We start from the raw sequence: 46,422 nt of genomic DNA, 5'->3' as shown, positions 1-46,422 counted from the left end.
AAGAGCGATACTCTGTAATGTCAACCAACCTCGCGAAACCCAGGAGCAAACCTCCCCGTCGCCAGCAGCGTCGCCGCCGTCGTTGGTGAGCGCCTTATAGACCCCACAAACCAAAACTGTCAACGACGCAAAACCACTTTTATGAACTTTTTGCGTCACCAAACGGAAGACCATGAGGAAGCTCGGCTATCAATGGAAATCACGCGATTTCGGGATCCCGCGTACATTACGTGGATGGCCATGAAGGCGCGCAGGCTGGGGTTTGAGTATTTCATCGGCGCGCGCGAATTCGGTTCGCGCCTTATAGGATGAAGACAGGCGATCGAGATCGCCGCTGCGATCGTGAACCGCCGTGGCGATCAGATGGATGACGCCTTCCGGGCTCTTTTGCACCCTCCCCTCCACCAGTGCGAGGCGGGCCGCCATGATCGGTCGGCGGTAATGCTCGAAACGCCTTTTCCAAACCAGGGCATTGGCGATGCCGGTCTCGTCTTCCAAGGTCATGAAGATCGCATTGCCCTTTCCCGGGCGCTGGCGAACCAGAACGATACCGGCGACACGCGCCCATGCGCCGTCGGGAAGATCGGCAAGCCCGGCACAGGTCGAGACCTTTTCGTCATTGAACAGGTCCCGCAGGAAGCGCATCGGATGCGCCTTCAAAGAAAGCCGGACCGTCTGGTAGTCTGCCACGACATGTTCGCTGAGCGGCATGGCAGGCAGGAAGACCGCTGCTTCTTCGGCGAGCTCATGGCGTTCGGCGACGGCGAACAATGGCAGCGGCATGTCGTCCGGCAGGCGGCGGATGATCCATAGCGCTTCGCGCCGGTCTATGCCCAGCGAGCGAAACGCATCGGCATCGGCCAGGAGACGCAAAGCGCGCGCCGGAAGGCCGGTGCGTCGCCATAAATCTTCAATACTGTCGAATCCCGCTTCCCTCACGGCTGCGATGTGACCACCCCACTCATCCTTGAAGCCGTCGATCTGGCGAAAGCCTATGCGAAGCGCGCATTGCCTTTCGCCTTTACGCATCTCGAGCGTGTTGTCGTGACAACTGTGGTTTATGTCGACCTCGCGCACCTCCACGCCTGTGGTGCGCGCATCTCCGACGATCTGCGCGGGTGCATAGAACCCCATCGGCTGCGCGTTCAAAAGCGCGCAGGCAAAGACATCCGGGTGATGGCATTTGAGCCAAGCCGAGACATAGACGAGCTTGCCGAACGAGGCAGCATGGCTTTCAGGAAAGCCGTACTCGCCGAAACCCTTGATCTGGTCGAAACATCGTTGCGCGAATTGCCGCTCATAGCCCCGCGCCACCATCCGTTCGACCATCATGACCTGGAAACGCTCCATCTTTCCGTTGTTGCGGAATGTCGCCATCGCCTTGCGCAACTGATTGGCTTCGACATCGGAAAATTCGGCGGCGACCATGGCGATCTTCATCGCCTGTTCCTGGAACAGCGGCACGCCGAGCGTGCGCCCCAGCACATCCTTCAACTCACCGGGATCATGAGGCGGCTTGGGCGACGGATAGACGATCTGTTCGGGCGGTTTGTGGCGGCGGCTCAGATAGGGGTGCACCATATTGCCCTGGATGGGGCCGGGGCGAACGATCGCCACCTGAATGACGAGATCGTAGAACACTTTGGGCCGCAAGCGCGGCAGCATGTTGATCTGCGCCCTGCTTTCCACTTGGAAAACACCGATCGACTCACCTCGTTGAAGCATCGCAAAGGTGGGTTCGTCCTTCCGGGGAATGGTCGCAAGCTCCCACGTTTGTTCATAATGTGCATGAAGAAGCCCAAAGGCCTTGCGGATACAGGTGAGCATGCCGAGCGCCAGCACATCCACCTTCATCATGCCGAGCGCGTCGATGTCGTCCTTGTCCCATTCGATGAAGGTTCGATCCTCCATCGCCGCATTGCCGATCGGGACCATTTCGTCGAGCCGGCCGCGAGCGAGTACGAAGCCTCCGACATGCTGGGAGAGATGGCGGGGGAAATTCAGCAGCCGCGTCGCGAAATCCACCGCGCGACGGATCATCACATTGGCCGGATCGAGCCCTGCTTCCTGGATTCGCTTGTCCGGCAGCGCATCGCGGCTCCAGCTTCCCCAGACCGTGCCGGCGATGCGGGCAGTAACATCCTCCGACAGGCCGAGCGCCTTTCCCACCTCGCGGATCGCGCTTTTCGGACGGTAGTGGATGACGGTCGCCGCGATGCCGGCGCGATGGCGTCCGTAGCGCTCATATATATATTGGATGATCTCTTCACGGCGGGAATGCTCGAAATCCACGTCGATGTCGGGCGGTTCCTTTCGCTCGTTGGACAGAAACCGTTCGAAGAGAAGCTCGTGCTCTTCAGGGTCGACAGCAGTGATGCCCAGGGCATAGCAAACGGCGGAGTTGGCAGCCGACCCCCTCCCCTGGCATAAAATCCCTCTATTCTCGGCTTCCTGCACGATGTCGTAAATGGTCAGGAAATAGCGCGCGTAATCCAACTTCTCGATGAGGGCGAGTTCCTTGCAGATCGCGTCGACCACCTTGGAAGGAACGATGCCGTCATAACGCAAAGCCGCGCGTCGCCATGTCAGTTCCTCAAGCCAGCCCATGGGCGTCCAGCCCGGCGGGATCGGTTCGTCGGGATATTCGTATTTCAATTCGCCGAGCGAAAATTCGATGCGGGCAAGCAGATGCTGCGTTTCTTCGACAGCTTCAGGACAATCGCGGAAGAGCCGGGCCATCTGATCGGCCGGCTTCAGATGACGCTCGGCGTTGACAAGCAGCCGATGTCCGGCCGCCTCTATGGTTGTGCCTTCGCGGATGCAGGTGAGAACGTCCTGCAGATCGCGCTGGTCGGGCGAATAATAGAGCGCGTCATTGACGGCCAGAAGCGGCGCGCCGGACGCTTGCGCCACCGCATTGAGCCTGGCCAGTCTTCGCCGGTCGCGTCCATTATAAAGCATGCTTCCGCCCAGCCAGATGCCCCCGGCCTTCGAGAGGCGCGTGAGAACGGGCGGCAGAACCGAAAAATCCTCTTCCGGCATGACGACCAGAAGCAACGATCGGCAGCGGGCAACGAGATCATCTATATAAAGAACGCAGTCGCCTTTCTTCGCCCGCCGGTTGCCGGTCGTCAAAAGCCGGCAGAGCGCCCCCCAGCCTTCACGGTTTTCCGGATAAGCGATGATGTCGGGCGTGCCGTCGGCAAACACGAGACGCGCCCCGACCGCCAGCATGAAGCGCCCTGCAAGTTTCTTCAGTTCCTCGAGATCCACTTCGATGTCTTCGAGGATGCCTGGAACTTCCCAAACATATTCACCCGGCCCCGACCCTTCGCGCACCTTGTCGAGCGGTATTTCTCCGTTGCGCAGTTCCTTGAGGGTCGCATAGGCACGCACGACGCCCGCCACCGTATTGCGGTCGGCGATGCCGATGCCGTTATGGCCCAAAAGCAATGCGGCGAGCACCATTTCCTTGGGATGAGAGGCTCCGCGCAGGAAGGAGAAATTGGTGGTGCATGCAAGTTCGGCATAGTCCATCATGGAAACAATCCCTGAAGGAACCAGCGCACATCGCCCGCCTCACGCGCATAAAGCCCTTCGCGATACAGCCAGTAGCGATGACCCTGCCGGTCTTCGACACGGTAATAGTCGCGTGTCTTCGGTTCCTTTTCGGACTTCCACCATTCGGGGGAGACGCGTTCGGGGCCTTCCGCATGCGTGATTTCATGGAGCACATGTCGCCAGCGAAATCTGTAGGGCGGCCCTTCGGGAACTTCGGCGATGGTTTCGACCGGCTGCGGCGGCGTGAAGATCAGGATCGGGCGCAAAGGAGGCTCCCCGGCATGGCCCGCCTGCCATTTCCCCCTTTCCTTGGCATCGGTAATCGCGGACACGCGCCTTGCCGCGCGTTCCGGCACATGGCTGTCGACGGGTAGAAAACGCTCGACCGCGCTCAGTCCGAACCGTGCGGTCAGCCGGTCGACGAGATCGGTGACGGCGCCCTCCTCCATAGCATCCCGTTCGAAGCGTATCTGCTCCCCGTCGGCTTTGTCGCCGGCAAGCACGCAAAGACGGATCATGTCGAAGCCGAAACCGGGATCGACCGGATCGGCCAGCGCGTCGAGCCGAGTCATGAAGAGTTTTTTCAAGGCCGCCGGATCGCGCAAGGGTCGCCCGACGAGCGCCTCGATGCGCCGCGTCGCACCGTCTGCGCGAAAGAAGGTCGCTTCGAAGGCACGCCCCCCTTGCCCCTGTTGTTCGAGAGCGGTGCAAAGATCGTGCGACAAGCCATCGAAAGCGGTTGCGATATCCTCTTCCAGCCCGATCGGATCGGCAAAGCGCTGTTCCGATGACAGGAGCGGCAAGGGTCGGCGCGGATGAAGCGGCGGATCGACCTCACCGATTACGCCAGCCAGGCGACGCACGAACTCTCCCCCGAAACGGGCGGCGAGCGGTTTGATCGGACGGGCGGCGACATCTCCGACGGTCATCAGGCCGGCACGACGCAGGGCCAATGTCGTCTCTTCCTCCATTTCGAGCGCGGCGACGGGGAGTGCCGATACGCTTTCCCGTTCCTTGCCCGCACGAATGATGCCACCCCCATCGAAACGCGCGACGGCGCGCGCGCAAAGAGAGGTGCCGGCGATGGCCGTCCGCGCCGTGAAACCGAAACCGGCAAGCCGGCGCTCTATATCCTCGCAAAGGCGTGCCTCGCTGCCGAAAAGATGCACCGATCCCGCAATCTCCAGGATCAGCGTATCGGACATTTCCTCGGCCACGACGGGTGTGTAACGATCGCACCAGTCCGCTATATGCCGCAAAAGTGCCAGGTCGACTTCCGGCTCATGTTCGTGAACCTCGATGGCCGGCACGCGCGCCCGCGCATCGGCAAGGCCGAGTCTGGGGCGAAGGCCGAGCGAAAGCGCTTTCGGGTCGGCTGCGACGAGGCGCATGGCGCCCGCTTCAAGGGCTGCGACCACCATCGGTCGCTCATCCCGCCTGCCGCCAGCGCGCTGCGCCAGCCGCTTGATCCTCTCGGTCGAAAGGAAGGGAAGCCACAGTGCGAGATAGCGCCTGTTCCTCGAATTCATGTCGATCAATGTTCCACTCCATCTTCCAGTCGAGGCCGCCTATGCCGGCGCGCTGCCTCACGAGAGTGACGTCGAAAGCAGGATGGCCCGGCGCGTCCGCCTCGAGCGGGCGCGAGGCAAGCGAGCGGACCTGCCAGCGCGTCGCAGCGGCGCTCGATTCAACTTTCCGGGAAAAGCGCAGCAGGAAAACGGGAACCCCGCTTTCCTCCGCACCAAGCGCCAGACGCCGCGTTGCCGTAAGGTCGAGAATCTTCGGATCGCCCCAGATTTCGATCACGACGCAGCCGAGCGCCTCGCACCTTGCTCCCTCGATACCGGCGCGCAGAACTCCCGTCGCATCCCTAAGGCGGACCTGAATGATCGATCGCGGATCGAGCCCCATCTCGAAAAGCCCATGCGGATAGAGCTTTCCCGCCTCGGCCTCGCCGGTCGTCTGGCGCACCCACAGCATCGCGCGCGACGGTCCGCCCGCCCTCCGGGACAACCCCGTCACGAAGCCGATGGCGGCTGCCGCATCCGCGCTGCCGAAGGTGACCACCTCATGCAATGCCGCGCGCGACAGACCGCCGCCGAGCGCATCGTCGACCCGCTGCGAGCCCAGCGTAAAGCGGCTTTCCTGCCCGAGAAGACCAACCGGCTCCAAAGCGGAAAGACGCTCGCGCAGCGCGTGAATTTCGCGTTGCCTGTTCATTTCTATGTTCCTATTTTGTTCTATTAAGGACTCAATCTCGAAAGGGAGTCAACGCGCTTCGAGAAAACGTGATCTTCCGAACGGGAAACGGTTCGCGCAAAGCAAAACGGCACCCGAAGGTGCCGTCTCGCTTGATCAATTCGAAGTGGGCTCAGCCCTTCTTGGTGCGCCAGCTATCGGCGTAGTTCTCACGCGCTTCGCTGGAATAGGGCGTCGGAGAAACCCGAACCCGAATTTCGGCCTGCTTGTGCCGCTCGGTCGAGGTCTTGCCCGAGCCGCCATCCGGCTCGCCCCAGATCATGGTCAGGACATCGCCTTCCTGAACGTCGGCATCCACGACGCCGAGCGAAAGCATGCAGCGCTCATTATAGCTGTAGCCGTTGAACATCGACATGCCGACCATTTTGCCGTCGCGCAGAACCTTGTCGGCCGAGGTCGAGGCATAGTTCGGCTGCGGGAAGTCGATCCATTTGTAATGGTCCTCGCCCGGCCGGAAGGCCGAGGCGATGACCTCGACGACGTCTTCGGCATTCCATTCGAAGGTGACCTTCTTGCGGTTGGTCTGGCCCTTCATCTTTTCGAGCGCCTGCTTGCCGATGAAGTCGTCCTTCTTCCAGCCGATATAGAAATCGTAACCGAGCTCGAACGGAGTGACGTAATAGTCCTCGATATTGTCGGACACGAAGCTGCCGCCGATCGCGCCCGTCGCTTCATAAGAGTCCGCACCGAGCCAGTCGCGATAGGCCGCCAGCATGCCGTCGCCGGTATAGATGCCCGGCAGCGGAGAGGGAATCCATCCCGATTCCAGCGTGTTGGTCGAATAGGCACGGCTTCCGCAGCGCACCAGATCGACGCCGGCATCCTTGGCGGCCTGAAGGATGGCGGCAAGAATGTAGCTCTTGTCCTCGTAGGGGCCCCAGATTTCAAGTCCGGGCGCGCCCGACATGCCGTGGCGCAGCGCCTGCACCCTCTTCGAGCCGACATTGATCTGGTCGACATGGAAGAACTTGATGTCGGGGATCGCCCCGCCATTCATCTTCTCGAAGATCTTCGGCGCTTCCGGTCCCTGGATCTGGTAGCGGTAATGCGTGCGCAGGACGCGCTCGCCCTCGGGCCGCGACGGCGAGCGCGGATCGTGCTTGATGCGCACGTTCCATTTGCCATAGGCGGCGCAGAACATCAGCCAGTTCGAGGTCGGCGCGCGCCCGACGAGGATGAACTTGTCCTCGCGTTCGCGGAAAATGATGTGATCGCCGATGACATGGCCGTTCGGCGTGACGGGAACGAAGTGCTTGGCGCGGTTCAGGCCGAAGTTCGAGAACGAGTTGATGCCGTGATAGGCGAGGAACTTCTCCGCGTCCGGCCCCTCGACGATCAGTTCGTCCATGTGGTGCGACTGGTCGAAAAGCACCGCGCCGTCGCGCCAGGCGCGCTGTTCGTCGCGCCAGTTGGCAAATTCCGGCGCAACCACCGGGTATACATACATGCCGATCCGCGAATTGCGCAAAAGCTCGACCGTGTTCGGATTTTCCGTCAAAACATTACTGAGGCTGGATGTCGCCATTTCGAATACCTCCCTTTCGAATGCGGGAAATGTATACATGGTCTGGCGTTTTGGCCAGAGCTTTCGTGCGAGCGACATGAAAGGGCGCCAGTTTCAGGCGCGGATCAACGCCATTCCGCGAATTTGCCCGATCAGGCTCGGATCCTCGGCAACGATGTATTCAAGATTGCGCCTTGCAATCCGCGCATGCTCGCGCGCGATGCCCTCCGCACGCGCGCTCTCGCGTGCCTCGATCGCGTCGACCAGCGCCCGGTGCTGCTCCTGCGCGAAGCGGAGAGAGCGACGAAACGTGCCGATATTGGTCTTGTCCGGCAGGAAGGCCGAGGGCGAGGCGAAGGGCAGCGAGGATGCACGCTCCACTTCCCGGCGGATCGTATCGCTGCCGGCAAGACGCGCCAGATCATTGTGGAACCGCTCGTTCAGGTCGGAATAGCGGTCGAAATCGACATCGTCGGCGCGGTCTCCGAAACAGGTGTCGATCTCGTCCAGCGTCGCCTTGACCCGGCACAGAATTTCGGGATCGGCCCCGCGCTCCGCCGCAAGACGCGCGGCCGTCCCCTCCAGCACGCCGCGAAGTTCGATCGCGTCGATGACATCGTCATAGCTGAACGAGCGCACGACGAACCCGCCATTGGGGACGCGCTCCAGAAGCCCTTCCTCGGCCAGCCGCGACATCGCTTCGCGAACCGGCGTGCGCGAGATGTCGAGCGCTTCGGCAAGCTGGACCTCGAACAGCCGCGTCCCGCCGGGATATTCGCCGCCGAGAATCTTTTCGCGCAGTTGGATGACGGCCCGGCGACCGTGGGTGGCTCCTTCGCTTTCCTTCATGCCGATCTCCCCTGCCCGTTCCTACCTGCCGAACACGACGGTCTTCTGCCCGTTGATGAGAACGCGATCCTCAAGATGCAACGCGACCGCGCGCGCCAGCACCCGGCGCTCGATGTCGCGCCCCTTGCCCACCAGATCATCCGGCCGGTCGGCATGGGTGACGTGCTCGACGTCCTGGCTGATGATCGGCCCCTCGTCGAGATCGTCGGTGACGTAGTGCGCCGTCGCCCCGATCATCTTCACGCCGCGCTCATGCGCCTGATGATAGGGCTTCGCGCCCTTGAAACCCGGCAGGAACGAATGGTGAATATTGATGCATCGTCCCGAAAGATATGAAGAGAATTCTTCCGACAGCACCTGCATATAGCGTGCAAGAACGACGAGTTCCGCCCCGGTCTCCTCGATCAGAGCCCTGATCTGCCCTTCCTGCTGCGCCTTGGTGTCCTTCGTGATCGGCAGATGGTGATACGGCAATCCGTCCGTCAGCGTCAGGTTCAGCGCCGAAAGCGGGTGATTTCCGACGATGCCGACGACCTCCATGTCGAGTTCGCCGATCCGCATCCGGTAGAGAAGATCGCCGAGGCAGTGGTCGAATTTGGAGACGAGAAGCAGAACCTTGCGCTTGTCGCCCGAGCGCCGCAGGGTCAGATCGAGCCCGAACCGGGCGACGACCGGCTGGACGGCGCTCCGGAAGGTCTCCTCCGCACCTTCCATCGAAAATTCCACCCGCATGAAGAAATTACCGGTTTCGGCGTCATCGAACTGATGCGCTTCGGTGATGTCGCCACCATTGTCGGCAATGCAGGCGGCGACGGAAGCGACGATCCCGCTGCGGTTCTTGCAGCGAAGCGTCAGGATGTAATGCGTCATTAGTGTTCCTCTTGAACCGCAGAATCAGGTAATTTCGCAAAGACCATACCGTCGAACAGCTTTCGCGCCGTTCTCAAAACCGCCGCGTCGGTGACACTTCCGTCGCGCACCGTTGCGATGACGGTCATCTCGCCGGTCGGATGCTCGATCGACATCGCTTTTTCCCCGCCCTCCGGTAGGGTCGCAAGCTCGGCCGCGGGGCCTTGTGGCAGCAGGCAGGCGGTGGCAACGCTGACTGCCCCGAGAACCCCGATCGCGTCATGGCACTTATGCGGAATGAAGGTACGCGTCGAGATCGCGCCTTCATTGGTCGCCTTGGAAACCATCGTCATCTTCGGCACGGATTTCTGCGCCACGTCGCCGAGATTCATCAGCGGCCCAGCCGTCAGCCGGATCGCTTCGAGCTTGGCGCGCAGGGCCTCGTTTCCTTCCAGTTCGTCCGGCGTTTCGGTTCCGGCAATGCCGAGATCGCCCGCCCGCATGACGACGCACGGCATGCCATTGTCGATCAAGGTGCAATCGACACCCTCGATCGCATCCACCATATTGCCGGTCGGCAGCAGCGCGCCGCAGGACGAGCCGGCCGTATCCGCGAAGGTGATCGGCACCGGCGCGGATGTGCCGGGAACGCCGTCGATGCGCGCCTGACCGCTATAACTCACCACGCCGCCCGGTGTTTCGACGCGTGCGGTGGCGATCTGGCCGGTATTCTCCATGAAGATGCGCACCGGCGTCACGCCGTCCTGCACCGCCACCAGTCCGCACTCGATGGCGAACGGCCCGACGCCGGCAAGGATGTTGCCGCAATTCTGCCCGTCCGAAACAATCGCCCTGTCGACGAACACCTGCAGGAACAGATAGTCGACATCTGCATCCGCGCGCGCCGACTTCCTCACCACCGCGACCTTCGAAGTCAGCGGATCGGCCCCGCCCATCCCGTCGATCTGGCGCGGGTCGGGTGAGCCCATGACGCCGAGCAAAAGCGCATCGCGCGCCGCAACATCTGCCGGCAGATCATCCGCCAGGAAATAACCGCCCTTCGACGTGCCGCCGCGCATCCACATGCAGCGCACACCGTCGCGGGCTTCAGACATATTTCAACCCCTTCTCGGCGAGCCGCTCGCGCATCTTGTAGATGTCGAGGCCGAGCTCGCCGGCCGCCAGACGCTTGCGCTTGTCGTCCTCGGCGGCGATGCGCGCCTCGGCCTTCGCGGCCACCGCTTCGGCTTCGCCGAGCACAACGACGCACACGCCGTCATCGTCGGCGATGATCACGTCGCCCGGATTGACCAGAGCGCCCGCACAGACGATCGGCACATTGACCGAACCAAGCGTCTCCTTGACCGTGCCTTGCGCAAACACCGCCTTCGACCACACCGGGAACTTCATTTCCGTCAGATCGGCGACGTCACGCACGCCGGCGTCAATGATCAGTCCCTTGCAGCCGCGTGCCAGCGCCGAAGTGGCAAGCAGGTCACCGAAATAGCCGTCTTCGCACGGGCTGGTCGGAGCCAGAACCAGAATGTCACCGTCGCTGAGTTGCTCGATGGCGACATGCAGCATCCAGTTGTCGCCGGGCGGCGCCGAGATCGTCACCGTGCTCGCGGCCAGCCGCGCGCCCGAATAGATCGGCCGCATATAGGACGCCAGCAAACCCTTGCGACCCTGCGCTTCGTGCACCGTCGCGACGCCGCAGACCGCCAGCCGGTCGATGACCGCCTGGTCGGCGCGTTCGATGTTCTGGACGACGACGCTCATCTAGAGTTCATCCACGGTGCGCGGGAAGATCGACTGGAAGCCCTCCGCATGGGTCGCCTTGCGCCCGCCGGACTGGCCGCCCGAATTGCGCATGAAGTGATTGGCGCGATTTTCCGCGACGTTCTTGTAATAGTGCCAGAGGTGTTCCTGCCCCTCCATGCACTGGATCGCGGCCCATTTCCTGTCCCACACCGGCGAAATGTCGAGGAAGGTGTCCGGCTTCCACTCCATCTGCTCGGTCTGGTGCGGCTCGAACAGATAGACCTGCGGCGCGCCGAGGATCTTTTCGCCCGGCTTATGACCCCAGGCCTGCGCGATGGCGCGGCATTCAAGCGTCCATTCGGACACATACATGTGGTCGGTGTTGTAGGGATCGTATTTGGAGTGCGTCATCATGAAAGCGGGCTGAACCTCGCGCATCACGTCGACGAGACGATCCTTGGCTTCGCGCGTCATCTCCAGCGGATAGTCGCCGAGATCGAAGAACCGGATATTGGCAACGCCGAGCGCCTTGGCGGCGTTCTCGGCCTCGCGCTGACGCTCCGTCTTGACGCGCTCAAGCGTCATGCCCTCGTTCTTCCAAAGCTTCGCGCTCTCCCCGCGTCCGCCATAGGACAGGCAGACGACCGTTACGTCGTAGCCCTTGTTCGCATGCAGCGCGATCGCCCCGCCGCAGCGCCAGACGAAATCCGCCGAATGCGCGCTGATGATAAGAGCCGTCTTCGCCATGATTTCAATTCCTCCCTGTCACCGGTGGCGTTCCATGCGTGTGGAACGTCTCGATCGTCTTCAACCCCCAGGCCTGCCCCTTTTTCCGTTCGGTCTCCGTCCACGTCACCGTCGGCCAGTCGGGCCGCAGGATCAGCCGCGCGCCGGCATTGGCGAGTTCCACCCGGTTTCCCGCCGGCTCCCAGACATAGAGAAAGAAGGTGCCCTGAATCGCATGCTTGTGCGGCCCGGTCTCGATATGCACGCCGTTTTCCAGAAAGATGTCCGCCGCGCGCAATATGTCTTCACGCTGGTCGACCGCATAAGTAATGTGATGAAACCGCCCCTTCGCACCCGAATGGTCCTCGGAATAGGCGATGTCGTAGCTTTTGTTGTTGACCGTGAACCAGCAACCGCCGAGCCGCCCATTGTCGAGACGAATCTGCTCCGTCACCCGACTGCCGAGCGCCATGACCATGAAATCGCGAATGGCCGACACATCGGTCGCAAGAAGGTTGAGATGATCGATACGGCGCGGCGAACACCCCCGGCCGTGATAGCGCTGGGCGATGTTCTTCAGCGCCGGACGTTCCTCGTCCGGCGGTTCATAGACGCGCGTGTCGTAGTAAAGCTCAAAGACATGCCCGTCGGGATCGGCGAAGCGATAGGCGCGGCCGTGGCCTTCGTCGCCATCGACCCAGCCGATGCCGCATCCCATGTCCTCGATCACCTTCGCGCGCCGCTCCAGCGCCTCGCGCGACGAGGTCCGGTAAGCGACATGCCCGACGCCCGTCGTGTGATGGCGCACGAGCTTTAGCGTGTGGAACTCATAATCGTCGAAGGCACGCAAATAGGCGCAGCCATCCTCGACCGCGCTGGCCGTCAGCCCATAGACCCGCGTAAAGAAATCCAGGCTGTCCTCGAACCGATCCGTATAGAGTTCCACATGCCCCAGATGGGCGACATCGAAACATGGCTCCCTCACGACCAGCACCACGATTGCGCATAACTGGAATTCATGCACGCTCCTCCCTTACACTGCCTGTTGAACAGATATGAATACACCAAACGAAAACGGATGATCCTCACAGGCATCACAGGGTCACGACGCTACCACGGCGGCAGCAATCGAGCCAGAGATGTATACATGGCATGCACAACGACACCTACGCGTATCGACTCCTCGAAATAATCCACTACGCCAATCTTGCGCCGGAGCCGAATTGGTGACTTTGCTGTCCGGAAGGTGCGCATCCGATCCGTCGGACCACGTCGCATAACGCCTGCTTTCCGTCGACCGATCTCGTTCGTGGTCTGGTTGGAGATATATGGAAGTCCAGCACTTTTCCCTCATTCGCGCCTGCGGGGTAACGGGATCGCAGGCGCAGCCCGCGAGAACGGCGCGACGATGCGCGATGTCCTTCGTTCCGGCCAGACCCTCGCGATGAACGTCTTTCGCCGTGCCCTGACAGGAAAGTCCATCTTCGCACGCGCCGTTCGCGGTGCGAGTTGGACCGTCGTCGGTTTCGGCACCATGCAGGCGGTGCGGCTCGCCTCGAACCTCGTTCTCACCCGCCTGCTTTTTCCCGAGGCATTCGGCCTGATGGCGCTGGTCGGTGTCTTCATCACCGGATTGACGATGCTGTCTGATGTCGGTCTCGGCCCATCGGTGATGCAAAACAAGCGCGGCGACGAGGAGGATTTTCTGAATACGGCCTGGACGATCCAGGTTTTGCGCGGCTTTGCCCTGTGGGTCGGCACCTGCGCGCTGGCGCTTCCGCTCGCCTATCTCTACGGCGAGCCGACGCTTGCGCAGATCCTGCCCGTCGCAGGGCTTGCGCTGGTCGTATCCGGCTTCAATCCGACCCGGCTGCTTTCGGCAAACCGGCATCTGCTTTTGGGGCGCATCACGGGGCTTGAACTGCTCAACCAGATCATCTCGTTAGCCGTCCTGGTCGGGCTTACATGGTGGATGCGATCGGTGTGGGCGCTTGTGATCGGCGGCGTCATTTCCTCAGTGGTATATCTGATCCTGGCGAACCTCCTGCTTCCGGGACGGCCGAACCGGTTTCGCTGGGAGGCCGCGGCCGTCAACGATCTGATCCATTTCGGCAAGTGGATATTCTTCAGCACAGCCCTCGGCTTTCTCATCTCGCAGGGCGACAAGTTGATCCTGGGCAAATATCTGTCGATCGACATGCTGGGCATCTACAATATCGGATATTTCCTGGCGAGCTTCCCGCTTCTTCTCGGGGGCGCCGTCATCACCCGCATTCTCATCCCTCTCTACCGCGAAGGGCCGCCGTCGTCCTCACCCGAAAACTTCCGAAAGATACGTTGGATGCGCTTTGCGCTCAGTGCGGGCGTAATGGGCATGATGACGGTGATGGCGTTCGGCGGCGTCCTGCTCATTCAATTCCTCTATGACCCGCGCTACGCGGCGGCGGGCGGCATCGTCGTCCTGATCGCCTGCGTCCAGATGTTTCAGCTCGTCGGCCTGACCTACGACCAGTCCGCGCTGGCTGCCGGCGACTCGCGAAGCTACTTCACGCTGTTCGTCGCCAGAGCCTCGTTGCAGATCGCCAGTCTGTTGATCGGCATTGAGGTTGCGGGGCTGCTTGGCGCGCTTGCGGGTCAGGGGCTGGCCGTCATCGTCACGCACATCTTCATCGTCTGGCTGGCGCGGCGTTATCGCGCCTGGGACCCCTTGCACGATGCCGTCTTCGCAAGTCTCGCGATTTTGCTTTCGACAACGGCCCTTCGGCTCAACTGGGAAGCCGTGGTAGCACTGAGCACTTGGGCCGGTTGATCTGCCGGCCAATTCAACTGTGATCGCTCCGTCAGAAACACGCGGCTCGCAACATCCGCTCGCCGAGCTAAAATCCAGTTGTTCGACCACCCCTCCGCTTCGATTACTGCCGAAATGCTTGGCTTGAGCCGCGCTTAACAGGACGGTCTAAATAATTTTGTCAGGTTCATTGGATTTTCTTGCCGCGATAGCTTCACCGGACCGGGCTTGGCCGGGTTGGGTTTGCATGCTTCGGGGGCACAATGAAAGGGATAATTCTGGCAGGCGGCAGCGGAACGCGGCTGTTCCCGGCGACATTGGCCATCTCCAAGCAATTGCTGCCCGTCTACGACAAACCGATGATCTACTATCCGCTCGGCGTGCTCATGCTGGCGGGGATTTCAGACATTCTCATCATCACGACCCCGCGAGACGCGTTTGCTTTCGAGAGCCTTTTGGGGGACGGCAGCAATTTCGGCATTTCGATCAGCTACGCGCAGCAGCCCGAACCCAACGGGCTGGCTGAAGCGTTCATCATCGGGCGCGACTTCGTTGGCCAGGACTCGGTCGCCCTTGTCCTTGGCGACAACATCTTTCACGGCGCCGGACTGTCCCAGATGTGCCAGCAGGCGCGAAAGCGCGAAAGCGGTGCGACGATCTTCGCCTATTGGGTGGATGATCCGGAGCGCTACGGCGTCGTCACATTCGATCCGTCCGACGGCACGGCGATCTCCATCGAGGAAAAGCCCCCCCAGCCTCGATCCAACTGGGCCGTGACGGGACTTTATTTCTACGACAACGATGTCCTCGACATCGCCGCCTCCATCAAGCCCTCGGCTCGCGGCGAACTCGAGATAACCGACGTGAACATCGCTTATCTGCAACGCGGATCGCTTCAGGTGACCCGGCTGGGCCGCGGATATGCCTGGCTCGATACAGGCACGCATGACAGCCTGCATCAAGCATCAGCCTTCGTGCGCACGATCGAGCAGCGCCAGGGCATCAAGGTGATGTGCCTTGAGGAAATCGGATATGATCTTGGCTACCTGACGGACGAGCAGTTGCTGTCGCGCGCCGATCAGTTGGGCAAGACCGACTACGCGTCCTATCTTCGCCGCCTCAAGGATTTCTCCCGTGTCTGAGATCAGGCAACTGGCATTGCCCGGCGTGGTCGAGATCGTTCCCAAGCGGTTTCAGGACGACCGGGGTTTCTTCTCGGAAACCTACAGCGAGCGCGATCTTCCGAACGTGCGCTTCGTGCAGGACAATCACTCCCGTTCGACCCTGCCCGGCACGGTGCGCGGCCTTCATTATCAGATCGGAGCCATGGCGCAGGACAAGCTCGTGCGCGTGGTGCGCGGCGCGATCTTCGACGTGGCCGTCGATATCCGCCGCTCCTCGCCCACGGCCGGCCAGTGGGTGGGCCTGACGGTATCGGCGAAGAAATGGAACCAGATCTTCGTGCCGAAGGGCTTCGCCCACGGCTTCATGACCCTCGAGCCCGATACCGAGGTCATCTACAAGGTCTCGGCGCCCTATGCCCCCGAGGCGGAGCGTTCGATCCGTTTCGACGATCCCGACATCGCTATCGACTGGCCCGAACCTGCCGGTGAGATCATCCTCTCGGACAAGGACGCCAGGGCCGCTTCGTTTCAAGCTGCGGAGATGTTCGAATGAACACGGCCATGCGCATACTCGTCACCGGCGGGGCCGGCTTCATCGGTTCCGCGGTCGTTCGCCATCTGGCGGCAAATCCTGCGATTACGGTTATCAATCTCGACAAACTCACCTATGCGGGCAACCCCGCATCCGTGCTCAGCGTTTCCGGCCAGCCCAATTATCGGTTTTATCGCACCGACATTTGTGACGAAGCCGCCGTGCGCGAAATCCTGATACGTGAGGACGTCACGCACATCATGCATCTTGCGGCCGAAAGCCATGTGGACCGCTCTATCGACCAGCCGGACGATTTCATCCAGACCAATGTCGTCGGCACCTGCCGCATGCTCGGCGCGGCGCTGTGGTACTGGCGGCAATTGCCGCAAGACCGACGCGATGCGTTTCGCTTCCTGCATGTTTCGACCGACGAGGTATTCGGCGACCTCGACTTCGACGACAGTCTCTTCACTGAAGAGACCCCCTACCGTCCCTCTTCGCCCTATTCGGCGTCCAAGGCAGCCTCGGATCATTTTGTTCGGGCATGGCGCGAGACTTACGGCCTGCCGGTGGTCATGTCCAACTGCTCGAACAATTACGGGCCTTATCACTTCCCCGAAAAGCTGATCCCGCTCGTCATCCTCAACGCGCTGCACGAACGCGAATTGCCGGTCTACGGGCGCGGCGAAAACGTCCGCGACTGGCTGTTCGTCGAGGATCACGCCCTGGCGCTCGAACGCATATTGCTCAATGGCAGGCTTGGCGAAAGCTACAATGTCGGCGGCAGGTCTGAACGTACCAATCTCGAAGTCGTCGAGTCGATCTGCGATACGCTGGACCGGCTGCGTCCTCGCTCAGGCACGGCCGGCCACCGCGATCTCATCCGTTTCGTCGCCGATCGGCCGGGCCACGACAGACGCTACGCCATCAACGCGACCAAGCTTGAAACCGAACTCGGCTGGAAACCCGGCCATACATTTGAAACCGGCCTAGAGCGCACCGTTCGCTGGTATCTCGACAGCGAAGCCTGGTGGCGACCGATCCGCGAACGCAGTTATGCGGGAGAAAGGCTGGGCCAACTTGCCTGAAACCTCGAAGACCCGCGTGTTGGTCCTGGGCAAAAGCGGCCAACTTGCCCAGGCTTTGTCACGCGCCCGGCACCCGGACGCGAGCGTCATCTGCGCCGGTCGGCCCGAACTCGATCTCGAAAACCCGGCTTCGATCAGGTCGACAATCGCGCGCCATGCGCCCGATGTCGTGATCAATGCCGGCGCGTTCACTGCGGTCGACCGGGCGGAAAGCGAGCCGGAATCGGCAATGGCGATCAACGCGAAAGGTGCCGGCAATGCAGCAACCGCGTGCAAAGAAGCTGGCCTGCCGATCATCCATATTTCCACCGACTACGTCTTTTCGGGAAACAAGGCGGCGCCCTATGTCGAAAGCGACCCGACCGGCCCGATCAACGCCTATGGCCGCTCCAAGCTTGCCGGCGAAGCGGAAGTGGCAGCATGCAATCCCGCACATGTCATCCTGCGAACCGGATGGCTCTACGCGCCATGGGGCACGAATTTCGCGCGCACCATGATGAGGCTGGCGCAGGAGCGCGAAATCGTGCGTGTGGTGAGCGACCAGTTCGGAACACCGACCTATGTGCCGCATCTGGCCGAGACGATCCTGAGGGTCGCGCTGACAGGCGCAAAGACGCCCGACCGTCGCGGCGTCTTTCACGCTGCATCGTCGGGCGAGGGAAATTGGGCCGACTTCGCCGAGCGCCTCTTTGCCGCTTCAAAGCGCCTTGGAGGCCCATATGCGCGCGTGGATCGGATCGGCAGCGCCGACTATCCCACGCCGGCCGCGCGGCCGGCCTATTCGGTGCTTTCCACGACGAAACTGCATGCGGCTTTCGGTCTGGAACTGCCCGCCTGGCAGGCCAGCGCCGACGCATTCGTCGAGATCTATCTGCGAGATGCGTCGACGGCACCAGTCCTGCCGTCCCCGGTCGCGTAGACGCGATCCTTGGGGGAAGAACGATCTGCCGTTTCGCCATCAATAGCGCCAATCTCGGCCCGTGCCGCGGCCAGCCTTTCCAGATGACCTGACAAGACCGTCAGACGTTTTTCACATGCCATGACCGTCGTGGACAGGTCCGCCAACATCGCGTCCCGGCTGCATGTTTCGTTTTGCGAATTGTCGTCGAGAGCGAAGCCCGCCGAAACGCACGCCTCGTCATAACGGGCCTTGAGACCACGACGTTCCAACAGGATTTCCGAGGCGACATCCTCCATGAGCTTCACGATCCGGCTACGTCTCAAGCGGTCCGTTTCAGCATCGCGATCAGAGGATCGCGTACGAAACGACAAATGTGAAAGCCGATTGAGCATTGCCTTTGCTTTCAGTCGATGACGTTTCGCAAGAAACGATGCCGGGTCTGGCCGAAATATCGTCCAGAGCACGATAGCCTATCCATCGCCATCAATCTCTAGCCAGGATTATCTACTTCCGACATCGCACGCTCGACCATAACGTGGATGTCGATGCAGGAATCGATGGGCAGGCAGCGGCGCGATCGTGATAATTCAACTCCAGGGGGTCGAAGCATCCATCGCTGAAGGGCAAGTAAGGCGGGCGGCATAGATGCCGGGGAATGCATTTGCATATCTGATGCTTTCGGCATGGCCGGTCGTCGTCTTCGTGATGTTCCGCCGCATGCCGGTGGAGCGCGCGCTGATATGGTCGATTCTCGGCGGGTATCTTTTCCTGCCGCCGCTCGTCGCCTTCGACATTCCCGTTCTGCCCTCGCTGGACAAGCACGCCATTCCTGCCCTTTCGGCCTGCCTGTGCCTCCTCGCGCTCGGTCGCAGGATCCGTCCCCTGCCGGCGACGATGCTCGGCAAACTGCTTGTCCTGACTTTTGTCCTCAGCCCGATCGGAACGGTCCTTACCAATCGCGAGCCGATCATCTTCGCGACCGGTGGTCTGCTCCCCGGCCTTTCGTCGCGAGACATCCTGTCGAGCGCGGCTTATCAGTTTCTGGCGTTGCTTCCGCTTCTCCTCGGGCGGGAGGTACTTGCAACGCCGAATGCGCATCGCGAGCTTGTCCGGGCGCTGGTCATAGCGGGGCTGATCTATTCGATCCCCATGCTCTACGAAATGCGTATGAGCCCGCAGCTCAACACGAAAATCTACGGCTTCTTCCAGCACGGCTTCGCCCAGACGGTGCGGTTCGGCGGCTTCAGGCCGGTCGTGTTCCTGCAGCACGGCCTCTGGGTCGCTTTTTTCACCGTGACGGCACTTGCGGCTGCGGGCGCCGCCCTGCGTTTCGCCGAACCGCGGCGGCGGGCACGCTACCTCGCCGCAACGCTCTATCTCGCAGTCATCCTGATCTTTTGCCGCAGTCTGGGTCCGCTTGTTCTCGCCGCAGCGCTCCTCCCGCTCGTTCTGTTTGCACGGACGCGCACACAGCTTCGGGTCGCCGCCATTCTGGCCGTCGTCGTCATCGCCTATCCGATCCTGCGCGGTGCCGATCTCGTGCCGGTGCAGGCAATGCTGGAACAGGCCGAGCGGATCGATCACGAGCGCATGCAATCGCTTCAGTTCCGCTTCGACAATGAACAGGCATTGCTCCGAAGAGCCGGTGAAAAACCGATATTTGGCTGGGGTGGATGGGATCGGAGCGCGATCCACGACTATGAAACGGGTCGCAATATTTCCACCATGGACGGTCGCTGGATCATCGTGTTGGGCTTGGGAGGCTGGATGGCGTATATCGCCGAATTCGTTTTGCTCGCACTGCCGGTTATAATGCTTTGGCGACAGAGCCGCTCATTGTCGGACGAAGGCGCTTCGCCCTATCTGGGAGCTCTTGCGCTGATGCTGGCATTCAACATGCTGGACCTCATTCCCAACGCGACCTTGATCCCCTTCACCTGGCTTTTGTGCGGGTCGATGCTCGGTTATGCCGAAAAACTCGCCGAGGTCAGGCGTATGCGATCTACCGCAGCGCGGGGGCGTATCCGGCTAATTCGAGGGCACGCCGTTGGACAAGGCTGACACACGAAACGTCGAAAGCTCTACCCAGCGCGCACCGCGTGTTCTGATCGTGTGCGAACATGCATCCTTCCGGTTCGGCGGCGAGGCGTCCTTGCCGCTCCACTATTTCACCCGGTTGCGCCGCCGCGGCATCGAAACCTGGATGGTCACGCATGAAAGGACCCGCGACGAGATCGCGCACGCATGTGCGACCGATCTCGATCGGATTGTTTTCGTGAAGGACAACGCTTTCAACAGGCTATGCTGGCGTCTGGAAAGCCGGCTGCCATCCATGGTCTCCCACTTCACCATCGGCTATGCCAGCCGTCTTGCGACCCAGCTCGAAGCGCGGCGGATCGCTCGCGACATCATCCGCCGCCACAAGGTGACGATCCTGCATCAGCCGATTCCCGTCTCTCCAAGGGAGCCGTCTTTCCTGTACGACATGGGATGCCCAGTCGTCATCGGCCCCATGAACGGCAACATGACATACCCCGAAGCGTTTCAGCCGAGCGGCGCTTTTTCAGGTATGAACGCCGTGAAAATCAACCTCGCACGAGCTGCCGCGCAGATCGCCCATCGCGTGGTTCCGGGCAAGTTACGGGGCGCTGCGCTGCTCCATGCGAATGAACGCACGCGCGCCGCCCTGCCGCAAGGCAGCAAGGGCGAGATGGTCGCGATGCACGAAAACGCCGTCGATCTGGCCGTCTGGCAATGCGGCGACATCGCAAGCGACGCGGGCAAGCGGCATTTCGTCTTTATGGGACGACTGATCGGCCTGAAGAATGTCGACATCGCGATTCTGGCACTCGCTCGAATGAAGAGTGGCGACGACGTCACGCTGGAAATCATCGGATCGGGTCCGGAGGAGGACGCCTGTAAGGCGCTTGTGGCCGATCTGGGACTTGGCGAGCGCGTGATCTTCAGCGGCTGGCTGCCGCAAGCGCAATGCGCCGATCGGGTCCGTGGCGCCCGAGCGCTGCTTTTGCCCAGTGTGCGCGAGTGTGGGGGCGCGGTCGTGCTCGAGGCGATGGCGTGCGGCACGCCGGCCGTCGCGACCAGATGGGGCGGCCCGTCCGACTATATCGACGAAACCTGCGGCATTCTGGTCGAGCCGACGTCGCGCGAGGCGATGATCGCCGGCTTCGCCGCGGCGATGGAGCGACTGGCGAACGACGCGCAATACAGGGACACGCTCGCCCGTTCCGCGCGACAGCGCATCGTCGATCATTTCGACTGGGACAAACGGATCGATTCGATGATGTTAGTCTACCAGCGCCATCAGGCCACGGCCGCTGTGCATTGAAGCCGCAAGGCCGCGCTCGAACTTTCCCTCTGCCTCCGTCGCTCGTTCACGCTCCATCGCGCCAGACAAAGCGCGGCGGATACGGTCGGCCAGCATGCGCACATGCGGCTCGAGCACCATGCTGTCGTGATCGCCCGAAACGACCGTCACTTCGAAATTCTCGATGAAGGGCGTCCAGCCATTGTCGTCGAAGACGAAATTGCGCCCTTCCTTCAGCCGGCGGCCGCCGCTCAGATGATAAAGGATCTCCGGCTCGGGCCTGAAAAGCGTGACTCTGCCGTCATAGGGCTTGAGTTCATAAAGCGCCAGCGCCCGCAGGAATGCCGCCTCGATCTGCGCATTGTGGAAAGTTTCGGACGATACGACCTGCGATCGCGCCTCGCGCCTCCGCTTCCTTTCCATCTCCCAGCGAACGCGGTTGCGCAGCCAACGCGAGAAAAACATGACGCCGTCACGGCGAACGTCCTGAAGCTTCATCGACGCAAGGTCGCGCTTCGAAAGGCCCGGCTGCACAGGCAGCGGCGTATCGAGCAGGATCAGCCGTGCGACCTTCTCGCCGGCTCCGTCGAGTTGCAGTGCCATCTCGTAGGCCGTTATCCCCCCACCCGAAAAGCCCGCCAGGAAATACGGCCCATGAGGTTGCACGGTCCGCACCTCTGCAAGATAGTCGCGCGCCATTTCCTCAAAGGTTTCGTGCGGCGGCGCATTGCCGAAAAGGCCCCGTGCCTGCAGCGCATAAACAGGTCTGTCGCGCCCGACATGCATCGCAAGCTGGCGAAGATTAAGAACGTTGCCGAACATGCCTGCGCAGATGAAAAGCGGGGTTGCCGACGAATTCGCAGCGCTTGCGTGAAGAGGAACCAGATGAACGCTCCGGGCGGCCGTCGTTCCGGACGCCTGCGCCGCAATCTGTTCGCAATCGCCGCCCGCCCCATGCTCGGCAAGCAGCGCCGCACATGCGCCGATCGTCGGCGCTTCGAAAAGGACCGACATCGGCAGGTCGATGCCGTAGTGATTGCGGATCATGCGGAACAGGCGCACGGCGATCAGGGAATGGCCGCCGACATCGAAGAAGTTGTCGTGAACGCCGACCCGTACCACGCCTAGCAGCTCGCGCCAGAACTCGGCCAGTTTCGTTTCGATCTCGTTGCGAGGCGCGACGTAGTCTTCGTCGAGTTCCGGTCGATCGAATTGCTGCGATGGGCCGGCCGCATCCGCCTTTCGTGCCGACGCGCGAACGCGCAGCGCCTCAAGGTCCATCGAACTGACGATCGGTTGCGTCTCGCCGGTGCCGAGCGCCCGCACCAGCGCCTCGAACCCTTCATGTGGTGAGATGCCGTTGCGGACCTGCGCGGCAAGCGGTGCATGAGCCTGCGATGTTCGGCCGATGGCGGCGGTCGGAACCTCCGGCGCGTCGGCGAAACCGAGGTCGTTCACCAGCCGCTTGACGACGAAATTCTCGATCTGTGCAATGACCACGCCGTCGTCACCGACGATCTGCACGTCGAACGCGGCATACCCCTCCCCGAGATCCGCGTTCTCTGCGAGCCGAACGATGCTGTCGAAGCTGGCGGGCAAGGACCGATGAAGAACGATCGAACCATAGCTTGCGGGCGCCCAAAGCGTTTCGTCGGGCTCGTAGCCGGGAACGAGTTCCAGCGCGCAGCCGGTTGCGATATCGAGAAGCGCGGGATGAACGACGCATCCACTTTGGAAATCGCCAAGAAAGTCCGGAGCCAGTGCGATCTTCGCCATGGCGACGCGCGGCCCGAGCGCCAGGTGTCGCAGCACCCGCCAGCGCGGACCGAACCTTATATGTCCCTCCTGCACCGACGCCAGCGCCCTCCCCTCCGGCGCCATGCGGATATCGGTGCATGCCGCTTGCAGCCGCGTCGTCGGGTCGCCGCGCCTGCACTCCGGCTCGCCGGGCACGAAAAGCGCTTCGGCATGTTTGCCGGCGCAGTGGATGGTCGCCTGAAACCCCTGCCCGGTCGGCGTAAAGCCGATTCGCAACGTCCGCGTCTCGCCATCCGGCACCATCAGCGGCCGCAGGAAAACGAGGTCCGAAAGAACGCCGGTTTCGGCGAGGCCGTATGCACGCGCAGCACGCAGAAAGATGTCGATATAGGCCGTTCCCGGCAAGATCGACTGCCCGGATGTCAGCCGGTGTTCGTCCAGCATCCAGTGCGAATCCGGCCCGATATCGGCTTCCAGCCAGGAAACGCCGTTCTCATCCTCGACCCAGCGGTCGAACAGGAGATCCGACGGGCGCTCGTGCGAGACCGTGGCCCCATAATTGTTGGACGAGACGCCGGCGACAGCACGGGCCGCCATGCCCACTTCGTTCCACACGCCCCAGTGTACCGCAACGGTCCGTCGATTCCGGTCGTTTGCGTGCGCCTCGGCATAGGCATTCAGATAGGCGTTTGCTGCGACGTAATCGACTTGTCCCGCCGGCGCGGTGTCGGTGCTGGTCGAGGAGAACAAAACGACGAGATCGACCGGGTCGCGCGCCAGAACCTGATCGAGCACGGCAGTTCCGTAAAGTTTCGGCGCGAGCACATTGTCGATGCTCTCGGTCGACTTCGCCGCCATCAGGCCGTCGTCCACGACGCCCGCTGCATGAAAGACGCCGTCGATCCTGCCGAACCGGTCCCGAGCTTGACCGAAAGCGCGTTCCATCGCTTCCGGATCGGTGACGTCCGCCTGCACGTAAAGCACTTCGCCGCCGCCCGCTTCGAGGTCGTCGATCACTTCGATGGCGCGCCGAATGCCGTGTCGCAAAGGAAGGACGCGTCGCCAAAGCGGCCACGCATCTTGCGGCGGCAGGTCCGTTCGGCCCACAAGAACGAGGCGGGCTCCAAGGTCACGCGCCAGCGACCGCGCGAGTGTGATCGACAAATCGGCAAGGCCGCCGGTAAAGAGGTAGACGCCCTCCTGCCGCAGGCCAGCAATGTCCGCTGCCGCCGGCTTGAGCGGCAGCTTCATATAGGATTGCGTCCATCGCCGCTCGCCGCGCCACGCGACGATCTCGCTGGCAGCGCCCGAAAAAACCTCCTCCCAAAGCTGGTCGGATATCGCATCGACCGGTGCCGCCTGACGCTTCCAGCGCCGCACCTTTACCGGCACACCGGCAACCTCGAAATCCACAACGCGCACGAAACTGTCGGCAAATTCGCGCGGAATAACCATTGCCGGCCCGAGCATAGTCGCCTTTTCCGGATACGGCACGGCCTCTCTATCGACCCGCTGAAGTCCGTTCGTTCCGATGGTGATTGCCAGATCATGCCCCTGATCCACCTCCGCCAGCGCCTGCGCAAAATGAAGCAGGCTGTCGAACCCGCATTCCTGATTGCGCTGAAAGAAACTCGATCCCGGCCTGAATGTCTCGGCTTCCGACAAAAGCCACAGATGGACGATCCTGCGCGGCAGGTCTCCCCGTTCGCCGAGCGCGCTGACCAGCGCGTCGTATCCGGCTGCCCCGTCCTCCGGGCACAGCACGAATTCATCCGCGCCGCGAACGGCGAACACATCGCCGATTGCGACGGTGGCGACGGTGTGTCCGATACCACGCAGTCTCGTCGCCAATTTTGCGCCATGCCCACCATCGTCGAGGAAAATCAGCCAAGACGCAGTTTGAGCCTCCGCGTGGGGCGTATAGTCGGGAACCGAGCGCTTCCATGAGCGTCGGTAGCCCCATTGCTCCATGTCGACAAGTTTCTCCAGCGGCGCCTCAGTGGCGGCTTGATGGCCCCGTTCACGCGACGGCTCGATGAAATAGCGCTTGTGTTGAAACGGATAGGTCGGCAGGCCGACGCGCCGCGCACCCGGGCGCGACGTCAGACCCTCGATGTCCGGGGCGAGCCCGACCGCCCAGCTTCGTCCGAGCGCGGCATTGAAATGCAGATGGTCGTTCTGGTCGTCATCGGCATGCGGCAGCGAATTGATCACGCGGTTGGCGTCGATATTGCCCTGCGCTTTCACCAGCGAGGAGAGCGTGCGACCCGGACCGACTTCGATAAAGACGCGCCGCTCATCGGCCGCTAGAAAGGCCAGTCCCTTTGCGAACTCGACCGTCGAACGCAAATGCCGAACCCAATAGGCGGGATCGGTGGCGTCCGCAGCCGAAAGTGGCTGGCCGTCCCTGTTCGAGATGATCGCGATCGCGGGTGGTCGCAACACGATGCTGCGCAGATAGGCCTCGAAGGGCGCGAGAATGCCGTCGAGCATGCGCGAATGCGCGGCAATGTCGATCGGCACGCGCGCCGTGTCGATATTTTGGCCGGCAAGGACGCCGCTGAACGCCTCCAGATCGGCATTGCGTCCCGAGACGACGCAAAGCTGCGGCGCGTTCACCGAGGCGATATCGAGTTCGGCCGGCATGAGGTCGCGAAGCATCGCGGCATCGGTCGAAACAGAGAGCATGCCCCCCGGCTCCACCGTGTCGAATAACCGGCCGCGCAGATGGACGAGACCGACCGCATCCTTGAAGCTCAGCACGCCGGCGACGCAGGCCGCTGCATTCTCCCCCATCGAATGTCCGATCAGAGCGGTGGGGCGTATCCCCTTTCCCATCCACAGGCGCGCGAGCGCGACTTCCGTGATCAGGATGGCCGGCAACTGGCGCGACGGGATCAGAAACAGCCCGGCCGCTTCATTGGGTGCCCTCGACCGGCCAAGCCAGACTTCGCGGATATCAGCCGCCGCCTCGGCTGGCAGATAGCCCAGCCCCTCATCCACATGCGCCCGGAACTCGGCGTTCTTCTCGTAAAGGCTTCGGGCCATGCCGGGATGCTGGGCACCGCCGCCGGGAAACAGGAACACGGCCTCGCCCGCGCCCTCGACGCTTTTGTGAGCGAAGAAGCGATTGGTCGTCAGCGCCGCGATCGCATCTTCGCGGCCCTCGACGCAGATGACCCGGCGATGTTCGAAATGCTTGCGGCCGGTCAAAAGCGTATGGGCGACGTCGCCTATCTCCAATTCGGGCTGCGCTTCGATCGCCGCACCCAGTCTTGCGGCCATGTCATCGAGCGCTTTGGGCTGCTTTGCCGAAAGAAGCAGCAGCGTCGCCTGCTCGTCACGTCCGCGCTCGATACGCGCTACCGTAGGTGCCTGTTCGAGCACCACATGGACGTTTGTGCCGCCGACGCCCAGAGAATTGACGCTCGCGCGGCGTGGCCGTCCTGTTCGTGGCCAGGCACGCAGGGCCGCATTGACGAAAAACGGGCTGTTCCCGAAATCGATGGCCGGGTTCGGCGCGTCGTAACCGAGCGAAGGGGGGATTTCGCCGTGCTTGAGCGCAAGCGCGGCTTTGATGAGGCTGACGACGCCTGCGGCCGTGTCGAGGTGACCGATATTGGATTTGACCGACCCCACGCCGCAAAAGCCCTTGCGCGTCGTGTTTTGGCGGAAAGCCTGCGTCAGCGCCTCGATCTCGATGGGGTCTCCGAGCGCGGTTCCGGTTCCATGGCATTCGACATAATCGATCGTGTCGGCATCGACCCCGGCAAGACCCATCGCCTCGATGACGGCCTCGGCCTGCCCGTTCACGCTGGGCGCCAGATATCCGGCCTTCGTCGCGCCGTCATTGTTGACCGCCGAGCCCTTGATGACGGCGTGGATCCGGTCCCCGTCGGCGATGGCATCCGCTAGGCGGCGCAGCACGACCACGCCCACGCCGCTCCCGAACACTGTGCCGGCTGCGCGATGGTCGAACGGCCGGCAATGCCCATCCGGCGCAAGGATTTCGCCCTCCTGAAACATATAGCCGCGCCGATGCGGAAACTCGATCGTCACGCCGCCGGCAAGCGCCATGTCGCACTCGCCGCTGATGAGGCTCTGACAGGCATAGTGGGTAGCGACCAGCGAGGTCGAGCACGCGGTCTGCACGTTGACGCTCGGCCCGCGCAGATCGAAACTGAACGAAACGCGGGTGGCGAGGAAATCCTTGTCGTTGCCGTTGTGCCGAAGCAGGAACATGCCAACCTGATCGACAAGCTGCCTATTGCTGCACACATTGAAATAGAAGTAGCTGCCCATGCCGCAGCCGGCGAAAACGCCGACCGGCCCGGACGCCGTATCCGGCGTTCGCCCCGCATCCTCCATCGCCTCCCAGGCGCATTCGAGGAAGTGGCGATGCTGCGGGTCCATGATCGCCGCTTCCTTCGGGCTGAGACCGAAGAAATCCGCATCGAACATCTCCATATCCGCCAGATCGGCCGTGCGCGGCACATAGTTTGCGCCGTCCAGCGGGTCGCCGTCGGCGGCCGCCGCCGCCATTTCCTCGGCCGTCAGGTCGCGGACCGATTCCACGCCGTTTCTGATATTGGCCCAGAACTGCGCGACGTTCCTGGCGCCCGGAACGCGCAACGACATGCCGACGACGGCGATGTCGTTCGGCGATACAGCAGCCAGCGGCGAACAGTCGTTCATGAAATCACGCACCCAATGACAGACCCTGCGGGGCTCGAATTTACCGGTCGTGCAAGTGCGTCTTCAATCAATCATTCGATTGTGCTTGCACGACAGGCACCTGTGCTTGTGAAAATCACGAAGCGGCGCTTCAGCGCACATCCTCCGCGCCTTTCCCGATCCAGCCGAGCTTTCGGTTGCCCGAAAGCCGCGTTGTGGTAACCGGCGTCCGGTTCTCGGAAAGCCGGGCAGGTTCGACGTCCGCCGCGAACATCTCGGCGAGTTGCGCCGCGCAGCGGTCGACGTCGTGCCGGTCGAGGGATCGTTCGCGGCATGCGCGGCCCATTGCGCCGAGTTCCTCGGCGGGCGTCACGGCAAACCGTTCGATTGCAGCCACAAGCGACGTTACATCGCCCGCCGTCACGAGCCAGCCGTGAACGCCGTCGGATACGAGTTCAGGTATGCCGGCGATCCGGGTTGTGATCACCGGTCGCGCCGACGCCATGGCTTCCATGAGCACGACCGGCAAGCCCTCGGCAAAGCTCGGCAGAACGAGCGCGTCCGCGTCCGCCAGTTCCCGCCTGACAGCCTGCTCGTCCAGCCATCCGGGCATCGTGACGTTCCGCTCCAGCCTGGCGTGACGGATGGCGCGTTCGATCTCGCCGCGCAGGACGCCGTCGCCGATGATGGTCAAGTGGAGATCGGGAAAGGTTTTCGATGCCTGCGCCATCGCCTCGATAAGTAGCAACTGTCCCTTCTGCTCGACCAGACGTCCGATCGTGACGAGCCGTCGGCGCCCGGCCGGCGGTGAAGGATCCGGAAACATCGTCGTGTCGAGACCGCAATGGACGACCTTGATCCGATGCCAGTGCGTGGCCTCGCTCCACCTGTAAAGCTGGCTGCGGCCGAACGAACTCACGCCCACAACGAAGGCGGCGCGAGCGATCTTGTCACCAAGCGACAGCGAAATCGGCATGTCGAACTCTTCCGGGCCATGGACGGTGAAACTGTAGGCCGGACCGCCGAGCATGTTCGCCAGCATCGCGATCGCCGCGGAATTCGTTCCAAAATGCGTATGGACGTGCTGGATGCGAAGCTCCCGGCAACGCCGCGCGAGATAACAGGCCTCGACGAGATATGCGACATGTCGCACGTATCCTTCCCGCGACCGGCCCGCCATCTGCATGGCAAGGCCGAATGCACGCAGCGTCCGGACCGGAAACTGAGCGATCGTGCTCAATGCGATCCAGATCAGCCGCCACCAGGATTGCCCCAGAATATACTCGGTCTTCGCCCGTTCCTCGATATCGGCCGGCTCGATGAGGGGGGCGCCGACGCGCACGGCGATCCGGTTGACATTGATGCCGGCGCGCTCGACCGCCTGGAGTTCGCGACGAATGAAAGTCGAACTGCCCAGCGGATACGTGTTTATGAAATAACAAATATTCACATCGACCCCCGCTCTATTTCAAAGACCTGAAATAGCGCCCTGAAAATAATACAATGCAGGATGTCTTGACCGAATACGCCTAGCAAATTCGATCTATATATCAAGTATCTCTTAAACAGCCTTGCGCCAGCGAGCGGGGCTTCGCAACTGCGACGCCCAGGGCATCGGCATAAGAGGCGCGCATCTGGTCTCGATCGTCCTGATTCCCGAGGAATTGCCGGCGGTGTGAATCGCGAGGGTTACCTCGGTAACGTGCAGTGCGAAATCCGCCGTCAGACGCGGCGCGCGCTTGTCTCGGATCGCTTCGACGAGATCGAGCGGCCCAAGCGCGAAGTTCATCGATGCCGCCCCGAACCTGCGCGGTTTGGCATGCGTTTCAGCCGAGAACTTCAGTCTTTGTGGAATGGGCGACGTGATGAGGCGGCGGCGAAACGGAAAACGCCGGCGAAAGCGGACCCGCGCAGAATTGTCCCAGCAATCGTCCACCTGCAAAATGCCGTTGTCGCCGACGACGACGAGCTTGTGATTGTGCGGCGCCAGTATGGAACAGGTCAGACGCGCGACCACGTTGGATTCGAAGAACAGTGTCGCGACCGAGAAGTCGGGAGCCGGCTGATCGACTTCCATCTGATCGGGCGCCAGGCAGGCCGATACGGCGACGATGCTCTGGACACTGCCGAACATGGCGATCAGCCATGTCAGGTAATATCCGGCATGTTCGATCGTGCAGCCGACCTCGAATTCGTCCTTCGAAGGCCATGGCGCTCCCGAATTGCTGGTCCACAGGCTGTAAGGCGCTTTCGATATGTAATCGTCGTCGAGTTCGGCGTAGACGAGCCTGACGCGACCCGCGACATCCGCCCGCACCGCTGCCGCCATCAGTTGCGCGGCTTCGCCGAGCACGCTGCACGGCGCGGAAGCAAGCAGCAGGCCGCGTTCCTTTGCCAGATCGCATAGGTGCCTTGCCTGTTCGAGTTCGAGCGCAAGCGGTTTTTCGGAATAGACGTTAAGCCCCGCCTCGAGGCATTGCCGGCTGATCTGATAGTGTGCGGCCGGGTTGGTCAAATTGAGAACGAGGCCGCCCGGCCCGATAGCTTCGGCAAGGGCCGCGAGATCGGGAAGCGCGACCAGCCCCCAATGTCGCGCGAACCGTTCGCTTCGATCGATTGCGATGTCCGTAACGCCCACGATGTCGAGCCCCGGAAAGCTCGCGAATGAGCGCATGTAAAGGTCAGCGACATAGCCTGTGCCGACGATGCCAATTTTCACCATGGCGATCCTCGCCGCGACCAAGGCCCAACCCTAGAAGAGGACGCCGCAAGTCCACTTTTGCCGGATCATGCGCGAGGATTGCTCATCGCGCCATTAGATAAATGCAGCTATCCGGCGGTAACGCTTGGGCTAGCGCATGTCTCCCGAAAGTGGGCACCGGTTTCGGGATAAAGGCATGCGCAAGAACAAGAGCCTAAAGCGCACGGAGAGAGTCTGAAAGATCGCGACGCGCTTTAGGAATGCGACGCGTACTTATCGTCCGTCCGGCACCTTTGCAGGCATCTGCGAAACACGCCGCCGAGCAGAAAGCCGAAGTTGAGGGCGGCGATATAGGCCGCCCATGCAAGAAGCGTCACGGATCCCGGCGACACCAATCCCCATGCTAGGCACGCGATGGTGATGGCGACGCCGAAGGGAACGAGCACGAAGACGGTGAACCGCGTTCCCAGGATCAGCCCCGCTGCAAAAAGGATCAGCATCATCAATGTGATATCCTGACCCGATCGCATGATCGGATTGCGCCTCGCCAAAAGAAGGCCGCCCGAGCGAATCGCGGCCTTTCCGAACAGGCAGACTGCCGCAAACCGGTTTACGCATCGCTAATTTCGGCACGTCCCGGCAGAAGATATCGTCAGGCTTCGAGGTTTCCGGCCGCCGCGAAAGAGCCGTATTTGTTCATGTCGTCCGTCACCTTGTTGACGATCCGCTGGCCGACGAAGCCCTTTCGTTCGGCGAAGGCATAAAGCAGGCAACGGTCCGCAACGATGTTCATGACCCGCGGAATGCCTGCCGCATGATCGTATATCAAGCCGGTCGCCGGCCGCGTGAAGAGACGCGGGCTTCCCCCGGCGACGGTGAGCCGGTGCGCGAAATATGGCACCGCTTCAGGCACCGATAGCGGTAGCAGATTGAAGTCGGACGAAACGCGCTGCGCGAACTGCTTCATGCCCGGCATCCTGAGCAGATCGCGAAGTTCCGGCTGGCCCACGACGACCAGTTGAAGCAGCATTTCGTCGACATTGACGTTCGACAGCATCCGCAATTCTTCCAGACGCGCCGCATCGAGATTCTGCGCCTCGTCGATGATCACGACCGACCGGCGGCCGCCCTGACGCTGCTCGACCAGAAACCGCTGGAATTCCTGATACAGCCTTGGATAAGAGCGGTCCTCGAAAGGCTGGCCGAAAGCCATCATGATCCAGTCGAGCAGCCGGCCGGACTGGTCCGATGTGTTGCTGATAAGCGCCGTCGTCACGTTTTCGGGAATCTCGCCCACCAGCTTGCGCACGAGCGACGTCTTGCCCGACCCGATATTGCCGGTGATGACCGTGAAACCGGCATTGTCCGCCACGCCGTACTCAAGCATCGAATAGGCCATCCGATGGCGATTGCCCAAATAGAGGAACTTCGGGTTTGGAAGGATGGAAAACGGTTTTTCCCGAAGTCCGAAATGCGATTCATACATGGATCGAAATCCTGATCGTACCTTGAGAACGGCGCCCGAACCTGCGCCCGACCGCAAGCGCGGGCGCGCCGTGCCACCCTGCCCCAGCGACGGGAGCGTCGGCAAGCAGGAAAACGATGCCGTTAAAGACCGTGAGGGCGCGCCTTGTTGAGGACAACGTAATGAGGTGTCTGCGCAAGCGAACTTCGGCATGCCTCGATGTCCGCGACGGTCGATGATCCGACACCCACGACGAGCAGCGCCGTATTCGACATCATCGCGACCGTTGCGCTGTCATCGCTGATCGGTAGCGGCGGCAGGTCGAGGATCAGGACGGTCGGTCCGCATTCTCTTTTGACATGATCGATCCAGTCGCGGAGAAGCGTGTGCCGTGCAACGGTTTGCCCGCTCAGTTCGCCAAGAGTAGCCAGGTTTGCCAGATAAAGCGCAGAACCATCGACCTGAACCCTGATCGTCTCGGCTCCCGCCACACTGCCTGAATCCGCTACGGTGGCGCGAAGTCCGAGGCGTTCGAATGTCTGCGACGGGTCGAGCGTGGCAAGCACGACCTGCCACTGCCGCTTTCGCGCGGTGCTGAACGCCAGATTGGCAGCGAGTGTAGACACTCCGCAGCCATGTGCGGGCGCCACCACCGCGATCACGCGTGTGTCGTGGTCTCCAACCGTTCCAAGCAGCCCGTTGCGCAGAAGGTCGAATATCCTCGTCTGGCGATCTCTCGCGTCGAATGCGACGATCCGCTTGTTTTTGAGATCGAGCGACGATGGTGTATGGGCCGGCAGATTCGCCGCGCGAAATGGATCGGCATGCAACTGGTCTGCGTGAAAACCTTCCGCCGGTGCGCCAGCTTTTGCCCTCAACTCCTCGATGGAGAGGATGCGAGCCCGATTGAGGGCTTCGATTACGCTTTCCATGGATCGGTCCTCGACATGTCGGCAATTGCAAAAAGGTTGGGGCTGTCGTTCGAGGCCATGAGGTTCGGCGGCCAGCCGTAAAGGCCCAAAAGGGCGGAGCCGCCGACAAGCGCAAGGAGAAGCAAGGCAATCGCCGCAAGTGCGATATTCCGGCGCTTCTGCGCCGAGGTCTGCCAGTAATCGATGATGACCAGCGGACTTTCGCCGATGACCGGCTCGACATCGAACGCACCGCGTATTTTGGGATCGAACGTATCGGCGACGTAAAGACACCCCATTCCAAGGGCGAGCGAGGCGCCCAGCATGGCGAGCATGTAATTGGTGCGCGATGTGCCGCTCGGATAAAGCGGGGCCTCCGGCGTTTCGAGAATCCTGATCTGCTCGTCCTGCTGATCCGTCTCGAGCCGCTCGCCAAGCCGCGCGACGTTCAGCTTGCCGGACATGTCGTCCAGGTTCCGCTGCACCGCGTCGCGCTCCGCCACGAGGAGGTTGAGTTGCGCCTCGACATTCGGCATGTCGGCGACGATGTTGCGGATTTCTTCGAGGTTCCCCGTCAGCGCCACCTGCTGCGCTTCAAGCGCCTCGACCTGCTGCTCGGCAAACTTAATGCGTTGTCCGACAAGCATGACTTCCGGCGACATATTCACGGAAACCACTTCCTGGCCATCTTCGGGCGCGGCTTGCGCCAAATTCGATTCCAGTGCGGCGATCCGCGATTTTATCGACCTGATCTCGTGATGCTGCGGTGAGAGCACCGTCGAGCGCGCAACGAGATCGGCGCGCAGCGTGCGCAACTCGTCGCGTCGTTCCCGAAGCGAAGCATCTCCGGATGTTTCGTGCACGAAAAGTTCCGCGCGCAGCACGTCGAGGTTCGAGCGTGCTTCGGCCAGTTCCCGAGCAATTTCCGCCAGTTCGCTCTGCCCTTCGCGAATATCGCTCAGATGCAGCGTGAGACGGCTCGGCAGCCGATTTTCATTGTCCTGCGTGAATTGGGACAAGCGTGCGCCCAGTTCATTCGCACGACTGGTCAGCACCGAAACCTCACGCTCCAGGAACGTGCTGGCTTCCGTTGCGCGCGACATGCGCGCCCTCCGGTTCTCCTCGGTGATCATGGCCGCGATCTCGCTTGCCATGTCGGCGGCAAGGTCGGGTGTCGAGGCGTTGACGCCGATGCCGAAGACGGAACTTGCGGCGAACTGCTCCGACGCTTCCGTCGCCCTCATGGTGATGACAATGTGACCGCGTACGATATGCGCCAGTTGCGTGTTGGAGACCTGCCCCTTCAGTTCCGGCAACAGGTCGAATTTGCGTACCAGCTTGAGCAGGTTCTCGCGGGCCAGAACGCGTTGCTCAATGAATTGAAGGCGCTCGTTGGTGACGGTGGACTGGACCAGCGTCGACGGTATCGCCTGCGAACTGACGACGATCACCGCCTCCGAATAGTAGCTTCGCGGGATGTTGACTATATAGACCGCGCCGAGCGCAAGCGCGATGAGCGCGGGTACGATCCAGACCAATGGACGGCGGATCGCCAGATCCAGATAGTAATAGACAAGTCGAAAATCACTCATTGAACGCCCTACCCCGCCCGTTCTCGGGCCTTCGCCAGCCTGCGTCGCTTCAGTTCACCGTCGCGCTCGCCATCGGCGTCGCGCTCGAAATCTTCATGACTTCCACCAGATCGCCCGGCAGCAGGGCCGTCAGCGTCGAGGCATCGATTTGCGTGCTGGTTCCCTCGATCGTCCGCATGATCCGATAGGCGAACGGCGCTTCCTGGCTGTTGCCTGCACTGTCGCGTTCATAGACCGCCAGCGCTCGGCGATTATCGCCCAGCCTTGCGTTCAATGCCTCCAATTGCCGCCGCGCATCGTTGAGCTCGGTCATGAGCTCGACCTGCCGTTCGCCGGACAGCACGCCGTCGCGGTTGGCTTCCTCGATGGCCGACGCCTCCGCTGCGGCGATCTGCGCCTCGAGTTCACCGGCCTCGCCGTCGATCGCGGCCAAACCGCCTTGTTGCTCCAGCAGTTGCGAGCGCTGCATGTGGCCTCGCTCAACCAGCGTGGTGGCCGAGGCGACGCGTTCCGCCTGAAGCTCCCGGCGGCGGTCGATGATCCCGCGCTGCTGGCGCACCGCTTCGATGCCGCGCGTGGTCATCTCCCTCACCTCGCTCGACACATTCGACGCGGAGGTGCGTGCGGCGATGCGAAGGTCCAGAAGCCGTTGTTCACGCTCCCCGATTTCGGCGAGCTGGGCTTCGGAAAGCTCGAACGCGAGATTGCTGGGAGCCACGACCCGATCGGATCCGGCAAGTTCGGCTTCCAGTCGCGCGATCGCAAAGCTGATTTCGGCGCCCGACTTCTGCGCTGCGTCGATTTCGCTTTTCAGAAGGATCGAGCGATCGACGTCTCGCGCGACCAGCGGTGTGCGATAAGGACCGCCCGCCAATGTTATCGCATGGAGCACCGTCATGCCCGGACGATACGGAAAGACGCCGGGTTCCTCGACCTCACCCGCCACGAATACCGACGGCAGATGCGAGGGATGCGGCTGTAGCATGACCGCGATATCGAGACTGTCCGTATAGTAAGGACGCAGGCGATCGATAACGTCCGCCTCCACTTCGTCGACGGTTTTCCCCTCCACGGTCAAATGGCCGACCAGAGGCAGTGAGAGCCGTCCATCGGGGCCGATAGTCACACTGCGATTGAGCTGTTCGTCCTGCGCGACCCAGAACTCCAGAACGTCTCCCGGTCGAAGCGTGTATGCCTCCTGCGCGTTCACTTGTGCCGCCGCGACACATAGCAGAACGAGCAGGGCGATTGCGCGATTTGCTACGCTCCGGCACGTCGTCGAAAAGCGGTTCGCGATATTCATTGCAGTTCACCGTGCATAGTTGCGCCGTTGTTCTTGAAATGGGCAGGTTCAACGACCACCGGATCACGCGAAGCCAGCGCTGTCGGCGACGCCCGTTCGCTGCGCCGCCCGTCGCTCGCGACCCCGGAACGGGGATAGGATCGGACCGCCTCCCACGCGATTTCCTGAAGCCGTTCTGCAAGGTCGGGCTGGGCGGTGAAAAACACCTGCCCCCATTCGTTCCGCAAGCTGGTGGGCAGGCCGACCGGGCTTTCGCCGTAGATGGTTGCGTATTGCACCATGGCGATGAAGTAGGCGCCGATATCGTTCGGGTGGATGTCGTCGCCGAAAACGTCGTTCAGCCGCTTCGTTCCCGGTACCGTGCCGTCTGCGATCTCGTCATGAAGCAGAGCCATGGCCTGACCGCCCGGAACGATGAGCATTTCGGGCTGACCGGGCGCGCGCTCGTCATTGACGAAATCCACGATGCTCTCCCAAAGCGGGAGGTCCTGATCAATCCGCACCCGCCACGGGATATCGTCATTGCCATTGTTCTCGATGCGCACGCCGGTTCCGCTGTTGAGGCTGTGCCATGTTTCGAAGAGATAGACCCGGGCATCCGGATTCGCAGTGACGGCGAGGTCGTAGAACTTGAATGCGTTTTCCCCGGACGCGCTCCACGTCGTATGGCTGAGCAGCGGAACGGCCTCGGTCATCACCACCACGTCGACGTCGCCGCCCGGCAGCACCGCCCGCGCGTCGACGCCCTGCGCTTCAGCCGAATGGTCCCAGTTCCAGACCAGCGGCGCACCGTTGATAATCTGGAAGTTCACCTTGTCGCCCGCATGCCGAGCCCCGACGACGTCCTGCAGCATCAGGGGCATCGTGGTTCCGATCAGGCTGTGCCCGATCAGGAGAATGTTGATGAGGCTAGAGGCCATGCGACGCCACCCCCGTCTTCGGGTAGGTCGAAACGACGGTCCACACGATTTCCTGCATCAGCCGTGCCGCCTCTTCGTCGGGAGCCTGCGCCGCGCTGCCGTCGGCACGCATCAGCGTGCGGGGAAGCCCCTGCGGATCACGACCGTAGAGCACCGCATAATGCGTGAGCGCGACGAGATATGCTCCAAGGTCGTTGAGGTGGATATCATCGCTGAAAAGCGATGTGCGGTCCGCCACGTTGCCGACCCCGCCCCGCGCCTCCACCTCGCGGACGAAGGCGCCGAGAACCTGGCCTGCCGGAATGACGTGGATCGGACGGTCGCGAAGGGCCGGTACGAGAACCTGACCTTCCCAGTAAAGACCGATGTCGCGGTCGATGCGCGCCAGCCACCCTTCCCGGTCGTTCAAAGGGTGCCAGGTCTCATAGAGATAGACGCGGATGTCGGGATTGGCTGTCCAGCCGGCCTCGGCCCAGCGTCTCGTATAGGTCGCACTGTCGAAATAGCGGATCGCGTCCTTGATCTCGACCATTTCGGTCAGAACCAGCGCGTCGTAGTCTGCGCTGTCGACCGCTTCGCGTGCGGGCCGGTATCGGGGATGGTCGTTTTCGACATCGAATCCTTCGATCTCGTGACCGGGCTCCCAATGGGCTTTCATCGTCGTGCCCCAGCCGAGCTGGCTTTCATATGTATGGCCCGCTCCCGCAAGCTGGGCGAGCATGGCGGGCATGTCGCGCCCGACGAGACTGTGTCCGAGGTGGAATACGCGCAGCGGCGCCGACGGCGCTTCGACCGGACGCGCGTAAAGTGCGTCGGTATCCGCCGACCCCGTCTTGCTTCCGCTGAGACCGAACGCGGCCACGACAAGCAGGCCGACGGCAGCGGGGCTGAATAGCCTGTACATTCGCGCCCACCTTCTTCCCAGCGCCACGCAGCATTGTGACATGCTCCCTGGAAGAAATTGAAGCAAAGCTCGCTAACAACACAACATTCAATTCGATCTAGACCGATTAGGTTATACTTAGGTGCATTTATGAAATCCCCCTATCAAATATAATAGCAATAGTATTTCCATTGCGGCCTGGGGTCTTCCGAACGCCGGCACAAGTCGAAAAGGAGGAGCAGCCTCGTGACCGGTATCGCCGTCATCATCTTGAACTACGACGCGCTCGATCTGACGATCGACTGCGTCGATTCGCTGATCGAAGATTCTCTTCTGCCCAAAGACACGCGAATCGTCGTCGCCGACAATGCGTCTCCGTCGCAGGACATGAAAAGCCTGCGCGAAGCCGCGATCGAGCGTGACTGGGGCGATCGCGTCACTTTGGTTGAACATTCCGAAAATCGTGGCTTCTCGGCCGGGAACAACGGGGCGATCGAGGTCGCGGATGCGTTGTTCGGGCCTTCGCGTCTTTATCTGCTTCTCAATCCCGACACGCGCGTGCGAACCGGCGCTGTGGCGCGACTGGCTACGTTTCTGGACGAAAACCCGAATGCGGGAATTGCCGGATCGCGGCTGGAGGACCCGGATGGGACACCCCAGGCATGCGCCTTCAGGTTTCCGGGCGTCGCCAGCGAACTGGAATCGACCATACGCGTAGGTCCTTTCACCCGCTTGCTCGAAAACTGGCGTGTCGCCCCGGATATGCCCGACCGGCCGAGCCGGATCGACTGGGTCTCCGGCGCGAGCCTGATGGTGAAACGCGAGGTCGTGGAGGCGGTCGGCTTGCTCGACGAGGCCTATTTCCTCTATTACGAGGAACTCGATTTTTGCCTGCGTGCATCCAAGGCCGGCTTCGAATGCTGGCATGTTCCCGAAAGTCGCGTCGTGCATCTCGTCGGGCAATCGACCAACGTGACGAAACGCGACGCGGCCGCAAGACGCCGTCCGGCCTACTGGTTTCACTCGCGCCGGCGCTATTTCGTCAAGCATCACGGACAATTCTATGCGCTTCTCGCGGACCTCGCATGGCTTGCGGGACAGGCCGGCTTTCGTCTGCGGCAACTCGCATCGTCCCGCTCCCGATCCGAGCCACGATTGCTGACCGACTTCATGAGACATAGCTGGCTGAAGGTTTGATCACGATGTCGATGAATATCAGCCCTGCGGACGTCACCGCCGCGACAGGTCAAATCGGGATCGTCGTGATCGGCCGCAATGAGGGTCAACGGCTGGTCGACTGCCTCGCGTCGATTCTCGGCAAGGGGAAGACGACGATATATGTCGATTCCGGCTCCACGGATGGCAGCGTCGCAACGGCCGTGCGAATGGGCGCGACGGTCGTCATCATGGAACGCGGCTCGCAGTTTTCAGCCGCCCGCGCTCGCAATCTCGGGTTTCGGCAGTTGATGCACGAAGCGCCCGAAACTTCCTTCGTCCAGTTCCTTGACGGCGATTGCCAGCTTCAGCCGGACTGGATTTCCGCGGCGGCGACGTTTCTCACTCGCAATCCCAAGGTCGCGCTCGTCTGCGGACGGCGCCGTGAGCGCTGGCCCGAACGCACCGTATATAATGCGCTTTGCGATCAGGAATGGAACGGTCCGCTAGGCGAGATCGATGAATGCGGCGGCGACTTTCTGGCGCGTGTGGACGCCTTTCGTCAGGTCGGCGGCTTCAATGACGGCCTTATCGCAGGCGAGGAACCCGAACTTTGCATTCGGCTTCGTGAAAGAGGCTGGCGCATATTCCGGATCGCCGAGGAAATGACCCGTCACGACGCCGACATTCTTCATTTCTCCCAATGGTGGCGACGGACCGTGCGTGGCGGCCATGCCTTCGCACAGATCGAGGCCATGCACCGGGCATCTCCGCAACGCCTTTGGCGGCGCAACGTGTTTCGGGCTTTCTTTTGGGGCGGGCTTGCACCGGCCCTCCTCGCATTGGCGCCGATTGCCGGCGGGTGGGCGCTGCTGGGCCTGCTCGCCTATCCGCTTCAGTGGGCACGGCTGGTCTTTCGAAGACGCGATTTTTCACGCTTCGGACTCGCAAGCGCCGGTTTGCTCGTCATCGGCAAGCTTGCCGAACTGCAAGGCATTGCGACATTTCACCTGTCGGCGTTACGCCGCCGCGATCCACTCCTGATCGAATATAAATGAGGCGGAGCGAACGTCAGATCCGCTTCATTCGGCTGCGCCGTATCTGGCCGACGAGGAGCTGGAACAGCGGAACGACGGCGAGGGTGTAGCGCCGCCACAGGCGTCGCGGTTCGCTCATCAGCCGATGCAGCCATTCCAGCCCCGCCGCCCGCATCCAGCGCGGTGCGCGCGTCTTCAATCCCACGATGAACTCGAGAGAGGCGCCGACGCATAGCGCGGTTCCTGTGGTGCCCGGACGACGCGACCACGCATGCGCGATCCGTTCCGATTGGGGCGCGCCGATTGCGACGAAGGCGAAGCGCGCCGGCTCTGCCGCAAGAAAGTCGACGCACGCTTCGAACGCGTCGCGCTGGTCGGCAAGCCGCGCCGGCGGGACATGGATACGAAATCTCAGATCCGGGTAGTTCAGGATCATCGCATCCGCGAGCTCCTGATTTGCGACGACCAGCGCCACCGGGTCGCGGGCACGAAGTACGCTCTTGAAAATGTGAGCGGTCAGGTCCGAACCGGTGACATGGTCCAGTCCGCCGTTCAGATACCGCGACATCGCCCATACCGGCTTGCTGTCGCACAAAGACAGCCACGCATCGTCATATATGAAGGCCAGCTTGCTGTTGCGCGAGAGCTTCACGACATGATCGGCATTGGGCGTCACTACATAACGCGCGGGCTGATCGGTCCCGCTGGCGCGCAGCTCATCGAGAACATGCGCAAAACTGACCTGATCGAACGGCATGCCGAGGAATTGCGAACGTCGTGACCGATTTGGTTCACGATCGAATCCAGACAAATCGTCAGCCAGCACCATTTCGATGTATCCGGGAACAGAGAGAAAGTCCCCGAAGCATCGCCGTTGAAGATACGAAATGTTAAGGTATCAAATCTTCCTACGTCTATATCGTTCAATCTAAATCTGGCGACGAATAAACTAACGTCCTCTTTCCCAGGCGAGCCCGACGTCTCCAGCCGGCATGCGAACGACGGCCGCAACGCTTGAGTAGATGATGAATCCCAAAGGGTCGCGCAGGGCAAGCCGTGCAAGCTTTCGAAGTCCGGGTTTCTTTTTTTCGTCGTTTCGGCGCAGTTCGGGAAAGAGCCTCGTCACCTCACGAACGCCTCGGTCCTGACGTCGCCGCACCCGAACGAGATTTCGGAATCCCTCAACCATCGGCCAGTCGAAATATTCGCGAACCGCAAGACGTTGCGGCGGTGAAAATTGCAGCCGGACGAACGTATCGTCCGAGACGATGTCGGGAAACCTCCCCCACTGAGCGCGGCCGGCGGCATTGACCGCGAACAACCCACAGCCGGGAACACCTTCCGAAACGAAAGGAAGCTTTTCCCAAAAACGCGCATACCGGCGCGTTACGAAGCTGCGCGCTTTGGAAATTCGCAGCATGCCGCTCGCATAGACGGGTTCGGGACTGTCCAGCACATCCGCCAGCGCTTCCAGAAGGCCCGGAGCGACCACGACATCGGCGTCGAGATAGATGCGGTTGTCATAGGACGCGTTTTCGTCGCCCACGTTGAGTGCGTTCAGCTTACCGCCCTCGGCGATATCGAGGCTGATCAGCGACCAGTCCCGCGCTCGTGCCTGCTCCGCAAAGCTGCGCGCCACGCCGCTCGTATCGTCGCCGCATCCATTCGCCACGACAACGATCTGGACGGTAAACGGCACCCCGCCCCCGGTCCGCGACGACAAGAGTGCGGAAAGGGCGTTGCCGATCAACGCCGCTTCGTTGCTTGCAGGAATGATGACGCTCAATCCACGCGCCCGCCCGGCAGGCTTCATCTCCGCGTTCCCCGACCACCTGACAAGTCGACTTTATCTATGCGAAATTCTTTCCGAAATAGACCGCACGATCTATATTATGCACGTCACAAAGACGGAGATTTAAGCGAAAAAACCTAAGATGGAAAAATATAGACATATCGATAGTCAGTATAGACCGTTTTTCTCTCTTACCCGGATGTGACCGCGTGAACGAATATCCCTCTGGGACGTAATCGCGCGTAGCGTTTGGGCAGGTAGTACAGATGAGAAACGAATATGCGGCTCAGACCGGCGGCGTAGTTCGACTTCATGCGGCCGACGAGATCGGCAAGCCGCGCGTAGGATCGATATTCTATCTGGCTGCGACCGCCGACGCGATGGTGATCGTCCTGGCAACCGTGGCCTGCTATGCGCTCTACAGCTATTTCGCAGAGCTTCACAACACCCCCGAGCTTTCCAAGTATATTGGAGCCGGCATACTTCTGGCGGCAGGTTTCGTCGCTCAGGCCATGGCGAAAGGCGCTTATCGGCCCATCGAACTTATGCGCGTTCGCAAACAGTTCCTGCGTATTGCTGTCTATGGATCCACATCGATCGGATTTCTCGCCCTCCTGAGCTTCCTGTTCAAGATCAGCGATCAATTCTCGCGCGGCACCGCGCTCATGTTCGTTGTGCTTTGCCCGGCCCTGCTCATCTCGACGCGACTGTTCTGGGCGCACTGGATACCCAGGGCCACCGCGCGGGGACTGGTCCAGCCGCGTCGCATCGTGCTCGTGTGCAAGGCGGGCTATTCCATCACCCGCCTGCGCGAACAGATCGCCGACAGCGGCGTCATCCTGACCGGTGTGCTGACCCTGCCGGAAAATCAGTCGGCGGCACAATGGATGTCGACGACCAATACCATGATCGCCCGAAGCGCCGACGAGGTGCTCGTCGCGTGCGACAGTTCCGACCTGACGTCCATTGGCGAGTTGCTGGCGGAATTGCGTACCATGCCGATGCCCGTGAAGCTCGCGCTGGAGCCGATGATCGCCGACATCATCCGCCAGCCCGCGACGAGAATCGGCCGCCTTCCCGCTGTCGAAGTGCAGCATGCGCCGCTGAGCGGCGTCGAGCATTTCCTGAAGCGCAGCTTCGACATCGCATTTGCCCTGTGCGCGCTCGTTTCGCTCTTCCCGATCTTCATCATAACGGCGTTCGCCATCAAGCTGGAAAGCCGTGGCCCGGTCTTCTTCGTGCAAAGGCGGCGCGGCTGCAACGACGTGACGTTTCCCATCGTCAAGTTTCGAAGCATGAAAGTTCTGGAAGACGGCGACGCGATCATTCAGGCCAGGCGCAACGATGCCCGCGTCACCCGCGTGGGCGCGTTCATACGCTCCACAAGCATCGACGAGATTCCGCAACTGTGGAACGTCCTGCTCGGCGACATGTCCGTGGTCGGACCACGTCCGCACGCCGTCTCGCACGACGACAGCTACGATGCGCTGATTGCGCAATATGCCTTTCGCCGCAACGTGAAACCAGGGATCACCGGATGGGCGCAGATCAACGGCCTGCGCGGCGAGACACCGACCATCGACAGCATGAAGGCGCGCGTCGAACACGACCTGTGGTACATTCACAACTGGTCGCTTTGGCTCGACATCAAGATCATGCTGCTGACGCTTGTTGCGCTCTCCGACCGCAGCAAGGCATATTGAGATCGCGCAACCACGCCGAACTCAGAACGTAATCCTCAGTTTCCCGCAACCGTCCGCAAACGATGCGTCCCCGCCGCAACGGCCCTGCGTCCCGCAGCAAAACGGCTTCGAAGCTGGTGCGGTCGAAGGCGATGGCGACCTCGATATCGGTAAATTCGAGCCAGACTCCGGTGAGCGGGAACTGACACTTGAAGACGCTTTCCTTGATGCTGAAGATCGTCTTGGCTTGAAGCCGCGCCTGACCGGGCGACATCATCCGCATGCCTGCCCGCTCGACCGGTCCGCATATGAGATCGACAAGCGATGCGTCGAGTTCGCCCGCCGCTTCGACATCGACACCAACCCCGGCATAGCTTTGCGAGCGCGCGACCGCCGAGATGGCGAATTCGTCCGTATGGCTGATGGAGCCGACGACGCCCGCCGGCCAGCATGGCGCGCGCGCGCTGCTCGCTGCAATCGCGGTCGCCGTTAGTCCCAACCGTTCAAGAGCAAGATGCGCGCATTGGCGTCCCGCGCGAAATTCGGCGATCCGAGACGGGCAGGCATTGGCGATCGCGGCACGCTCGACCGGAAACAATGGCTGATCGCACATGTCGACCAAGGCCGCTGCAACGGCGACGTCCGCGTCGAACAATCCTGCCGTGTCCATCGCTCAGTGCCGCGCCCCGGCCGTCTGCTGCATGCGCGCGCGCCTCATGGCCGCGCGGTCGGCGACCGAACTCAGCCGCTCGCTCGATGCGGAGCGGTTCGCCAGATGCCCGGCAAGCGCAGCAACCGTCGGAAAGCGGAAGATATCCGTGATCGTGATTTCCGGCGCGATCGAGGCTTTGATATCCCGATGAAGATGCACGGCGAGAAGCGAGTGACCACCGAGTGCGAAGAAATTGTCGGCGAGCCCGATCCGCTCAAGGCCCAGCACGCGCGCGAATGCCTGCGCGATCGCCTTCTCGCGGTCGCCGGACGGCAAAAGCAAAATAGGTTCGACTGTGGCCAGTGAGCGCTCTTCCACTTCCGGCAACCGGGCACGATCGACTTTCGCGTTGGGTGTAAGCGGGAACCGGTCGAGTTCGATGAAGCGCGACGGCACCATGTATTCCGGCAGCGCGGCAGCGACATGCGCACGCAATTGCGCCTGATCGACCGGCGCGGACGCCCGAAGATAACCAATGATGCGCGCATTGCCTCGGGCGTCGTCCCGTGCCACGGCAACGGCTTCGAGAACGCCGGAAAACGACTGCATCCGCGCCTCGATCTCGCCAAGCTCGATCCGGTAGCCGCGCACTTTGACCTGATGGTCGGTGCGGCCGATGAAGCGCAAGGTCTGGCCATCTGGATCGAAGCGAACGAGGTCGCCAGTCCGATAGATGCGTCCATCCGCGAACGGATTGTTCATGAAGCGCTCGCGCGTCAGTTCCGGCCGGCCGAGATAGCCCCGCGCGACGCCGTCGCCGCCGATGCACAACTCGCCCGGCATGTCCGCCGGCACCGGCTTGCCCCTCCGGTCGAGCACGTAGAACTGCGTGTTCAAAATAGGCGTTCCGAGCGGCACGACGCCATCGGTTGCCTCCGCGTGCATGGTCGACGACCAGATCGTCGTTTCCGTCGGGCCGTACATGTTCTCGATGGTCGCGTCGGTGATCGTTCGCAGTTCCGCCAGCAGCGCACCGGACAGCGGTTCCCCGCCGATCATGAGATGGTCGATGGTGCCCATCGCCCGGCGGTTGTCCTCATCCGCCAGAAACATGCGCGCCATTGATGGCGTGCATTGCAGATGCGTGACCCGATGGCGTGCGACTTCCCCTGCAAAGCCGATCGGCTCTTCCACCCGTGAAGCAACGCCATTCAACCGCAAAGCGCCCTTGCCGCATTCGGCGACGAGGCGGGCAAGCGGTTCGAGGCGCGGAAGGATCGCATCCGTCGCGACGCCGAAATCGATCAGGCACGCCACTTCGTCCACCCCGATGGCCTTGAGCTGCGCAATGCGCTCGCGGCAATCCTCGACCGTGCCGAACAGGCCGCTATCCTCGAAATAGCGATGGAACGCGAAGTCGAGGATCGCGTCCATCTCGTCCTCAGCCAGATCGCGCAGATCGATATCCATCGCCTGAGCCACGCCGACAGGTTTCTTGAAGGCCGGGAATGCCCATGCATATTGCTTGATGAGCGCGGCGGCGCTGCGCAGATAGTCCTTCATCGGCTCGCGCGCGAGTTCGCGGACTTCTTCGCGATCCTCGCCCATGAGCGTGTGCAGCATGAGCGTGACCTTGTGAGCGGCCGGATCGCGCCCCTGTGCGGCCAGCGCCGTGCGATAGATCGCGATCTTCTCGCCCAGTTCCTCGATCGACTGTCCGAGCAGATGGGTCAGAACGTTGGCGCCCAGATTCGCCGCTTCGCGGTAGCTTTCCGGATTGCCGGCCGTCGTCAGCCAGACCGGCAGGTCGCGCTGAACCGGGCGCGGCTGCGTGATGACCGAAACGACCTTGTCGCCCATCGGAAACTCGACCGATTCGCCCCGCCACAGCCGGCGCACGGTTTCGATGTCACGGCTGAGCGCCGCCTTGTTGGCGGGCGGTGCGTTTTCCGGCCGCAGCACGAAGTCCTCCGGCATCCAGCCGGACGCGAAGGCAAGCGCGACCCGCCCGTTCGATAGATTGTCGACGACGGCCCATTCCTCGACCACCCGCGCCGGGTGATGCAGGGGCAAAACGCAGCTTCCCGCGCGAATTTCGAGATTGGATGTCACGGCAGCGACCGCCGCACCGGTCACGGCAGGGTTCGGATACGGGCCACCGAAGGCATGAAAATGCCTTTCCGGCGTCCAGATCGCTGTGAACCCGTGCGCGTCGGCGAATTTCGCCCCTTCCAGAAGCAGCCGATATTTCGCCGGCCCCGCGCCATCGTCATTGCCCCAGTAGAACAGGCCGAAATCCATCGACCCGTGCACCGGCACCGAAGCGGTTGCCGGCACGGCCGCCAAGCGGTGCGCGCGATGGACATCGCTTGTATGGATCACGACCTTGAAGCCGCGTGACAGCGTCCAGAAAAGTTCGAGCACGGATATGTCGAACGAAAGGCTCGTCACCGCCAACCACACGGGCTGGCGCTCCGTGCCCAAGGGCACGCGCTGGTCCATCCCGGCGAAGAAGTTGACCACGTTCCGGTGCTCGATCATCACGCCTTTGGGCCGTCCGGTCGAACCCGACGTATAGATGACGTAAGCGAGATTTTCCGGCCGAACGGGCACACCATCGGGCTTGGGAC

At 61.9% G+C, this 46,422-nt stretch carries 35 protein-coding genes (1 of these 35 cut by a window edge); 10 read left to right on the top strand and 25 right to left on the bottom strand.

Annotated features, from left to right (window positions below; genetic code table 11):
* Positions 1-189: 189 nt before the first annotated feature.
* The 10 genes from GTW25_RS15075 to GTW25_RS15030 all read right to left on the bottom strand — a co-directional run bounded on the left by GTW25_RS15075 (position 190) and on the right by GTW25_RS15030 (position 12,494).
* A complete protein-coding gene (locus GTW25_RS15075; RefSeq protein ID WP_252913074.1) occupies positions 190-3,540 on the bottom strand; it encodes an error-prone DNA polymerase in 3,351 nt (1,116 codons plus the stop codon).
* On the bottom strand, positions 3,537-4,982 hold the full coding sequence (locus tag GTW25_RS15070; RefSeq protein WP_252913073.1) for a Y-family DNA polymerase: 1,446 nt from the start codon (positions 4,980-4,982) through the stop codon (positions 3,537-3,539). The genes GTW25_RS15075 and GTW25_RS15070 overlap by 4 nt, the downstream gene beginning before the upstream one ends.
* 7 nt (positions 4,983-4,989) lie before the next feature.
* Complete coding sequence (locus GTW25_RS15065; RefSeq protein WP_252913072.1) at positions 4,990-5,781, bottom strand: ImuA family protein; 792 nt, start codon at positions 5,779-5,781, stop codon at positions 4,990-4,992.
* A gap of 151 nt (positions 5,782-5,932) precedes the next feature.
* Entirely contained in the window at positions 5,933-7,345 is a 1,413-nt protein-coding gene (gene ligM, locus GTW25_RS15060; RefSeq protein ID WP_252913071.1) for a vanillate/3-O-methylgallate O-demethylase, read from the bottom strand.
* Positions 7,346-7,438: 93 nt separating this feature from the next.
* The gene (locus GTW25_RS15055; protein ID WP_252913070.1) at positions 7,439-8,173 is read right to left on the bottom strand and encodes a GntR family transcriptional regulator; all 735 of its coding nucleotides are present in this window, start codon (positions 8,171-8,173) and stop codon (positions 7,439-7,441) included.
* A gap of 21 nt (positions 8,174-8,194) precedes the next feature.
* On the bottom strand, positions 8,195-9,043 hold the full coding sequence (gene purU, locus GTW25_RS15050) for a formyltetrahydrofolate deformylase (RefSeq protein WP_252913069.1): 849 nt from the start codon (positions 9,041-9,043) through the stop codon (positions 8,195-8,197).
* Positions 9,043-10,137, bottom strand: a complete 1,095-nt coding sequence (locus GTW25_RS15045; protein ID WP_252913068.1) for a 4-oxalomesaconate tautomerase — start codon at positions 10,135-10,137, stop codon at positions 9,043-9,045. Before GTW25_RS15045 ends, purU begins: the two co-directional genes overlap by 1 nt.
* The gene (ligK, locus tag GTW25_RS15040; RefSeq protein ID WP_252913067.1) at positions 10,130-10,801 is read right to left on the bottom strand and encodes a 4-carboxy-4-hydroxy-2-oxoadipate aldolase/oxaloacetate decarboxylase; all 672 of its coding nucleotides are present in this window, start codon (positions 10,799-10,801) and stop codon (positions 10,130-10,132) included. Before ligK ends, GTW25_RS15045 begins: the two co-directional genes overlap by 8 nt.
* The gene (locus GTW25_RS15035; RefSeq protein ID WP_252913066.1) at positions 10,802-11,530 is read right to left on the bottom strand and encodes a PIG-L deacetylase family protein; all 729 of its coding nucleotides are present in this window, start codon (positions 11,528-11,530) and stop codon (positions 10,802-10,804) included. It lies immediately after the preceding gene.
* Positions 11,531-11,534: 4 nt separating this feature from the next.
* Positions 11,535-12,494 (bottom strand): VOC family protein, encoded by a 960-nt coding sequence (locus GTW25_RS15030; protein ID WP_252913085.1) that lies wholly within the window; start codon positions 12,492-12,494, stop codon positions 11,535-11,537.
* 423 nt (positions 12,495-12,917) lie between these two features.
* Here GTW25_RS15030 and GTW25_RS15025 point away from each other — a divergent pair, with 423 nt between their 5' ends.
* From GTW25_RS15025 to rfbD, 5 genes are all read left to right on the top strand, one after another.
* Positions 12,918-14,318 carry an oligosaccharide flippase family protein gene (locus GTW25_RS15025; RefSeq protein WP_252913064.1) on the top strand — a complete coding sequence of 467 codons (1,401 nt, stop codon included), beginning with the start codon at positions 12,918-12,920 and terminating at the stop codon, positions 14,316-14,318.
* Between the two features lie 242 nt (positions 14,319-14,560).
* The gene (rfbA, locus tag GTW25_RS15020; RefSeq protein WP_252913062.1) at positions 14,561-15,439 is read left to right on the top strand and encodes a glucose-1-phosphate thymidylyltransferase RfbA; all 879 of its coding nucleotides are present in this window, start codon (positions 14,561-14,563) and stop codon (positions 15,437-15,439) included.
* Positions 15,432-15,974 carry a dTDP-4-dehydrorhamnose 3,5-epimerase gene (rfbC, locus tag GTW25_RS15015; RefSeq protein WP_252913061.1) on the top strand — a complete coding sequence of 181 codons (543 nt, stop codon included), beginning with the start codon at positions 15,432-15,434 and terminating at the stop codon, positions 15,972-15,974. The genes rfbA and rfbC overlap by 8 nt, the downstream gene beginning before the upstream one ends.
* A gap of 8 nt (positions 15,975-15,982) precedes the next feature.
* Entirely contained in the window at positions 15,983-17,041 is a 1,059-nt protein-coding gene (rfbB, locus tag GTW25_RS15010) for a dTDP-glucose 4,6-dehydratase (protein ID WP_252913084.1), read from the top strand.
* A complete protein-coding gene (gene rfbD / locus GTW25_RS15005; RefSeq protein WP_252913060.1) occupies positions 17,034-17,960 on the top strand; it encodes a dTDP-4-dehydrorhamnose reductase in 927 nt (308 codons plus the stop codon). The genes rfbB and rfbD overlap by 8 nt, the downstream gene beginning before the upstream one ends.
* Here rfbD and GTW25_RS15000 read toward each other — a convergent pair.
* A complete protein-coding gene (locus GTW25_RS15000; protein WP_252913058.1) occupies positions 17,909-18,406 on the bottom strand; it encodes a Clp protease/crotonase-like domain-containing protein in 498 nt (165 codons plus the stop codon). The two genes, rfbD and GTW25_RS15000, sit on opposite strands and share 52 nt — an antisense overlap.
* A 181-nt stretch (positions 18,407-18,587) precedes the next feature.
* On the opposite strand from GTW25_RS15000, the gene GTW25_RS14995 reads away from it, so the two are divergent.
* Positions 18,588-20,003, top strand: a complete 1,416-nt coding sequence (locus GTW25_RS14995) for a hypothetical protein (protein WP_252913056.1) — start codon at positions 18,588-18,590, stop codon at positions 20,001-20,003.
* A complete protein-coding gene (locus GTW25_RS14990; protein ID WP_252913055.1) occupies positions 19,990-21,288 on the top strand; it encodes a glycosyltransferase in 1,299 nt (432 codons plus the stop codon). The genes GTW25_RS14995 and GTW25_RS14990 overlap by 14 nt, the downstream gene beginning before the upstream one ends.
* On the opposite strand, the gene GTW25_RS14985 is transcribed toward GTW25_RS14990, so the two are convergent.
* The 10 genes from GTW25_RS14985 to GTW25_RS14940 form a co-directional block, all read right to left on the bottom strand.
* Positions 21,247-27,720 (bottom strand): type I polyketide synthase, encoded by a 6,474-nt coding sequence (locus GTW25_RS14985; RefSeq protein WP_252913054.1) that lies wholly within the window; start codon positions 27,718-27,720, stop codon positions 21,247-21,249. The two genes, GTW25_RS14990 and GTW25_RS14985, sit on opposite strands and share 42 nt — an antisense overlap.
* 130 nt (positions 27,721-27,850) lie before the next feature.
* A complete protein-coding gene (locus GTW25_RS14980) occupies positions 27,851-29,149 on the bottom strand; it encodes a glycosyltransferase (protein WP_252913052.1) in 1,299 nt (432 codons plus the stop codon).
* A 111-nt stretch (positions 29,150-29,260) separates the two neighbouring features.
* Complete coding sequence (locus tag GTW25_RS14975) at positions 29,261-30,421, bottom strand: Gfo/Idh/MocA family protein (protein ID WP_252913050.1); 1,161 nt, start codon at positions 30,419-30,421, stop codon at positions 29,261-29,263.
* Positions 30,422-30,654: 233 nt separating this feature from the next.
* Positions 30,655-30,903: a hypothetical protein gene (locus GTW25_RS14970; protein WP_252913048.1), complete on the bottom strand. Its 249-nt coding sequence runs from the start codon at positions 30,901-30,903 to the stop codon at positions 30,655-30,657.
* Positions 30,904-31,052: 149 nt separating this feature from the next.
* Positions 31,053-31,886, bottom strand: a complete 834-nt coding sequence (locus GTW25_RS14965; RefSeq protein ID WP_252913046.1) for an ExeA family protein — start codon at positions 31,884-31,886, stop codon at positions 31,053-31,055.
* A gap of 122 nt (positions 31,887-32,008) precedes the next feature.
* Positions 32,009-32,797 (bottom strand): P-loop NTPase family protein, encoded by a 789-nt coding sequence (locus tag GTW25_RS14960; RefSeq protein WP_252913044.1) that lies wholly within the window; start codon positions 32,795-32,797, stop codon positions 32,009-32,011.
* On the bottom strand, positions 32,785-34,368 hold the full coding sequence (locus tag GTW25_RS14955) for a GumC family protein (RefSeq protein ID WP_252913042.1): 1,584 nt from the start codon (positions 34,366-34,368) through the stop codon (positions 32,785-32,787). Before GTW25_RS14955 ends, GTW25_RS14960 begins: the two co-directional genes overlap by 13 nt.
* 49 nt (positions 34,369-34,417) lie before the next feature.
* Complete coding sequence (locus GTW25_RS14950) at positions 34,418-35,671, bottom strand: polysaccharide biosynthesis/export family protein (protein ID WP_252913040.1); 1,254 nt, start codon at positions 35,669-35,671, stop codon at positions 34,418-34,420.
* Positions 35,668-36,591 (bottom strand): hypothetical protein, encoded by a 924-nt coding sequence (locus GTW25_RS14945; protein WP_252913038.1) that lies wholly within the window; start codon positions 36,589-36,591, stop codon positions 35,668-35,670. Before GTW25_RS14945 ends, GTW25_RS14950 begins: the two co-directional genes overlap by 4 nt.
* Entirely contained in the window at positions 36,581-37,495 is a 915-nt protein-coding gene (locus tag GTW25_RS14940; RefSeq protein ID WP_252913036.1) for a hypothetical protein, read from the bottom strand. The genes GTW25_RS14945 and GTW25_RS14940 overlap by 11 nt, the downstream gene beginning before the upstream one ends.
* 225 nt (positions 37,496-37,720) lie before the next feature.
* On the opposite strand from GTW25_RS14940, the gene GTW25_RS14935 reads away from it, so the two are divergent.
* Both GTW25_RS14935 and GTW25_RS14930 read left to right on the top strand, forming a co-directional pair.
* Positions 37,721-38,671, top strand: a complete 951-nt coding sequence (locus tag GTW25_RS14935) for a glycosyltransferase family 2 protein (protein ID WP_252913034.1) — start codon at positions 37,721-37,723, stop codon at positions 38,669-38,671.
* A 5-nt stretch (positions 38,672-38,676) separates the two neighbouring features.
* Entirely contained in the window at positions 38,677-39,687 is a 1,011-nt protein-coding gene (locus GTW25_RS14930; protein WP_252913032.1) for a glycosyltransferase family 2 protein, read from the top strand.
* A gap of 13 nt (positions 39,688-39,700) precedes the next feature.
* On the opposite strand, the gene GTW25_RS14925 is transcribed toward GTW25_RS14930, so the two are convergent.
* On the bottom strand, positions 39,701-40,423 hold the full coding sequence (locus GTW25_RS14925; RefSeq protein WP_252913031.1) for a WecB/TagA/CpsF family glycosyltransferase: 723 nt from the start codon (positions 40,421-40,423) through the stop codon (positions 39,701-39,703).
* A gap of 192 nt (positions 40,424-40,615) precedes the next feature.
* Positions 40,616-41,479 carry a glycosyltransferase gene (locus tag GTW25_RS14920; protein WP_252913030.1) on the bottom strand — a complete coding sequence of 288 codons (864 nt, stop codon included), beginning with the start codon at positions 41,477-41,479 and terminating at the stop codon, positions 40,616-40,618.
* Positions 41,480-41,724: 245 nt separating this feature from the next.
* Here GTW25_RS14920 and GTW25_RS14915 point away from each other — a divergent pair, with 245 nt between their 5' ends.
* The gene (locus GTW25_RS14915) at positions 41,725-43,161 is read left to right on the top strand and encodes an undecaprenyl-phosphate glucose phosphotransferase (RefSeq protein WP_252913028.1); all 1,437 of its coding nucleotides are present in this window, start codon (positions 41,725-41,727) and stop codon (positions 43,159-43,161) included.
* Here the strand turns inward: GTW25_RS14915 and GTW25_RS14910 are convergent.
* The gene (locus tag GTW25_RS14910) at positions 43,112-43,795 is read right to left on the bottom strand and encodes a 4'-phosphopantetheinyl transferase family protein (RefSeq protein WP_252913026.1); all 684 of its coding nucleotides are present in this window, start codon (positions 43,793-43,795) and stop codon (positions 43,112-43,114) included. The genes GTW25_RS14915 and GTW25_RS14910 overlap by 50 nt on opposite strands.
* Before the next feature lie 18 nt (positions 43,796-43,813).
* A protein-coding gene (locus GTW25_RS14905) for a MupA/Atu3671 family FMN-dependent luciferase-like monooxygenase (RefSeq protein ID WP_252913024.1) crosses the window boundary here: on the bottom strand, positions 43,814-46,422 show its 3' portion. 2,017 nt of this gene lie beyond the right edge of the window; only the last 2,609 of its 4,626 coding nucleotides appear in the window; its start codon lies beyond the right edge, outside the window — the gene reads right to left on this strand; it ends in the stop codon at positions 43,814-43,816.

Origin of the sequence: Aliihoeflea aestuarii (assembly GCF_024105665.1) — a bacterium.
Classification (GTDB): Bacteria; Pseudomonadota; Alphaproteobacteria; order Rhizobiales; family Rhizobiaceae; genus Aliihoeflea; species Aliihoeflea aestuarii.
This window is presented reverse-complemented; position numbering and strand designations above follow the sequence as displayed.

Excerpts from the sequence above, each read along its gene's own strand:
- purU (WP_252913069.1), bottom strand. The coding sequence starts at position 9,043 with ATGACGCATTACATCCTGACGCTTCGCTGCAAGAACCGCAGCGGGATC.
- GTW25_RS15055 (WP_252913070.1), bottom strand. The coding sequence starts at position 8,173 with ATGAAGGAAAGCGAAGGAGCCACCCACGGTCGCCGGGCCGTCATCCAA.
- rfbB (WP_252913084.1), top strand. The coding sequence starts at position 15,983 with ATGCGCATACTCGTCACCGGCGGGGCCGGCTTCATCGGTTCCGCGGTC.
- GTW25_RS15035 (WP_252913066.1), bottom strand. The coding sequence starts at position 11,530 with ATGGCGAAGACGGCTCTTATCATCAGCGCGCATTCGGCGGATTTCGTC.
- GTW25_RS14930 (WP_252913032.1), top strand. The coding sequence starts at position 38,677 with ATGTCGATGAATATCAGCCCTGCGGACGTCACCGCCGCGACAGGTCAA.
- GTW25_RS14995 (WP_252913056.1), top strand. The coding sequence starts at position 18,588 with ATGCCGGGGAATGCATTTGCATATCTGATGCTTTCGGCATGGCCGGTC.
- GTW25_RS14965 (WP_252913046.1), bottom strand. The coding sequence starts at position 31,886 with ATGTATGAATCGCATTTCGGACTTCGGGAAAAACCGTTTTCCATCCTT.
- GTW25_RS14975 (WP_252913050.1), bottom strand. The coding sequence starts at position 30,421 with ATGGTGAAAATTGGCATCGTCGGCACAGGCTATGTCGCTGACCTTTAC.
- GTW25_RS14955 (WP_252913042.1), bottom strand. The coding sequence starts at position 34,368 with ATGAGTGATTTTCGACTTGTCTATTACTATCTGGATCTGGCGATCCGC.
- GTW25_RS15070 (WP_252913073.1), bottom strand. The coding sequence starts at position 4,982 with ATGGTGGTCGCAGCCCTTGAAGCGGGCGCCATGCGCCTCGTCGCAGCC.
- GTW25_RS15025 (WP_252913064.1), top strand. The coding sequence starts at position 12,918 with ATGCGCGATGTCCTTCGTTCCGGCCAGACCCTCGCGATGAACGTCTTT.
- GTW25_RS14945 (WP_252913038.1), bottom strand. The coding sequence starts at position 36,591 with ATGGCCTCTAGCCTCATCAACATTCTCCTGATCGGGCACAGCCTGATC.
- ligK (WP_252913067.1), bottom strand. The coding sequence starts at position 10,801 with ATGAGCGTCGTCGTCCAGAACATCGAACGCGCCGACCAGGCGGTCATC.
- ligM (WP_252913071.1), bottom strand. The coding sequence starts at position 7,345 with ATGGCGACATCCAGCCTCAGTAATGTTTTGACGGAAAATCCGAACACG.
- GTW25_RS14970 (WP_252913048.1), bottom strand. The coding sequence starts at position 30,903 with ATGATGCTGATCCTTTTTGCAGCGGGGCTGATCCTGGGAACGCGGTTC.
- GTW25_RS14985 (WP_252913054.1), bottom strand. The coding sequence starts at position 27,720 with ATGAACGACTGTTCGCCGCTGGCTGCTGTATCGCCGAACGACATCGCC.
- GTW25_RS14915 (WP_252913028.1), top strand. The coding sequence starts at position 41,725 with ATGAGAAACGAATATGCGGCTCAGACCGGCGGCGTAGTTCGACTTCAT.
- GTW25_RS15045 (WP_252913068.1), bottom strand. The coding sequence starts at position 10,137 with ATGTCTGAAGCCCGCGACGGTGTGCGCTGCATGTGGATGCGCGGCGGC.
- GTW25_RS14960 (WP_252913044.1), bottom strand. The coding sequence starts at position 32,797 with ATGGAAAGCGTAATCGAAGCCCTCAATCGGGCTCGCATCCTCTCCATC.
- GTW25_RS14925 (WP_252913031.1), bottom strand. The coding sequence starts at position 40,423 with ATGCCGTTCGATCAGGTCAGTTTTGCGCATGTTCTCGATGAGCTGCGC.
- rfbA (WP_252913062.1), top strand. The coding sequence starts at position 14,561 with ATGAAAGGGATAATTCTGGCAGGCGGCAGCGGAACGCGGCTGTTCCCG.
- GTW25_RS15065 (WP_252913072.1), bottom strand. The coding sequence starts at position 5,781 with ATGAACAGGCAACGCGAAATTCACGCGCTGCGCGAGCGTCTTTCCGCT.
- GTW25_RS14920 (WP_252913030.1), bottom strand. The coding sequence starts at position 41,479 with ATGAAGCCTGCCGGGCGGGCGCGTGGATTGAGCGTCATCATTCCTGCA.
- GTW25_RS14950 (WP_252913040.1), bottom strand. The coding sequence starts at position 35,671 with ATGAATATCGCGAACCGCTTTTCGACGACGTGCCGGAGCGTAGCAAAT.
- GTW25_RS14940 (WP_252913036.1), bottom strand. The coding sequence starts at position 37,495 with ATGTACAGGCTATTCAGCCCCGCTGCCGTCGGCCTGCTTGTCGTGGCC.
- GTW25_RS15075 (WP_252913074.1), bottom strand. The coding sequence starts at position 3,540 with ATGATGGACTATGCCGAACTTGCATGCACCACCAATTTCTCCTTCCTG.